Origin of the sequence: Pseudonocardia kujensis (assembly GCF_021283305.1) — a bacterium.
Taxonomy (GTDB): Bacteria; Actinomycetota; Actinomycetes; order Mycobacteriales; family Pseudonocardiaceae; genus Pseudonocardia; species Pseudonocardia kujensis.
Genome location: NZ_JAJSOK010000003.1, coordinates 1 through 57,422 on the forward strand (window position 1 = coordinate 1; position 57,422 = coordinate 57,422).

Below are 57,422 nucleotides of genomic sequence, written 5' to 3' on the forward strand. Positions count from 1 at the left end.
TCAGCTCGGGGCGGTTCAGCTTGCCGCTGCCGGTCCGCGGCAGGGCGTCGACGATCTCGATGCGCCGCGGCTTGTGCATGCCACGCAGGTCGGGGTTGGTGGCGCACCACTCGGCGATCTGCTCGGCGGTCACGTCGGGCCGCTTCGGGACGACGACCGCGGTCACCTGCTCCACCCAGCGCTCGTGCGCCGTCCCGATGACCGCCACCTCGGCGAGGTCGGGATGGTCCGCCAGGTGCTCCTCGACCATCTGCGGGAACACGTTCTCCCCGCCGGAGACGATCATGTCGTCGATCCGGTCCACGTAGTACAGGTAGCCGTCGGCGTCGGCGGACATGAGGTCGCCGGTGCGGAACCAGCCGTCGGCCCACTTCTCCGGCGCCTCGAGGTGCCAGTACCCCGGGCGTGACGGCGTGGCCCTGCACCTCGGCGATCACCCGGCCGATGCCCTTCGGGCTGACGGCGACCGGGATGGTCATGGGTCAGACATCCTTCGCTAGTCGATGACGCGGTCCGCGCGCAGCGCGGCGGCCGCGTCCGGTCCGATGTCCAGTAGCTCACCGAGCACGAGCTCGGTGTCGGCGCCCAACGTCGGTGCGGGACCCGGGGCCCGGAACGAGTGGCCGTCGACCTTCCACGGCACGCTCACGAGCATCTGCTCGCCGAGCCAGCGGTGTTCGGTCACGGTGCCGACCTCGCGTGCCGACGCACGCGGGCCGAACAACGCTGTCTCGTACCCCACGACCGCGCCGGCAGGGATGCCGGCGGCCCGCAGCTCCGCGGCCGCCTCGGCGTCCGATCGGGCGGCCGCCCAGGCCGCCAGCGCGTCGGAGAGGTCCGCGGGCGCCCCGACGAGGTCCGCCGTCACGATCTCACCAAGCACCGCCCGCTCTCGCTCGGTGCGTACCGCCACCGACACCCAGGTGTCCGGCTCTCGGCAGGCGAAGGTGCCGTACGGGTCGAAGACCTGGTGGGTGTTGGCCGGAACGGGCGCGACGCCGTCGGTCTCCCACTGCAGCACCGGCCCGGGCAGCACGCTCAGCAGGGCCTCGACTTGGGACAGGTCCACGTAGCAGCCGCGACCGGTGCGTTGCCGGCGCACCAGCGCCGCGAACAGGGCGGCCAGCGCGTGCCCGGCGCCGTTGGGGTCGCCGAGCGCGGGGTTGAAGGTGCCGATCAGATCGTCGGCGGCGTAGCCGACCAGGGAGTCGAGCCCGGCGAGCCCGGACATCACTGGCGCGTAGCCGCGGATGCCGCTCAGCGGCCCCGTCTGCCCCAGCATCGACATGGAGACCATCACCAGGCCCGGGTTGACCGCGGACAGCGCCGCGTAGTCCAAGCCCTTGCGGCCCAGTGCTCCCGGTCGCATGTTCTCGACCACGACGTCCGCCTCGGCGGCGAGCCGGCCGATCAACGTGGCGCCCTCGGGCTTGGTCAGGTCGATCGCGATGCTGCGCTTGCCCCGGTTCATCTGGTTGAAGTAGGGGGTGACCTCGAGCTCTGGGCCCTCGACGGGCTTTCCCCCGCGCAGGGCGCGCCCGCGCAGGCGGGCCGGGTCCGCCCGGTCCCGGTGCTCGACCTTGATCACCTCTGCGCCGAGGTCGCGCAGGGCGGCGGTGACCATGGGACCCGACCACACCCAGGAAAGGTCGAGCACCCGGAGCCCGGTCAGGGGCTGCTTGGAGTCGACCCCCGCAGCGGGCCAGTCCGAAGTCCTGGGGGGCGCGTCCGACGACGGCCCGTACAACTGGAAGGGACTGCCCGCCCGCCGTCGACCACGGCCGTCGCGGGCGAAGAACTCGCGATGGGCGAACTGCTCCTCGTCCAGCGCCTCCCCCAACGACGACACGGGCGCGACGGGGAAGCCGTGCTCGCGTCCCGCGGCGAAAACCTCCGCCCGGGTGTGTGCGCCGGTCCAGGCCATGACGTGCCGGTCGGCTTCGTCGGCGTGCAGCCGTGCGACGACCCGGGAGTCGTCGAAGCCGGGCCGGGTGCTCCACTGCGGGTGGCCGAGTGCGGACAGCAGCCCCCGGTACTCACGCTGGGTCCGGCACATGATCGACACCCAGCCGTCGCGACAGGGGAACATGGCGGCGGGGTAGGAGCCGCCCGACATCGTCGCTCGCGCCCCGTCACGCCGCCAGGGCCGCTCGTAGGGCAGGAAGTTCGCCCCGATCTGCCCGACGTAGTAGGTCAGGACATCCGCGCAGCAGACATCCCAGCGCCGGCCGGGGTCGGCGATGCCACCGCGGAGCAGGACCGCCAGGGCGGCGACGGCGGCGGCCTCGGTGCCGGTCAGGTACTCCGGCAGGTCGTAGGGCAGGGTGAGCGGAGGTTCGCCCGGATGCCCCAAGCCCCACGACATGCCAGACACGGCGGTGGCGACGATCGAGGCGCCCGGCTCGTCCGTCCCCTCCCCCAGCCCGTCGCGCAGGCCCGCCACATCCACGAGCGGCGTGTCGGGCGGGCAGGCGGCGAGCAGGTCGGTGGTCAGCGCGGTGACCGCGCCGTCCGCGGCGTCGTCCGCGCTGGAGTCGACGACGACCACGTCGCAGCGCATGAGCACCTCGCGAACAGACACGGGGTCATCGGCAGCCAACGCGCGTTTGCCCTCGTGCAGGACCTCCTCCAGGTCGGCCCGCAGGTGGGCAGGGACGTCCGCGACCAGCGGCAGATCCACCCGGACGACGGAGGCGCCGAGCAGGCGCAGGACACGGCCGCAGTATGCCCCGGAGGGCTTGCCGGAGACCTCGAGCACCTCGACACCGGTGAGGGGCTGGTCGTCGGCTGCGAGTCGAATAGGCATGTCGGATCCGCTCAGTAGCTGTGCGGCAGCCCGAGGCTGCGCTCCGCGATGTAGTTCAGGACCGTCTGGTTGTTCACCGGCGCGATGCGCTGCAGTCGAGACTCGATCCAGTACCGGCCGATGTGGTACTCGCGGTCATAGGAGTAGCCGCCGAACACCGAGCCCGTCGAGAAGGGTGGCGGCGCCGTGGGCACGCTGGCCAATGGCGCGAAGTATCTCTCCAATAAGGCCGGGTTCGGGGCCTGCGACGCGCGATGCACTGAACGCGATGGTCGTGGCCATGCGACGACGGGCCACGAGAAGGTCGTCGGGCTTACCGATCTGGTGGTTTCCGTGGTCATTCCTATCCTTCATTGGAGACGAGGGCATCGACGTCGACGGCCCGCCTGCAGACCCGGTAACCAGCGACAGCATCGTCTCCACGAGGAGACACGAAGGGGCGGGCGGCAGGAACCGGTGGTACTGGTCAGCGGAGGATCGGCAGCAGCCAGTTGAGTGAGACCTGGCGGTGTTCCCGCCACAGATCTGCGAGGCGCGCGCCGTCACCGGCACGTAGTGCGTCGATCATGGGGTCATGGTGCTCGGCCAGCGCGGCGCCGTCGGCGAGGACGCTGAGCGACAACGCGCGGTAGGCCGCGGACATTCGCCAGATCCTGAGGATCTCGGCCACCAGGAGCCGCTGCGGCGACAGATCGAGCACACCGAGGTGGAAGAACTCGTTGCACCGGACCATGACGTCGAGGTCGGAGCCCGCGTGACGGACCCCCTCGTTCATATCCACGAGGTACGCGAGCTCCTCGTCGGTCGGCGTCGAGAGCTTGGTGAGGACGGCCGTCTCCAACATGTCGCGGGCGAGGTAGAGCTGACTCATCTCGTCGGCGCCGATCTGCGTGACGAAGTAACCGCGGTTGCGCTCGTACTCGACGACCCCCTCCACCTTCAGGACCTGTAACGCCTCCCGGATCGGCCCCCGACTGACACCGATCTGCTGAGCGAGGTCCTCCTGGCGTAACTGCTGCCCGGGGACGAGTCGACGAGTCATGATCATATCGCGGATGGCCGCGGCGGCGCGCTGCACGGCACCGTCGCCCGGCGCCCGCTCCGCGCCGCCACCCCGAGCGACTCCGCTCACGAGGGCGATCGTAGCGGCCAGGCTCGTCCGCTGAAGCGCCGTTCCCCGTGTCGACACCCCGCGCTCACCTCCCGCCGGTCCTGCTGAGCAGCGCGAATGGAGCGTCGACCAACCGGGAGGCGAGGTACTCCCCCAGCCCCTTGGCCTGCGCGTCGATCCGCGTGCAGGACGATACGCCCAGCTCAAGAAACCCGTAGACCAAGAAATTCAGGGCGTTGAGGTTCGGGAACTCGTGGCGCTCGACCCGCAGTCCGGCGGCCTCCGGGACCAGCTCCACGAACCGCTCGATACTCAGGGTGTCCCGCAGCCAGGCGAACGCCTCCGGACTGCGCGTCCACGCGCACACGTTCGCCGTGCCGCCCTTGTCGCCCGATCGTGTGCCGACGAGCTCGCCGAGCGGGACGCGTCGGGTGGGCCCCTCCGGCACCGCGCGCAGGGCCTCTGCCGCGGAGTCGGCCGCCAGCCGCGCGGGCGCGGCGGGGTCCCAGGTTCCCCACGCCACCTCGACCGGCTCGCAGTCGTCCACCCTGACCTGCGTGTCCACGTGCTTCTTCTCGACCAGGCACGGCCACTGCACACCAAATAGGCGCTCCCTCTGCGGCGGCCCGGTGAGGTAGAAGCCGGGCACGTGATTGGTCCCGAACTGGACGATGCGGTCTGCGAAACGCGCACGGCCGACCTTGGACCGGTCGCTGTCCCGCGCCGTGATGACCACCCACGCCGATTCCTGCGCCTGGTCGCCGTCGACCTCCGTGACGGGTCCGATCACGGTCCACCGGAAGGCGTCGAACTCCTCGGGGGCGCCCACCACCCGCTCCACGGAGCTCCGCAGCCAGGCCAGCTTCTCGGCCACATGCCGCCCCGTCAGACCCACGGTCACGGTGTTGCGGTAGCCGCCCTCGAAGGTCAACGACAGCTTGGTCAACTCGTTCGGTGCCCGCCCGCGGACACCGAACACCCGCACCAGATCCGTGCCCGCGTCGGCCAGCCGCACCGACGTGAGGTCGACCGTCACGTCCGGGTTGAGGTACTCGGGCCCGCCCACCTCGTACAGCAGCTGCGCGGTCACAGTGTCCCGGGTAACGAGACCGCCGGTGTCTGCGGCCTTGCCGATCACACACGAGCCGTCCGCCTCGATGGTCGCGATCGGCATCCCGGGCAGCCCGAGATCGCCGCGGTCTCCGTGCTCGTGGAAGAAGGCGAAGTTGCCGCCGGTGACCTGCCCACCGCACTCGATGAGGTGACCCGCGACGACGGCGCCGGCCAGCTCGTCCCAGTCGTCCCTGCGCCAGCCGTGGTGCCACGCCGCCGCCCCGACGACGAGCGAGGCGTCGGTCATCCGGGGACAGATCACGATGTCCGCACCCGCCTCCAGAGCCGCGACGATCGGCCACGCCCCCAAGTAAGCGTTCGCGGTGAGGATCTCGTGGTCGGCGAGGACCAGGTCCTCGCCCGTGTCGAGGTTGCGCAACCGCGCTTCCGGCCCGAGCAGCGAGGTGAGATCCTCGCGCAGGTCGTCCCCAGTCACTGTGGCGATCCGTAGCTCGACACCGGCCCGCGCACAGGCGGCGCGCACCGCCTCGGCGCAGCCCTCCGGGTCCAGGCCGCCCGCATTGGTCACGACCTTCACCTCGTCCGCGGCGATCTGCGGGAGCTGGGATTCGAGCTGCTCGACGAAGGCGGCGGCGTAGCCTGGGCCGCCGCGGAGCTGGTTCTTCCGCAGTACGAGCATCGTCAGCTCGGCCAGGTAGTCGCCGGTGAGGACGTCGACACCGGTGGCCAGCAGCTCCGCCATCGCATCGGGCCGGTCGCCGAAGTACGCAGAGAACTGCCCGACCCGCACCGGGCGATTGGCTGCAATATTGGTACCCATTTGGCGATGGTGACATCCGACGCTCGGGAGGAGGACTGGCAGAACCGAGAGTCCTGCGCGACCACCCGGGCCATGACGATGGAGGGAAACGACAGAGGTGTCGAAAGGAGCGCGATGAAGACGCAGGGCGCGGTCATCACCAAGGCCCCGGGCGAGTACGAGGTCGTCGACCTGGAACTCGAGGACCCCCGGCCCGACGAGCTCCAGGTCCAGCTCGTCGCGGCAGGCCTCTGCCACTCCGACGACCACTACGCCACCGGTGACCTCCACCTCGGGACCTACCCGACCGCCGGCGGGCACGAGGGCGCGGGCATCGTGACGAAGGTCGGCCCCAATGCCAAAGGGATCAAGGAAGGCGACCACGTCGTCTTCTCGTTCATCCCGGCCTGCGGCCACTGCCGCTGGTGCACGCGGGGCATGCAGAACCTCTGCGACCACGGCGCGTCGATCATGGCCGGCCCCCGCTGGACGGACGGCTCCTACCGCCTGCACCTGCCCGACGGGACGAACGTCGGCCAGGTCAGCGGCATCTCCACCTTCGTGCGGCACACCACGGCCTCGCTGGAGTCCGCCATCAAGATCGACGACGACATCCCGCTCGACCTCGCCTGCCTCACCGGTTGCGGCGTCGGGACGGGGTGGGGGTCCGCGGTGAACTCGGCCGAGGTCCGCCCCGGCCAGACCGTCGTGGTCATGGGCATCGGCGGGATCGGCATCAACGCAGTGCAGGGCGCCCGGCATGCCGGCGCGTCGAACATCATTGCCGTCGATCCGGTGGCGTTCAAGCGGGAGAAGGCCGAACAGCTGGGGGCGACCCACACCTGCTCGAGCATCGAGGAGGCCGGCGAGCTCGCCCGTCAGCTCACCAACGGGCAAGGTGCGGACGCCGCGATCGTGACGATCGGCGTGCTGACCGGCGAGGCCATCGCCCAGGCGTTCGCGACGGTGCGGAAGGCCGGGATCACCGTCGTCACGGCCGTGGGGAACCACGAAGCGATCGGCATCCCGTTGCCGCTCAACGAGCTGACGCTCTACCAGAAGCGCCTTCAGGGGGCGCTGTACGGCGGCTGCGGACCGAACTGGGACATCAAGGCTCAACTGCAGCTCTACCGCGAGGGCGTGCTGAAGCTCGACGAGCTGCTCACGAACCGCTACAAGCTCGAGGACATCACGAAGGGCTACGACGACCTGCGGGACGGCAAGAACATCCGCGGGATCATCGACTACACACTCTGAACGCGACGGGGGGCGTGACCGCCGGCCACGCCCCCCGTCCTCGTCAGCGCATCGACCACACGGGGTCGCGCTTCTCCCGGAAGGCCGCGACGCCCTCCTTGATGTCCTGGGTGCTGAAGGCCAGGGCGAGCCGGGAGCGCAGCGAGTCGAGCGCAGCGAGTCGAGCGCAGCGAGTCGAGCGCAGCGAGTCGAGCGCCTCCGGCAGGGCGAGGTCCCGGGTCGCGGCGATCGCGTCCTTGCCCAGTCGCATGAGCAGCGGCGACTTCGCGGCGACCTTGCGGGCCCACTCCTGGACGGTGTCCGCGAAGTCCTCCGGCTCGGCGACGGCGTTGACGAAGCCGAGACGCAGTGCCTCCTCTGCGTCGACCGGCCGCGGGATCACCAAGACCGGTAACAGCCACGCCCGCCGGCTGTTGGGCGTGCGAGTGGGGCAGCACGTCGTCTGCATTCCAGGGACTCGCCGAGCTGTCGCTGATCGCGGCTGGTGTTGCTGGTGCGGGGTGGCGGCGAGACGAGGCGGCCTGGCAGTGTTCTCGCCGCCGTTGCGGCCCGGGATCCGGGTGCCGAGCTTGGACGGGGCCACCTGGGCCCGCCTGGATGCCCGCAACAAGCGTTCCAGCCCTGCCGGGGGGATCAGGCATTCCGGTTCGGGTTGGCCGTGGAGATCGCGATGTACGACGCGCTGGCCTGTGGCTCGTGTTCGTTCTTTCGGTGCATGCCTGGACGGCCGGTCGAAAGTGGCGCGTATTTTCAGGCGATGTGATTGACGTATTTGTGGTGGAGATAACTGTCGAGGCCCTCCGAGCCGCCCTCATATCCGTGGCCACTGTCTTTGAGGCCGCCGAAGGGGGCTTCGATGCTGGACACGGAGAAGGAGTTGACTCCGATGCCTCCGGCCCGCAGCTCCTCGCTCATCACCTGTGCGTTTGCAGCGGACCGGGTGAATACGTAGGCCGCGAGTCCGACGTCGAGCCGGTGGCTTTGCTCAAGAGCGTCGTCGATTTCGCCAAAGCGGTTGACCATAGCGATTGGTCCGAAGGGCTCTTCGTTCATTGCGCGGGCCGAGGTGGGTGTGTCAGCGAGCACAGTGGGTTGAAAGAAGTTTCCGGTTTCGCCGATACGATGACCGCCGGTAACCAGTTTCGCTCCTTGCGACACGGCATCGTCGACGAGCTCTCCGATAGCTTGCAGGCGGCGGCGGTTGGCCAGCGGACCCATCTGTACGTTGGCGGCGAGACCATCAGCGACCGTGATGTCACTCAACGCGAGGGCGAATCGTGACACGAACTCGTCGAAGATCGACTCGTGAACAATGAAGCGGGTTGGCGAGGTGCATACCTGGCCGGCATTGCGTGTCTTTCCGGCCACACAGGCGGCGACGGTTTTGTCGATGTCGACGTCGGAGAAGATTACCGCCGGCGCGTGTCCGCCGAGCTCCATTGTGCTGGGTTTGGCGTTTTCCGCGGCGAGCTTGGACAGTTCCCTACCGACCGCAGTCGATCCTGTGAAGCTGACTTTGCGGATCGTTCTCGATGCAATGAGGTGCTCGGATATCTCCGCGGGAACGCCTGTGACGATGTTGAGTGCACCGGCGGGAAGTCCTGCGTCGTGCAGTGTCTGTGCAACTGCTGCGGTGGCGCTCGGTGTCTCTTCTGCCGGCTTCGCAATGACGGTGCATCCTGCAGCCAGCGCAGCTGCAATCTTGCGCACCGGCAGAAGCATGGGGAAGTTCCATGGTGCGAGTGCGAGGACGGGGCCCAGTGGCTGGTTGATGACAATCTGCCGTTGGCCGGGTAGCCGAGCAGGCAAGGTGCGGCCATGTGATCGAATTGCTTCACCTGCGAACCATTCGAAGGTCTCCGCGCTGAGCGCGACCTCGAGTGCCGCCTCCGACAGCGGTTTGCCTTGCTCAATGGTCATTGCGCGTGCAATTGCGTCCGACCGTTCGCGAAGCATGGCTGCGGCCTTTGTCAGCACGCCGGCACGCGCGATAGCCGGCGTGCGACCCCACCCGGTAAATGCGTCCCCTGCTGCAGTCAGAGCGTCGTCGAGATCGCTGGCGCTCGCTCGTGCGACTGGTCCGAGGGAATCTTCAGTGGCGGGATTGACTAGATCGCCAACCGTGCCGGCTCCACCCTCGCGCCATTCCCCGCCGATGAAAAGTCGCGAGGTGGGGTGGTCGTATGTGCTCATGCGTGAAAACCTCTCTGATTGTCACCGACACAGTCGAGGGCCACGATATTTGGGGCACGCGTTTACTGTCTCGCCGGAACACCGAAACAGACGGCGTCCATATATACGAAAGGAGGAATCCCAAAACTGACGACTCGGAGCGGGACCTTTTGTCCCTCGACGGTCGAGTGCGTACAGAATTGTGGGCAGTACGGAGGCGAAGAGAGAGAGCACAAACGAAGATTGCATCGCTTTGTTCTCTCGAGCACAGGAGTGGTGCTCTCTTCCTTCTCCGCTATAGGCATTGATGATGTCGCCAGCATTTCCCGAGTGCGCTTGCGGTCACGCAGTGAATGTCGAGCGATTGCAAGCGCGAGGTCGCCGACACGAAGCTACCGACTGGAGAATCCGCCGTCCACAGCGAGCGCTACTCCGGTGAAGTAGGCAGCCTCATCAGAGGCCAGGAAGAGCGCGGCGTTGGCAACGTCGCGCGCCTCGGCGACTCGTCCGAGTGGGATCGAGGTGGTCGCGAGCTTCGTCTGAAGCTCGGCGAGCTCATCCGCGCTGACATCTCTGCCGCGGGCCAGGAATCCGGGGAGCATCGGCGTATTGACCGGCCCGGGGCACAGCGCATTGACTCGAATGTTGTCGGGGCCGAGCACGAGCGCGAGGGACTTGCACAGTCCGACGACGCCGAATTTCGCCGCCGAGTAGGTGGGGCTGAACTGCGAGCCGACCAAACCAGAAACCGACGAGGTGTACAGAATCGCGCCACCGCCACTGCGTCGGAGGTGCGGTATGGCTGCGCTCGAGGCAACAACTGCGGAGTCCAGGTTCAGCGTGATGGAGCGTTGGTAGGCAGTGATGTCGAGGTCCTCGACCCCGCCCGGTCCTGGTTCGCCGACGTGGCTCCACAAGATGTCGATCCCGCCCATAAGCTCTGCGCTCGCGGCAATCGATGCCTTGTTCTGGTCGGCAGAGGTCAGATCGACAGAGACGCTATAGCCGACTCCGCCTGCCTCACCAATTTCTTCTGCGACCGAATCGGCCTTGCGCTTGTCATAGTCAACGACGCACACTGCGGCGCCCTCTGCGGCGAAACGGAGCGCGCTTTCTCGGCCAATACCAGACCCTGCCGCGCTAATGATAGCCCTCTTGCCCTGCAGTCTCACCCTGGTCCCATCGTATATCTGAACATACTGTCAGCAATAGTGAACGTACTCGGTACTAAGTGTTTTCGAGGATCACAACAACCAGTTTGTTGCGTTATGAGGGTGTCAGGTTGGTGACGGTGGCTTCGACCGGGCACGATGATGTCGAGCCGCCGGCACCCGGAGGACCCGGGAGCGGCACCTGCCAAGCCGCCTCCCCTTCGTGTCGCGTGATCTTCCGAAGTCCGGAGACTGCGGCGCCGACGGGAACACGGGGTCATGTGTTCTCGAACTTTTCAACGTCGGAATCCCTTGGCGCGGAACCGGGCTACAGCTACGTTGGGTAGTTTTGGCACACGATCATTTTTCCGGGAAAGCGTGATTGCCACCCCCAGCGCTGCGGCCGATCGTGGTCGCGGCCGGAGGCGGTCACGGCGTGCTCCCGCTGTGCATTCAGGGCTCGACCACGCAGCCGCCGGTCACATGGCCGGCCAGTCGAGCGAGACCAGCGTCCCGAATGCCGGACAGGGGGTAGCGATGGGATACGAAGGGTGTAACCAGGCCCTGTTCGACCCAGTCCAAGATGGCGGCGATGCGTGGGGGGCGGATCGAAGGGTCGCGGAAGGTATGGATCACCATCGGCGACCCCATTACATACAGACCTTTCATCTGGATGATGTTCGTCGGAAGCAGATTGGCTCCGTCCGAGCCTCCGCGGCCGCCTCCCTGAGCGACAGTCGTGTTGGCAGCCCAACCCACGATGACCAGCCGTCCGCCGTAGGAGAGCGACCGCATGCCCTCGAGCCCGACGGGTCCGCCCACGGTGTCGATGACGACGTCTGCGCCATTCCCGCCAGTGAACTCCTTGACCTGATCGCGGAAGCGACCCGGCGTTGGTCCGGTCGTGTGGATGGTCGCGTCGGCACCCCAGTCGCGCAGCGTTCCGAGCTTCTCCTCGGAACGGCCGGTCACGATGACCTTCGCGCCGAGAATCTTCGCTGTCTGGACCGTTGCCATGCCGGCGGCACCGGACGCGCCGGTGATGAGGACGACCTCGCCCGCTTGAAGTCGGGCTCGGTTGACCAGTGCATAATAGGCGGTTTCGTAGTTGACGAACAGGTTCGCACCCTGCTCGTAGGAGAACTTGTCGGGGATCTTGTGGAGTGCGCTGGCAGGAGCGATCGCATAGGTCGCCCAGCCGCCGTGGGCCTGGTAAGCGCCGGTACTTCGTGGGCCGGCATGTGTGAAGTCGTTGACCACGCGATCACCGATTTCGAACTCCGCCGCGGCGGCACTACCCACAGCGACGACGTCGCCGCTGTACTCCATTCCGGGTGTGAAGGGTGTACGGGGCTTGTGCTGGTATTGGCCGCTGAGCATCAGCAGATCTGCGAATGCGACGCTGCTGGCTTGGACACGGACGAGAACCTCATCAGGTTGGATCTTGTACTCACCAGGGTCATTCACGACCTGGAGGACGTTCTCCAGCGCGTCGCGCTGAGACTCCGCAAACTGAGGCAGGGTGACCCGGAGTCCAGGAGGGACGGTTATATCTGTCACGCGTGTTTCCTTTCAGCGTGTGCCAAGTGAAATCAGAGATCGATCGCCCGTACTACGGTGCAGATGATCCCTCGGGGATGTCGATCGCACCGGTGAGCAGGAGCTGCTCGATGGTGTCGGGGTCGAGGCCGAGCCGGCTGCTGCGGCCACGCCCCCGTCCTCGTCAGCGCATCGACCACACGGGGTCGCGCTTCTCCCGGAAGGCCGCGACGCCCTCCTTGATGTCCTGGGTGCTGAAGGCCAGGGCGAGCCGGGAGCGCAGCGAGTCGAGCGCCTCCGGCAGGGGGAGGTCCCGGGTCGCGGCGATCGCGTCCTTGCCCAGTCGCATGAGCAGCGGCGACTTCGCGGCGACCTTGCGGGCCCACTCCTGGACGGTGTCCGCGAAGTCCTCCGGCTCGGCGACGGCGTTGACGAAGCCGAGACGCAGTGCCTCGTCCGCGTCGACCGGCTCGCCGAGCATCATGAGTTCATTGGCCTTCATCCGGTCCATGGAGCGGTAGATCAGTGCCGAGATCATGAACGGGAAGACCCCGAGGTTGATCTCCGGGCAGCCGAAGCGCACACCGCGCCGGGCGATGACGAGGTCGCAGGCGAGGGCGAGGCCGAAGGCGCCGGCGAGGACGTCCCCGTTCGCCGCGCAGATGACCGGCTTCCCCAGCTCGCCGATTGCGCTGTAGAGCCGAGGGAAGCGGTCGAGGCCCGCGTACTTCTCGATCAGCGGCACGTCGGAGGCGAACGCCTTCAGGTCGCCGCCTGCGGAGAAGACCCGATCGTGTGAGGACGTCAGCACCACTACCCGAACCCGGTCGTCGTTCCGGGCGTCGGTCAGCCGCGCGAGCAAGGCGTCCAGCAGGGCATCGCTCAATGCGTTACGGCTGGCGGGCTGGTCGAGGGTCAGGGTCGCGACGCCGTGGTCGTCGAGCAGGTAGCGGACGGCATCGGGTTGGTCGGGCATAGTCACCTCTCGTCGGGGCCGACCGCGTCTCAGGCGGTCGCGTCGTGCAGGCCGCGGAGCAGTTCGTCCCGGTGCTCGGGCGCGGCGACCGCCGCTATCCGTTGCCCGCGCTGGGCCAGTGGGCAGCCACGCAGCATCGCGATACCGTGCTCCGTGACGATCGCGTCGACGTCGGCGCGGGTCGTCGTGACGACCGCCTCCGGAAGTGCGGGCACGACAGTGGACCTGCCGCCCGCCGTGGATCTCAGGGCGATCACCGAGAGCGCCCCGGTTCGAGCAGCAGCCCCCGAGAAGTCCGCCTGACCCCCGACGCCACCGAGGTAGCGTCCGCCCGAGACCTCCGCACCGACCTGCCCGGCCAGGTCGACGGCCAGCGCCGAGTTGATGGCCACGAGCCTGCCCAGCCGGCCCAACACCCGTGGGTTGTGCGTGTAGCTGGCAGGCCTGAAGTCGACGGGGAGCTCGGCGAGCGCGTCGTAGAGCCCGGGAGTCCCGACGGCCGAGCCCGTGACGATCCGGCCGGCGTCGATCTCCTTGCGGCGACCGGTCAGGACGCCGCGGCGAACGAGGCGGACGACGGCGTCGGTGATCATCCCGCCGTGGAAGCCCAGGTCCGCGTGGTCCGTGAGGCCGTCGAGGATGGCCGTGGGCAGGGAACCCACGCCGATCTGGACCGTGTCGCCGTCCTCGACCAGCCCGGCGACGTGCGCGGCGATGGCCTGGTCGACCTCGTCGGGAGCGCGCTCCGGTAGGCCCGGTAGCGCCCGGTCCGTCTCGACGTACGCCGTCAGGTCCTCGAGCGCGATGCCCGGGGTGCCGACCGTGCGCGGCATGCGGGCGTTGATCTCTCCAATGAGGACACGGGTGTGCCGAACCGCATCGCCGGCGTAGTCGGGCCCGAAGCCGAACGAGCACAGGCCGTCGTGGCCGGGCGGGGAGAGCTGCACGAGACCGACGTCGGTGGGGAGCGTGCGTTCGGCGAACAGTCGCGGGAGCACGGAGTAGTGCGTCGGCACGATGTCCAGACGCCCCTGGGCCGCGACCGACCGCAACTCCCCCATCGCTCCGTAGGAGACGAGATGGACCTCGGGAGGCAGCTCACGCAGACGCCGGTTCAGACTCAGTCCTGTGAAGGCCCACATCGGCCCGATGTCGCCGGCCTGGTCGATCAGCGCGTCGACGAGTGGGGTGGCCTCCGCTCCCGCCTGGCCCCACCAGACGCCGTCACCCTCGCGGACGTGGCGGCGCAGGTCGAGTGGGGTCATCGGGGTCGTCCTTCGTCTGCGTGGTGCCGGGTGGCCCTGGCTGGCGGCTCTTCAGCAGGGAGGCCACCCGCCAGGTCGTCCGGGTGGGGCGGCACGGTATGGCGGTCATGCGGACTCCTGTGTTCCGCTAGTAGCTGCGGGGCAAGCCCAGCACGTGCGAGCCCAGGTAGTTGAGCACCATCTCCTGGCTGAGCGGCGCGATCTTCAGCAGCCGCGCCTCACGGAAGTAGCGGGCGACGTTGTACTCCTCGGAGTACCCCATCCCGCCGTGGGTCTGCAGTGCCCGGTCCGCGGCCTGGAACCCGGCGTCCGCGCACAGGTACTTCGCGGTGTTGGCCTCGCGTCCACACGGCTTGCCGTTGTCGTAGAGCCAGGTCGCCTTGCGCAGCATCAGCTCCGCGGCGTCCAGGCGGGCCAAGGAGTCCGCGAGCGGGAACTGCAGGCCCTGGTTCATCCCGATCGGCCGGCCGAACACCTCGCGCTGGTTGCCGTAGGTCACCGCGCGGTCCAGCGCGACCCGGCCCAGGCCCAGTGCCTCCGCCGCGACCAGCATCCGCTCCGGGTTGAGCCCGTCGAGGATGTAGGTGAACCCCTTGCCCTCCTCGCCGACCCGGTCCTCCACCGGCACCATCAGGTCGTCGATGAACAACTCGTTCGACGTGACCGCGTTGCGCCCCATCTTCGGGATCGGCCGGATGTCGACGTGCGCGCGGTCCAGGTCGGTCAGGAACAGGGTGATGCCGTCGGTCTTCTTGCTGACCTCGTCCACCTTCTGGGTGCGGGCCAACAGCAGGACCTTCTCCGACTCCATCGCCTTCGAGATCCACACCTTGCGCCCGTTGACCCGGTAGTGGTCACCCTCGCGCCTGGCGAACGTGGTGATCCGCGTGGTGTCCAGGCCCGCGCCCGGCTCGGTGACCCCGAAGCACACGTGCAACGAGCCGTCCACGATCCGGGGCAGCGTGCGCTTCTTCAGCTCCTCCGAGCCGTGCTTGATCACCGGATGCATGCCGAAGATCGACAGGTGGATGGCGCTCGCCGCGTTCATTCCGCCCCCGGACTTGGCCACCTCCTCGATCAGGATCGACGCCTCGGTGATGCCGAACCCGTGGCCGCCGAACTCCTCCGGCGTCGTGATCCCCAACCAGCCACCCGTCGCGAGCGCCTCGTAGAACTCCGTCGGGAACACCTTGTCCCGGTCGTGCTCCATCCAGTACTGGTCGTCGAACTTCGACGCCAGGTCCCGGACCGCATCCCGAATGATCTCCTGGTCCTCGGACAACTCGAAGTCCACGACTCTCCTTCACGCACTGCTGACGACGAGGGCTGGGGCCCCGTGGTTACTTGATGAGGAAGCCGGCATCCACCGGCAGCGCGACGCCCGTGACGTATCGGGACTCGTCGGACGCCAGCCACGCCACCGCAGCGCTGATGTCACGGGGCGCGACGACCGGGACCGGCATGTGATTCGCGAGAACGCCCGCGGCGTCGGGGTCCTTCTCCAACCACTCGGCGACGACCTCGTTGTTGACCATCGGGCTGTCGACTCCGGTGGGGTTCACGGTGTTGACCCGGATGTTCTTCGGCGCGAGCCAGTAGGCCCAGGTACGCATCAGACCGGTGACGCCGTGCTTCGAGGCGGTGTAGCCGTCCTGCGCGCCGGAGCCGTTGCCACCGCGCCCGGAGAGCGCCTGCGTCGAGCCGGTCAGGATGATCGAGCCGCCCTCGCCCTGCTCGATCAGGCGGTCGACGACGGAGTGCACGGTGTTGTAGACGCCGGTGAGGTTGACGGCGACCGTGTCAAGGAAGGTCTGCAGGTCGTCGCTCTCGCGCACGGACATCGGCGCGATGCCGGCGTTGGCCACCACGATGTCGATCCGGCCGAGCTCGCCGATGCCCTCGGCGACGGCCTGGTTCAGCGCCGCGGCGTCCCGCACGTCCGCCTGCCGGGCGACGATCCGCCGGTCGAGCTTCTCGACCTCGGCCACGGTCTCGTCGAGGTCCTCGGGCGTGGACATGCGGTAGAGCACCGTGTCGATCTGGCCACAGATGTCGACGGCGATGATGTCGGCGCCGTCCTCAGCCAGGCGCAGGGCGTGGGACCGTCCTTGGCCGCGGGCGGCGCCCGTCACCAGGGCTACCTTGCCGGTCAGTGGACCGCTCATGGAACTACTCCTTTCGGCGGGATCGTCGCCGCGATCGTGAAGCGGGCGAGCTGAGGCACGCCCTCATGGTCGGCATCCCCCACCAGCCGCAGAACTGGCACTTACGTCAATTCGCCGACGCCTCGATCAGCACCTCGGTACCGCCGTCCGGTCCAGCCCGGAGCACGAGGGAGGCGCCCTGCTCCATGAGCCTGCGCCGGATCGCCGTCAGCCCGTAGCCGGGGCGCGACCCCCGCATGCCGACCCCGTCGTCGACGACTCGCAGGACCGCGACACCGGACGGACGCGCCGCAAAGACCACTGAGATCGTGCACGGACCGGCGTGCTTGGCCGCATTCACCATGGCCTCGCGCGCGGCGCCGAGGACCGCCGCCCGCCGCGCTCCACGCAGGGTCGGGACGGCGTCGCCGTCCGGAAGGTCCAACCGAATGGTGATCCCGAACTGCTGCTCGACCTCGGCGACGACCTCGCAGAGCTCCTCGACCTGCGACCGGACGGGAACCGCGGTCTCGGCGAGGTGGTGGATCACCTCCCTGAGTTCCCTGTCCCCGCGGTCGATGAGCTCGAGGGCGCGCCGGGCGTGGCGCCGGACACCGTGATCCGCAGGAAGGTCCCCGGGCACCACCTCGTGCAGGTTCTGCAGCGACAACCGGCCCGCAAAGAGCAGCTGCGCCACCCGGTCATGGATGTCGTCCGCGATCCTCGAGCGCTCCGTCATCCGCGCCGCAGCCGCCTGCTCCCGCAGGTAACGGTCGGTGGTCCAGGCGAGGGCGACCGTGTCCGCCATCTTGCGGATGGCACTTCGCTCGTGCCGCCGGAAGGGCACCCACGGCGTGCGCAACAGGGCCAACGTGGCCCGTACCTCGCCGTCGACGATCACCGGGACCTGCGTCGAGACCCAGCCGAACGCCCCGGGCCGTTCGGGACGTCGCATGGCAGTGCGCAGCCCCGCGGTCTCGGCGTCGATCCCGGCGAGGAAGCCGGTCTCGGGCTCGAAGCGACGGGCATCACCGCAGACGACGCCATGGCCGTCGTCGCGGAAGGTCAGCACGGCGGCCTGGCAGGAGAGCGCGGCGCGGAAGCCGTCGAGGTGCGGGGCGAGCCCGGCCGTGTTCGTTCCCGCCGCGATAGCCTGCGCCGCCCGCTCGGTCGCCAGGACGAGGTGCTCCCGCTGCTGCATCTCGAGCCGCTGCCGTACTTGGGCGACGGCGGCCGCGACGAACGGGGTGAGCCGCTCGGCGAGCCGGGCATGGACCGGGGTGAAGTCGCCCGGCGGGTTCGCCACGTAGCACACCCCGAGCCGGTCGCCGCCCACGATCATCGGCAGGGTCATGAGTCGCTCCACGCCGAAGCCGTCGACCCACTCCGAGAACCGCGGAATGTCCACCTCGGGGTGGTTGGCCAGCATCGTGCGGCCCGAGCGGAAGACCTCGGCGGTGGACGTCGCGACCTCCGTGCGGTCCACGAGCGCGGATCCGATGAGCTCGCGGCTCGCCCCGAACGAACCCGGCAGGACCTGCAGGAAGTTCCGGTCGGTCAACACCGCGACCCCGGCCGCCGTGGCGCCGACGAGCAGGCAGAGCACCGCCGTTACACCACCGAGCAGCTCCTCCACCGACTCGGCGGTCAGGGCCAGCTCGGCGAGGATCCCGCCGCCGCTGACGACCAGCCGTTCCTCGGCGTCCGCGCCGTCATCCGCCGACACGGCCGCGGCGGCGCTGCGCGCGAGCGCACGCGTCATCACCTGCACGCGCGGCTCGACCACCGTGGACGCCGGCCACTCGACCGTGAGGGAGTACGGGGTCTCGAGGACCCCACCCGCCACCGTCGTCACCGTCGCGTCGCTGCCGACCCGCTGGAGCGGGACCGGGACACGCAGGGGTGAGGGGTCCGGCCCGAGCGCGGGTCCGACGACCGTCGGCGCTCCCCAGGACGCCACGATGCTGCTCGGGTCGGTCAGCGTCACCGCGCGAGCTCGCAGCATCCCGGCCGCGATCTTCGTGAAGCGCAGCGCACTCGCGTGGTCGACCTCGACCCGGTGCGTTCCGATCAGCCGGCCCATGACGCCGTCCGAGTGGCCGGGGCGGTCCCCGCCGGTGTCACGAGGGCCTCGCGCAGCGCGGTGACAATCAGCTCGGCCTTGCTCCGCACACCGAGCTTGTCCTTGATCCCGCCCACGTGGAACCGCACGGTCGACTCCGAGACGTGCAGGCGACGCCCGATCTGGCCGTACGTCATCCCCTCGGCCACCAGCTCAAGGACGCGGAGCTGGTGCTGGGTGAGGTTGCGGCCGACCGAGGCGGTCCGGGCGGCGACAGCGGGTACCGAGGCGTCGCGGCGGACGACGCGTTCCCCACCCGCCGTCACGGCCGCGATCGCGTGTCTCAGCTCCTGCAGCCCCGCGCCCTTGCTGACGTATCCCGCTGCGCCGGCCCGCAGGCAGAGCTGGACGACGTCCTCCGCGGACGAACTCGAGACGACGACGACCGCGGTGCCGGGGCGCGCCGCCACGAGTCGACTGCAGAGCCGGTCCCCCGTCGTGTCGGGAAGGCGGTAGTCGACGAGGAACAGGTCCGGGTGATGCTGGCGCAGCGCCGCCACGGCCTCGGCTGCGGTCCCGACCTGGGCGACGACCTGCACTGCCGGATCCTCGAGGGACTCGAGCAAGGCCCGGAGGCCCTCACGGACGATCTCGTGGTCGTCGACGATGCACGCCTTCACCACCGAATGCGCCTGCCTTCCACTGACCCCTGTGTCCATATATACGGATGATGGTCCGGATATCTGCCCAGACGCTATCGAGGGGCGGCTGCAGGGTCAAGTCGACCCTGACCCCGTCCGCTCCCCACCTCGACGTGTCTGGCCTCGGGTCCGAGCAGGCCGCCGCCGCTCACCGGCACGCCACCTGCCGCCACGAACACGGCGGGGACGGGGAAGGCCGGCATGAGGTGGCCAAGCCCATTGAGGTAGAAGGCGTAGAAGCCCGACACCACGAGGGCGAGGCTGTAGCCGAGCCCCTCGCCACCGGCCGCGGTCAGCGCGGTCCACTCCTCGACGGTCCAGTCCCAGGACCGCCACAACGAGTCGACCCGGAAGAGGATCCGTTTGCCTCGCAGCTCGCCCAGGTCCGGGCCGGGGTCCATGTCCCCCTCGGCCGCTGGCGGTTGCATCGAGGACGGTGACCGTGCCGCTGCCCTCGCCGGGTCCGCCACCACCCGTGTGGTCGCGACCCGCGGGTCCTCGAGATCGACGGCAACCGTCCGGTCGAGCCACTTCTCCAGGCTGTCTGTGATCAGTCTCGTCAGATGGTCGGTGGGCATCACACAGCCCAGGCAGCCCACCTCGTCGAGGCGGACAACGAGGTCCAGCCACCCGGCGACGTCGCCGACGTGGACGACCTCGAACCGCATCCCTGAAACCTCGTGCCGTCCGCCCCCTCGTCGAGGTGGGCTCAGATCACGCCGTCCCTCCTCAGGCGTGTCAGGTCCTGGTCCGTCAGTCCGAGCCGCTCCTGCAGGACGGCGGCCGTGTCCTCACCGAGGAGCGGAGCGGGCGCGGCGTCGGGAACCGGAGACGCCCCCATCTGCAATGGGCTGCCCAGCACCGTGCTCGACCGGGCGCCCTCGCCGATCTCGGTGATCATCCCCCGGTCGCGGAGGACCGGATCGTGCAGCACCTCCCGGAGCGATCGGACCGGCGCCGCCGGGATGTCCGCATCCTGCAGGAGGCGGAAGGCGGTGTCCTTGTCGAACCGGCTCGTCCAAGCCGTGACGGCGCCGTCGACGTCGTCCATCTTCTGGACCCGGCCCGCCGGGGTCGCGAGCACCGGGTCGGCGGCGAGGTCCGACCGGCCCATGAGCGTGCACAGGTCGAGCCAGTGCTTGGGGCGCAGGCACAGGATGGCCAGCCACCCGTCCTGGACCGGATAGATGTTGTACGGGCAGACCGCGAGGCCACCGTGCCGGTTGCCCGTTCGCTCGGGGAAGTCCCCCTCGGCCTCGAGGAGACCGGCCAGATTGGAGGTCAGCGTCGGCACGATCGCGTCCTGCATCGCCACCTCGACGTGCTGCCCCACGCCGGTGCGCTCGCGCTGGAACAACGCGGCGAGGACTGCCGACGCGAGGTGGGTTCCCGCTGCGAAGTCGACGACCGCACCGCCCGCCTTGACCGGGGCCCCGTCCGGGAAGCCGGTCGTGGACACGATGCCGGTCATGGCCTGCACCGTCACGTCCATGCCGCGCAAGCCCTCGGCCGCCGGGTGCCGGCCGTAGGCGCGACCCGACGCCAGCACCAGCTCCGGACGGATCTCGCGCAGCACCTCCCAGCCGATTCCCAGACGGTCCAACACGCCCGGCGCGAAGTTCTCGACGACGACGTCGGCCTGGCGGACGAGGTCCAGGAAGATCTGCCTGCCCTCGGACTTCTTGAGGTCCAGTCGGACCCCCTTCTTGCCCGCGTTGAGCATCAGGAACGCCTGGCCCGACGTCTCCCCGGTGGAACGCCACCGGATCGGCTCACCCCCGAACGGCTCAATCTTGATCACGGTCGCGCCGAGCGATCGGAGAAGGTGGGTGCAGTACGGGCCGGCATAGACCTGCCCGAGGTCGAGCACCACCACACCGTCGAGGGCGGTGTCGGGCGCCGGAGTGCCCTCCTGCGCAACAGATGCCCGAGAGTTCTTCATCGACGCCCCATCCATATATACGGACAATAGTCCGCATCTGCGTACGGAACGGTAGGTGCGCTCAGCAAGTCAGTCAACGCCCGCCGCTACGATCGGCCGGTGCCTCCGCGCCATCACCGCACCGTCGACCGTGTGGCCGCGATCCTCGAGAGCGTCGCGCCGGTTCGTCAGGGGCTGACCCTCGCGGCCCTGGCCGAGCGCCTCGGCGCTCCCAAGAGCTCCATCCACGAGCTGGTGAACGGCCTCGTCGCGACGGGCTACCTCGTCGAGCGGGACCATCGGTTCGGCCTGGGCCCCGCGCCGTTCGTCTTGTCCCTCAACGGTAATGGCGTGGCGGCGCAGGACATCGACCGCGATCTGCTCCCCCGCATCCATGCGGAGGTCGGGTGCAGTGTGATGATCGGGATCCAGGTCGGGATGTCGCTCGTCTACATCGACCAGATCGGGGACGAGCCGGCGCTCGAGTTCGCCGCGCGGAACCACAGCCGCAGGTCGCTCTACTCGACCGCGTCCGGCAAGATCATTCTCGCGAGCATGCCGGCTCGCGAGATGGACGCCCTGCTGCACTCGGCCACGTCGGCCGAGCAGCCCGAGGTGGACCGCTTCCTCTCCGAGCTGCCGGAGATCAGGGCGACGGGACTGGCCTACAACCCGGGCGTGACGGTGCCGAAGATCTTTTCCGTGGCTACCGCCCTCCGGCGCTCCGACGGCGAGCTCGTCGGTGCCGTGTGCGCCATCCGCCCGGAGAGGCTGCGCGACGATCTGCCACGCATCGGCTCCCGGATCCAGGAACTGCTGGCTGAGCGCTTCGTCGCACGCCTCCCTTGAGGACGTCGGCGCAGTCTGCCCCTGGTTGTCGATCACTGCCGCCTCGCTCGGGTCACCGTCGTCGGGAAGGGCCCGGCGGCGGCTCCTCGCACTCGAAACGTGGCGCGCCGGCGACCCACAACTGTCACTACGGCCAGCGCGGGCCAACCTCGGCGACCGCCTGTTCGAGCGCTTCCGACGGTGCCCACGTGCGTCCGCGGCTTCGCCATCGGTCCCGGCGTGACCAGCCCGGTCACCGGCACCCGGCCGTGACTGCGGGCGCGATCGCCTCGCTGGACGAGATCTGCAGTGGGCGCCTTCCTCGGGCTGGGGACCGGCGACAATGCCGTCCGCAACCTCGGTCTGAAGGAGGCCACGAAAGCGGACGGCCGACTACCTGGCCGCCATCCGCTCGTACCACGAGACCGGAACGGCCGACTGGGACGGCATCGAGGGCGCGGGCCGGCGCTGGGACTGCCGGATCCCGGTGACCTACTCCGCGCACGGGCCGCGCCCCTCGCTCGCCAAGACCACTGGCGGGTCCCGCACCGCCGTCGCTGCGGCCCTATCCGCCGGCGGGAACCTGCTGGCTCGCGGACCGGCGTTGAACACGGTCCTGCACCGCTTTCCAAGGTTCCCTGCGGGGCCTCGCTGCGAACTACACCTAACACCCAGCACAGGAACAACGAGGACGCCGAGTCGAACGGCGCCCTCGCGACTCGGCTCGGGCTGATCGACTATCTCGCCGACGGTTCTCCCTCCCGGGTTCCCGGCAGACGTTCCAGGAGCAGATCCACGGGCACGAGAAGCAGGGCATCGGCTGGTTTTGGCTCATCGACGGCCGCCCCGGGAAGGCTTTCCTCGACCGGTGCGGTGAGGAGGGGGTCCATCCGCTCGCCGCGGACTGACGTCGGGCGCGCCGGAGCAACGTCGGCCGGAGCCGGAGCGCATGTCCGGCTTCGGCCGACGTACCCGATCGCAGCAGCTCAGTACGCGACCGACGACAGGTCCAGTCGAGCCCGGGCCTTGCGGTACAGCGTGGACGCGACCCGTGGACCGCGCGACCCCAGCGACTCCGCCGCCTGCTGCCTTGCCGCTGGCCTCACGCAGCGCGCTAGCAATCGCCCGCGCCTCGGCGCGCTCCAACTCGGCCAGCGCGCGACGTGACGCGCACGCCGCGACCTCGGGAGGCGGCGGGTGCGTCGACGACACGGACGGGGCCGGCCGCGGCGATGGCGCGCGCGAACGCCCGCTAACCCGAGCCCGGCTCCCCGACGACGAGCAGTCGCGCAACTCCCCGTGCGCACTCGGCCTCGGTGCACAGCTCCCGCCAACGCGCACTGCGCCCAACGAGCCCGGACAGCGATTTCCGGTCGTCGGGAGGTGAGGAGGTGCGGGGTGGGGGGGTGGGGGCCGTGGTCCCGGTGCTGGCGCCGGAACCACGGCCGGTCAGCCCGCCGCTGCCTTCTCCAGCACGGGAAGGATGTAGCGCTTGAACACGTCCGGGTTCTCCGACATGGGGAAGTGCCCGACCTCGTCCATCGTGACGTGATCGGCCCCGGGGATCATGGACGCCAGGTCCCGGCCCCCGGCCACTGTGCCGGACCAGTCGTACTCGCCGTTGAGGACGAAGACCGCCGTCTTCGAGGTGTCGATGTCCTTCGCCGTCTCGGAGACGTCGTGCTCGATCAGGTAGTAGTTCAGGTCGCCCGTGAACACTGGCGGGGCGCCCTGGCTGTAGGCCCAGATCGTCTCGCGCTTGTACGCCTCGGGACTCTGCGGCGCGCACAGGGTGTACATCTGCGCGGGCTTGGTGTCGTTGCCCAGACGTGGGTGGTACCACCATTTCAGGACCCGCTCCATGCCGTGGCTGTTCACCCCGGCCTCGACCCCGATCACCGACCGGTAGAAGCCCGGGTGGTGCAGGGCCAGGTCGGGCGCGAGGTGCCCACCCATCGAGCAGCCCATGTACACCGGACGGTCGAGCTCGAGGGCGGTGGCCAGGGCCAGGTGGAACTCCATGAAAAAGGCCATGGTCAGCGAGTACTCGCCGGTCCACCAGCTCTCCGAGACCGGCGGCAGCGACTTACCGTGGAAGGGCAGGTCTGCCACGATCAGGCGGTACTTCGAGGTGAAGTCGGGGTCCTCGAGCAGGTGCCGCCACTGGCGGCCGTCGCTCCCCGCCGTGTGCTGCAGGACGACCGGGACGCCCTGCCCGGCCTCCTCGTAGTACACGCGGTACTCCACGCCGCTCACGGTCAGGTAGAGGTACCGGCCGACGATGTCGGCGATCCGGGCGCTCACGCGGTCACCGCCGCGGGGCTCACGGAACGCATCAGGTCGCCGAGGCGCCGCAACGCCGGGTAGTACGCCATAATCGTCTCCAGATCACCCTCGAGGCGGAAGCCATGGCGCAGTGCGGCGGGGAAGAAGTCCTGGTAGAAGGGCTCGGGGACGGCGGCGAGCAGTTTGCTCCACTGCTCCTCGGTGCCCTGCAGGAGTACCGCGTAGGGGTCGAACAGGGTCACCTCGGGATCGATCTCGGTGACGACCCCGTCCCTGACCTGGATCGTGAAGCGCTGCGAGTCCCCGACGACGACTCTGATCGACGTGCTCAGGTAGCGGGCCTGGAGGCGGAACTCCGGGTCCGCGGCCATCGCGGTCGCGAGGCGCACTGTGTCGAGCCGTGGTGCGGTCATCTTCTTCTGTCCTTCCGCATCGGGGGGTCAGCCCCGGCGCGCGAGCAGCTCGCGCCGGCGGGCGTGGGTGGCCTCGAGGTCGACGACGAGTTGCTCGGGGGCGAAGCGCGGGTCACCGGTGATCACCACACCGTAGTCCCGGTAGGCGCCCTCGATGGTCACGTACTCGTCGCGGACGTCTCGCTTGACCCGCTCCGGGTCGCGGCGCAGCGGGTCACCCCATCCGCCGCCGCCGTTGGTGAGGTAGCGGAAGACCGTGCCGGGGCTGGTCTGCCAGTTCGGCGTGCTCGCGAAGTAGAAGTACTCCCCCGCCGGGTCGAGCGCCTTGGTCTGGGGGTCGAGGACGCCGGTGACCGGCACCGAGCCCGCGTACACCTCGGTGTTCGTGCCGAGCATCCGCTTTTGCTCGCGCACGTCGAACGTCTCGGGTGGGAAGATCCAACAGGCTCCCGCGGCGCCGTCCGCACCGCCGTGCACGCCGATGCCACTGGGGGCACGCACGTGCAGCGGGCTGGTGAAGTGCTCGGCTGCGGTGAGCCACAGGGTGTCCTTGCGGACCGCGGCGCCGCCCCGGTTCGTCCCGGCACCCGCGGTGTCCGGCGCGTACTCCTTGCGGAGGATGACGCCCGGGATGTCCGCCTCGATCGCCTCGGTGGCCGGGTCGAGGTTGTTGGCGGTGTAGAAGACGGTGTAGCTGTCCGCGTCGCCGTGCCTCGTCGCGCCCCACGGGCCGTGCTCGCCGCCGGTCTGGCAGGCCGTGAGCCAGGGGGTCCCGTCGTCGGTGAGGCCGTGGGCGTTGTGCAGGTTCAGCGAGGCGAAGCTGCCGCCGACCGCCTCCTCGCCCAGCGCGTCGCGCAGCGCCCGGAACACCGCGTGGAGCAGCGGTTCCGAGGTCTCCCAGTAGATGAAGACGGCACCGTCCGGTGGTGTTGCGCTGACCACCGTGCCCGGCGGGATGACGATGTCGATGTCGCGGTACGTGCCCGAGGTGAACGGCGTGTGCCGGTCGATCAGGTACTTGAACGCGATGCCGACGGCCGTCTTCGCATCGAGCATCGTGCCGTTGACGCTGGAGCGCGCCTGGGGTGAGGTGCCCGACAGGTCGATCTCGACCCTGCCTCCGACCTTGGTGATCCGCACGCGGATCCGGTACTCGATCGAGTCGTCGACGCCGTCGGCGTCGATGCCGTCCTCGCCGAGGTAGACACCGTCGGGCAGGCCGAGCAGGCCCTCCCGCATCGCGTCCGCCGAGACGTCCGTGCTGTAGCGCAGGGCGCCGAGGTAGGCCTGCACGCCGTAACGCTCGACGCTCTCGATGACCAGCCGCTCGCCGAGCAGCAGGTTCTGGTAGATGGTCTTGATGTCCGGCAGCAGGAGCGCCGCCAGCCGCGCGTTGTCGAAGATCAGGTTGAACGTCGGTGCCAGCGGCCGGTCGTCGCGGTAGAGCAGGTTCGGCGCAATGACCAGCCCGTTCTCGTAGACGTTGCGCTTGGTCCCGGAGAACCCACCGGGCACGACGCCACCCATGTCCAGCTGGTGCGCGCGCAGCGAGACGAACGAGATGATCTCGCCGTCGACGAAGACCGGCCGGATGAACAGAATGTCGTTGACGTGTGTGCCCGAGCGGTACGGGTCGTTGCAGATCAGGACGTCGCCCGGGCGCAGGTTCTCCGACCCGTACTCCTCGACGGTGTTGCGCACGGCGTCGCACATGGTGCCGAGGAACAGCGCGAGGCTGTTGCTCACCGCGCTCATCGGGTAGTTCTGCGCCGGCGGCCCGGAGATGGTCGCCGCGAAGTCGTACCAGTCGCGCAGGATCTGTGAGAATGCGTTGTTCAGCAGGCCGGTGCACATGTGGTCCACGATGTAGCGGACACGGCTCGACAGCACGGTCGCCGTGAACCGGTCCGTACCGTAGAGCTCCTGGAACTGGGCGTCATCGAGGTCCTTCAGCGGGACCGTCGGCGCGTTGGACTCCACGCTGGTGTCGGTCATGTCCTCTCCCCTCACGCGGCGGCCCGGGTGATGCGGATCTCGCCGTACTCGCCGATCCGCGCGACCTGGCCCTGGACCAGGAAGGTGGTGGAGAGCGGCTCCCGGATCACGGCGGGCCCGGCGATCTCGTCTCCCGCGCGCAGCGCGGTGCGGTCGTACTCGGCGGCGTCGATCTCGTCGTCCGTCAGGTACCGGATGGTCAGCCGCCGCGTGGGCTCGGCGCGCGTGCCGGGCTCGCGCGCGGGCAGCGTCGGGTACTCCACCTTGTCGGACACGACGACAGCCTGGACTCGGTAGGTCACGCCCTGTACCGGCAGCGCCTCGAACCGGTTGCCCGCGCGCTTCTCGTACGCACGGTGGAAATTCGCGATCATCGTCGTGACGGCGTCGGCGTCGATTGTGCCGCCCGGGACCTCGATGAACGGGGTCTCCCAGGTTTGGCCCGCGAGGCGGCCGTCGTAGCTGCGGACGAACTCGACGGAGCCGTGCCGGTCGCCGATCTGGCGGCGCAGCCGCTCCTCCATGTCGCGGTAGACCTCGTCGATGACGGGGCCGGACGCGGGGTCGAGGATCGTGTAGGCGCTGCGGCTGTCCGAGTAGACGAGGTCCGAGCTGACCAGGCCCAGTGCGGAGAACAGTCCGGGGTGCGGCGGGACCACGACCTCCTTCACGTGGGTCTGCTCCAGTACGGCGGGCAGCATCATCGGGCCCGCCGCGCCGTAGGCGACCAGGCTGTAATCCCGGGGGTCCACGCCGTGCTGGACGGCGATGTTGAAGACGCCTTCGGCGATGTTCGTGATGCCGATGTTGAACGCGTAGCTCACCCGCTGGTCGAAGCTCAGCTTGGAGTCCAGGTTGTCGAATGCCGACCGCGCCAGGTCGGCGTCGAGCCGCATCGTCCCGCCGGCAAACCCGGCCGGGTCCAGGATCCCCATCAGGAGGAAGGCGTCGGTCATCGTCGGCTGGTGGCCGCCGTTGCCGTAGCAGGCCGGCCCCGGGTCGGACCCCGCGGAGCCGGGGCCCACCTTCAGCTCGCCGGCCTGGTTGATCGTGACGAGCGAGCCGCCGCCCGCACCGATGCTGGTGACTTCGTTCGACAGGGCGTTCACGACGAGGTCGTGTTCGAGCTCGAACGTGGTGTCGACGAAGGGCTTCCCCTCGGTCACGAGGCTGATGTCGCACGAGGTGCCGCCCACGTCGCAGCACAGCAGGTTCTGCGCGCCGATCAGCCGGCCGAAGTGGGCGCTCGACACGGTGCCCGCGGCGGGGCCGGCGAACACGATCCGGAACGGGTGCTCCATCGCGATGTCGGAGCGGACGAGCTGCGCGGCACAGTCGGCGAAGTTCAGGTCGCCGGTGAAGCCGAGCTCGCGGAGCCCGGCGTCCAGGCGCTGGGTGTAGGCCCCGTAGATGATCTGCATGAAGACGTCGATCACCGTGGTCGACGCGCGGGCGAACTCCTTGGCGAGCGGGGAGACCTCGCTGGAAAGGGAGACGGGGATCGCACCGAGCTCCTCGTGCACCAACTCGCGCAGCCGCCGCTCGTGCACACTGTCCACGTAGGAATTGAGCAGGCAGATCGCGACGCCTTCCACCGCGCAGTCGCGCAGTACGCGCAGCTCGGCGCGGGCTTGCTCCTCGTCGACGGGGAACAGCACCGAGCCGTCCGCTGTGAGCCGCTCGGCGATGCCGCGCCGCAGGTAGCGGGGTACGAGTGGACGGGCGGCGTCGCCGAAGGAACGGCGCCAGGCCGGATCCATAGCGCCCTCCGCAGGCCGCCAGACCCGGCCCATGTCGAGGATGTCGCGGTGACCCAGCGTCGTAAGGAATGCGATCTTGGGCAGGCGCCGGGTGATCACGGCGTTGAGCCCATGGGTGCTGGCGTGGTTGAACACCGCGGAGCTCTCGACCCCGACGGCGCGCGCGCCCTCGAGAACCCCCTTCTCCGTGGTGCGAACGTCCGTGGGGACCTTCACCGTGCGGATCTCGCCGTTCGAGATCGCGACCACGTCGGTGAAGGTGCCGCCTACGTCGACTCCGATCATGTTCCGTCCTTTGCCGATAAGCTTCATTGCGGTCGGTGGGCCCGGCTGCAGGCCGGGTGGGAACGGAGCCGGGTCAGTCCAGGACCAGGCCGTGCGAGGTCAGAGTGATCGGGCCGAGCAGTCCCCACGGCTTCCGGGAGACGCTGTGCAGGCAGGCACCACATTTGACGACCTGGTACCAGCCGCCCTCAGACAGCACGGGATAGCGGCTCAGCTCGGCCTTCCCGCACCCCGGGCAGGCGCCGTCGGCGGGCTGGCGCTCCACGCGCGGACCGGGATTCACGTCGGTGTGCATAGGTGCTCCTTGTGTCGAAGGCGTGGGATCAGGCGAGCGCGCCGCCGTCGACCGGGAGGTTCACCCCGGTGATGAACGCGGACTCGTCGCTGGCCAGGAACAGCGCGGCGTTGGCCACGTCCTCCGCGGTCGCCATGCGCCCCAGCGGTATTGCAGCCGCGGTGGCCGCGGTTGCCGACTCCTTGTCCTGCACCGTGTCGATGAACTGCCCCCACATCTGGGTCGTCGCGGCGACCGGGCAGACCGAGTTGACCCTGATCCCGAAGGGAGCGAACTCCTTCGACAGCGACCTGGTGAGCATCACCGCCGCGCCCTTCGACGCCTGGTAGGCCGACATGTCGCCGCGCGCCTTGATGCCCGATAGCGATGCGGTCAGCACGATGGAGCCGCCCCTGGCCTTCATTGCACCGACCGCTGCGCGGGCCCCGAGCCAGGGGCCGCGGGCGTTGATCGCCATCAGCCGGTCGAACTCGGCCACCGACAGGTCGGTGATGGGGTGGAACGCCTGCGGGATGCCGGCGTTCGCCCAGAACACGTCGAGCCCGCCGAACTCGCGCACCGCGGTGTCGACAAGCCGCTGGTTGTCCTCCTCGGCGGCGACGTCGGCGGCGACCACCGCCGATGTCCCACCGGCAGCGGAGATCTCCTCGCCGACGGCCTTGGCCGCGGCCTCGTCGATGTCGCTGACCACCACGCGCGCTCCCTCCGCCGCGAAGCGCAGTGCCCCGGCGCGCCCCATCCCGGCGCCTGCGCCGGTGATGATCGCGACCTTTCCCTCGAGCCGCATCGCTTCTCCCTCCGTCAGATCCGGACCGTGACGGTCTTCGACTGGGTGTAGTGCTTGAGGGCCTCGAAGCCCTTCTCCCGGCCGAAACCGCTGGACTTGAAGCCGCCGAACGGCGTCTCGACGCCGCCCGCGAAGTACTCGTTGACGAACACCTGGCCGGCCTCGATCTCGGCCGCAACACGGTGTGCTCGCCCCAGGTCACTGGTCCACACACCAGCGACCAGCCCGTAGTCGGTGTCGTTGGCGATCCGCACGGCCTCGTCGTCACCATCGAAGCGGATCACCGACAGGACCGGGCCGAAGATCTCCTCGCGAGCCACCCGCATCCCGTTATCGACGTCGACCAGGACGGTGGGCTCGACGAAGAAGCCGCCGGCCAACCGCTCGTCGGCGGGGATTCCGCCACCGACCGCCACTCGCGCCCCCTCGGCGGGACCGATCTCGAGATAGGAGCGCACCTTGTCGTACTGCGCCGCCGTGGCGAGCGAGCCGACATCCGGGTCCTCGATGCCGGGCCCGATGCGCACCTGGCCGGCCCGGGCGACGAGTCGCTCTACGAGCTCGTCGTGCACCGAGGACTCGACCAGCAGCCGGCTGCCCGCCGAGCAGACCTGCCCGCATTTGAATGTGAACGCGGCAAACGCACTGCGCGCGGCGGCGTCGAGATCCGCGTCGGCGAAGACGATGTTGGGGGACTTGCCGCCCAGCTCAAGGGTGAGCGGCAGCGTCCGGTCCGCCGCCAGCCGCATGATCTCCCGGCCGGTCGCCACCGACCCGGTGAAGGCGACCTTGCGGACCGCCGGATGGGTGACGATCGGGGTGCCGACTTCGCGGCCGTAGCCCGGCACGACGTTGAGCACGCCTGCGGGCAGCCCGCACTCGGACGCGATCCGCGCCAGTTCCAACGTGGTCAGCGGCGTGTCCTCGGCGGGCTTGACGACGGCTGTGTTGCCGACCGCGAGGGCCGGCGCGAGGCCACGGGCGCCCTGGTTGATCGGCGCGTTCCAGGGGAGGACGAAGCCGACCACCCCGAAGGGCTCCTCGCGGGTGTAGGACAGGTAGTCCGCACCCAGCGGGATCGTCTCGCCGTGCAGCTTGTCGGCGCCCCCTGCGTAGTACTCGAAGTACCGCGCGGCGGTCTCGACGTCACTGCGGGACTGGGCGAGTGGCTGTCCCGTGTCCAGGGTCTCGGCCTCGGACAGCAGGTCGGCCTCGGCGCGGATCCGGGCCGCGATCGCTGCGAGGGTCCGTCCCCGCTCGACCGGCTTGGTATGGGCCCACCCGCGCGCGGCCGCGCCCGCCGCGCGCACGGCTCGCTCGACGTCCTCCGCGCAGCAGCGAGCAATCTCCGCGAGCACGGCTCCGGTGGCCGGATCGCGCGTCTCGAAGTACTCGCCGGAGATCGCCGAGGAATCCCCACCGTCGATGAATGCCTGATACCGCTTCTTCACTGAATCGGCCCTTCTGTGTGCCGTTAAACGGCACACTGTTTCGCTCAATGTCCGGAGGATGGTGCGCCTCGAGGATCGTGTCAAGCAGGAGGGAGGTCGGGCTCCGCCCGCGGTCAGAGGCGTTCGGTGATCGCGGCGGCCGTCGCGCGGACCTGCTTGCCCCACCAGGGCACCCGCTGCTCGTCGAACCGGGAGGCCGGCATCGAGATCCCCAGGCCGGCGATGGGCTGACGCCCGCCCGGGTCCATGACTGCCGTCCCGACGGCACACACGTCCGTCCGGTTCTGCCCGATGTTCACCGCGTAGCCGGTCTCGATGACGTCGGGGAATCGCGCCCTGATCCGCTCCGGATCGGTGATCGTGCGCGGCGTGAGCTGCTCCAGGGGTTCGGCGAGAATGCGGTCCTGCTCCTCCCGGGGCAGTCTGGCCAGCACGGAGAGCCCACCGGAGGTCACCGGAAACGGCGTGATGGCGCCGAGCCGAACGAAGTTGCGGACGGCCTGGTGCGAGTCGACCCGCTCGATGAGCACCATCCGCAGCCCCTCCCGGACCTGCAGCGTGACCGTCTCGTTGGTCAGGTCGCGCAGCTCGCGCATCGGCTCGAGCGCGATCTCCCGCAGATGGCCCTCGTTCGACCCGCGCTGGCCGACCGCCAGCGCACGCGCCGTTAGCGTCCAGCGCGTGTACTCCTCGCCCACCGGTCGGATCCATCCGGCCGCGGCCAGGCCGTGGAGGTTTCGCTGCACGCTGGACTTGCTCAGCCCGAGGACGCGGGAGAGCTCCCCGACCCCGACCGGCTGGTGGTCGGCGACGGCCTCGAGGACCTGCAGCCCTCGCTCGATTCCCTGCATGCAGCCCCCTTGGCACCCAAGTGTGCCGCTCAAGGGTACAGGCTCGGGTGGGCCCGAGCCCGCCCTCAAGTGGTGGGCACCGGCCTACGGGGCTGCTCGCCTCCGTGTCGCTCACCGTAGGCCCGGGTCGCGACGAGCACCTTCCGGCGGAAGATGCACACCACCAACCCGTCCTGGTTGTAGCCGCGGGTCTCGACGTACACCACCCCCCGGTCGTCCTTGGACCTGGACGGGGTCACCGCCAACACCTCGGTCTCCCCGTAGATCGTGTCGCCGTGGAAGGTCGGCTTCACGTGCCGCAGCGACTCGATCTCCAGGTTCGCGATCGCCTTGCCGGAGACGTCCGGCACGGACATGCCCAAGAGCAGCGAGTAGACGTAGTTGCCGACCACGATGTTACGGGCGAACTGGGTGCCCTCGGCGTAGTGCACGTCCAGATGCTGCGGATGGTGGTTCATCGTGAGCAGGCAGAACAGGTGGTCGTCGTACTCGGTGACCGTCTTCCCCGGCCAGTGTCGGTAGACCGCACCGACCTCGAACTCCTCGAGATAGCGTCCGAACTGCATCTCAGCCCTCCCCGCCGGTCGGCCGGCTCCAGATGTCGTGGCGCTTCATTCCGGCGGCCCGCCCCTGAAGGGCGATCACGAGGGCCATCTTGCGCGAGGCCTCGTCGATCATCTCGTCGCCGAGCATCACCGCGCCGCGCGCTCCACCGTCGACCGAAGTGGAGAACTCGTAGGCGTCGAGGATGTTCTCCGCGTGGTCGTAGTCCTGCTGACGTGGGCTGAAGACCTCGTTGGCCGCCTCGACCTGGCCCGGGTGCAGCACCCACTTGCCGTCGAAGCCGAGGGCGGCGGAACGGCCTGCGACCCGCCGGTAGCCCTCCACGTCCCGGATCTGCGCGTACGGCCCGTCGATCGCCTGCAGGCCGTTCGCCCGCGCCGCCATCAGGATGCGGGCGAGCGGATAGTGGAAAGCGTCCCCGACGTCGTAGCCCGGCGGTTGGTCGCCCACGACCAGCCCGCGCATGTTCGAGCTGGCCATGAAGTCCGCTGGCCCGAAGATGATCGTCTCCAGCCGGGGGGACGCCGCGGCGATCGACTCGACGTTCACCAGGCCACGGGGGTCCTCGATCTGTGCCTCGATGCCGAGCCTGCCGACCTCCAGCCCGTTCGCGAGCTCGATCTGGGTCAGCAGGACGTCCAGCCACTGCACCTGGGCCGCCGACTGCACCTTGGGCAGCATCACGCAGTCGAGGCTCGCCCCCGCTCCCTCGACGACCTCGATCACGTCGCGGTAGGCCCACTCGGTCGACAGGTCGTTGACCCGAACGACGCGGGTCCGGTCGCCCCACCCTCCCTCGGTGAGCGCCGCGACGATGTTCTTGCGCGCTCCCGGCTTCTCGAGCGGGGCACAGGCGTCTTCCAGATCGAGGAAGACCTGGTCGACGCGCAGACCGCGCGCCTTGTCCATCATCTTCGGACTCGAGCCCGGCACGGCCAGGCACGAGCGCCGGGCGCGTTGTGGACGAGTGTTCTCAGGCACTCTTGATCTCTCCTTCTGCGAACGGGACCGGCTCGTCGAGGCCTGCGGCGCGGAGTACCTCGCGGGTGTGCTCGCCGAGCAGCGGGGCGCGGCGGGGGGCCTGCGCGGGCAGGCCCGCGAACTTGATAGGGCTGCCGACGATCGTGACCGGACGCGCATAGCCGGGCTGCTCGACCTCGACCAGCATCGCGCGAGCCGCGACGTGCGGGTCACCGAAGATCATCTCCGCGTTCTGCACCGGCCCGACCGGCACCTTGCCCCCGAGCACCGCCACCACCTCGGCGAGGGGACGGGCTCCGGTCCACTCGACCAGGACCGTACGGACCAGCTCGCCGTTGCGGACCCGCACCGACGCGGTGCGAAGCCGGGGGTCTTCGACCAGGTCCGGACGGCCGATGAGCGTGGCCAACCGGCTCCACTGCGCGTCCGTCGGCGCGGCGATCGTGACCCAGCCGTCGGCGGTCGGCAGGGTGTCGAAGGGCGAGAGCAGCGAGTGGGCGTTGCCCTGCCTGGTCGGCGCGATCCCGGTGTAGGAGTACTGGTACACCGAGCGCTCGCACATCGCGAGCAGCGCGTCATACATCGCGACGTCGACGAACTCGCCCTCCCCAGTCTCCCGGGCTCGATGCAGCGCCGCCAGCACCCCGGCGACGAGGAACAGCGCGGGCACCGTGTCGCCGATCCCGGGTCCGGCCTTCGTCGGCGGCCCGTCGGCCGCGCCGGTGATCTCCATGAACCCGCTCATCGCCTGTGCGGTGATGTCATAGGCCGGCCAGTCCCGCATCGGGCTGTCGCCGGTGCGGGCGTCGCCGAAGCCTCGGATCGCGCCGTAGACCAGCCGCGGGTTGTGCTCCCGGAGCGTCTCGTAGGAGAGCCGCAACCGCTCCATCACGCCGCTGCGGAAATTCTCGATCACCAGGTCGGCGTCCTCGACGAGGCGGAGCAACGCGGCCCGGCCCGCGTCCGTCGCCAGGTCCAGCACGATCCCGCGCTTGTTGCGATTGACGCTCTGGAAGTAGCCGCCGTACGCGCGGACCTCGTCGTCCTCTGGGAAGGGCCCCTGGTCGCGGATGAAGTCGCCAGATGGTGACTCGACCTTGATCACGTCGGCTCCGAGATCCGCCAACAGCGCGGTGGCGAACGGACCGGCCAGCATCTGGGTGAGGTCGACCACGCGTACCCCCGTCAAGGGCCCCCGGGGGCCGGCCGTCACCGGCCACCCCGCCCGAGCAGTGCGTCGGAGATGATCCGCTTCTGGATCTCCGAGGTGCCCTCGAAGATGCGGGTGAGCCGGGCGTCCCGCCAGTACCGTTCGACCGGGTAGTCCGTCGTGTACCCGGCACCGCCGTGGATCTGCAGCGCCTCGCTGGTGACGCGCTCGGCCATGTCGGAGGCGAACAGCTTGACCATGGAGGCCGTGAGCGGGCTCGCCCTCCCAGTGTCGACCGCCGCGCAGACCTGGTTCATGAGCGCACGGGCGGCCGCGATCTCGGTCGCCATCTCGGCGATCTTGAAACGGATCGCCTGGTTCTCCCCGATCGGCTTCCCGAACTGCACCCGCTCGGCCGCGTAGCGGATCGCGTCCTCCAGGCCGCCGCGGGCCAGCCCGATCGCGCGGGCCGCGGTGTGGATGCGTGCAGTGTCGAGATCGCCCATGGCGATCGCGAACCCGCGGCCCCGCTCCCCGACGATCTCGTCCGCCCAGGCGTCCTCGAAGGACAGCTCCCAGGTCTTCCACCCGTGGTAACCGATCTTGCGCACCGGGGTGCCCTTGACTCCCTCCGGCAGGGTCCCGCGCTCCTTCGGCATGAGGAAGCAGGTGATGCCGCGGGCCCGGTGCGCGGGATCGAGGGGCTCGGTGCGTGCGAACACCTGCAGGTAGTCGGCCCCATCCGCGAAGGTGCACCACATCTTCTGTCCGGTGATGCGCCAGCCGTCGCCGTCCGGCCGGGCTCGGGTGGCCAGGTTCGCGACATCCGAACCCGCCTCCGGCTCGGACAGGGCGAACGCGGAGAGAAACTCGCCACGCGCCATCCGCGGCAGGAAACGCTCGCGCTGCTCGGCGGTGAACCCGGCCGTGAACTGCTGCCCCCGCGCGACCAGGCTGGCCACACTCATCCAACCGCGCGCAAGTTCCTCGACCACGATCGCGTACTCGGACAGACCCAGGCCGAGCCCGCCGTACTCCTCGGGGATGAGGATGCCGAAGAAGCCGAGATCGGCCATCTTCGCGCGCAGCTCCAGCGGGATCTCGCCGCCGACCGGGTCCAGCTCGTTCGCCACGGGAAGGACCTCCCGGGAAACGAAGTCCCTGGCCATCGCCTGGATCGCCACCCGTTCCTCCGTGAGGAAGGGACCGACCGACGCCTCACCGGTCGCCGTCTTCATCACAGCCGCCTCCTTCAGTCGTGCCGTTCAGCGGCATAGTGTGTCGTTTGCCGGGCTACCTTTGCCCACCGCAGACGATGTCGTCAACCCGGGAACTGGACAACCACGCCCGTCCGACGCACTCGGCGCCGGCATACGGCCGTCGTGGTCGAGCGCGGCGGTCATCGGGCCCGCACCTGTGGGCCGCCCAGTTCGGCGAGCAACCCGGCCGCGAGCAAGAGATAGACCACCACCCGCAAGGGCAGATTGCACACGTGACTGCACCGCTAGCCGATCACTCGTCGCGAAGGTCGGCTCGCTCGGGCTGAATCGTTGCTGTCATCGTTGCTGGCAGTCGCCGTGCTTCTTCTCGCGTCCGGCCTGCTCAGGTGATCTACATGCCGTCGCAGGATCGTCCTTGCCGGAGCGTTTGCAGGTTTCTCACATTGGGGCCGATTGGTCGTAGGAACGAGGCCGCAGGATCGCCGCGTCACGACTGAGGTGCTGCCCGCAGGTCGGTGCCCTTGGTCTCCCGGATCGCCAGCAACGCGATCAGGCTGACGATCGCAAACGCGACGACGGGAAGGGCCGGAGCGGCCGGACCGCTGTGGGCAGCCGTGGTGGCGGCAACGATCAGGGGGGTGATCCCGCCGCCGAGCAGGCTTGCCAGCTGGTAGCCAAGCGAAGCTCCGGTGTATCGGGAGGATGTACCGAACTGCTCGGCGATGAACGCCGCGGTCGGGCCGTAGTTCGAGCCGTGACAAAGCGGGAAGAGCAGGATGAAGGCGAGCAGCACCAGCACGCTGCTTCCGGAGCCGAGCATCATGAAGACCGGGTAGCTCAAGACGGCCAGGCCTGTCATCCCGCCGAGCAGGACACGACGCCTGCCGATGCGGTCGGCCAGCCGGGCGAAGGCCAGCACCGTGAAGATCTCTATGAACATGCAGATGCCGTAGGCCAGGAGGGCAAACGAGCGGCTGACGCCGGCCTCGACTGCATACGAGATGCCGACTGTCGCGAAGATCGCGTTGACCGAGAAGCTGGCCATGCAACCGAGCGCCGTCAGGATGACGGGCTTCGGCTTTCGAAGGATCTCCAGAATCGGCGGCTTCTGCTTGGCCTCGTTGCGCCGCTGTACAAACGCCGCCTCGAAAACGGGACTCTCGGTGACCCTCGTGCGGATGAACAGTCCGATCACGAGCAGGACCGCGGACAGCAGGAAGGGTATGCGCCATCCCCAGCCCAGGAACTGTTCGCGAGGCAGCAGAGCGACGGCGGCCATGGCAAGCGAGCCCAGCACGGAACCGGACGGGGCCCCGGCGTTGGCGAACGCTGCGTAGAAGGCCCGCCGCGTGCTGTTCTCGGCATGCTCGAGCGCCATAAGGACGGCCCCACCCCACTCGCCTCCGACGGCGATGCCCTGGCACAGCCGGAGGATGACGAGGATGACGGCGCTCCACGAGCCGAGGACCGAGGGGGGCGGGATCGCTCCGATGAGGATCGTCGCGACGCCCATCATCGTCATCGACACGACCAACGTCGTCTTACGTCCCATCCGGTCGCCGAAGTGACCGAACAGAATGCCGCCCAGTGGCCGCGCCAGGTACCCCGACGTGAAGGTGGCGACCGACGCGAGCGTCGCGGTCTGCGGGCTCATGCCGGAGAAGAAGACCGGCCCGAACACCAGCGCGGTAGCCGAGGCGTAGAGAAGGAAGTCGTAGAACTCGAAGGTGCTGCCCAGGTAACTGGACAGCACCACGCGCCGTAGGCGGCGGCGCTGTGCCGTGACGTCCTGCGTCCCGGCGTCGTCGTTCACGGTGACCACGTCTGCTCCCGTCGTCGTTGAGGTAAAGAGGCGCTACGCCACAGCGAATGATGCTTCGGCAGGGGGAAGATAGGACCAGCCTCACGGCTAGGTCAAGCAAGCGCCACCAGTCGCGCTGCCTTGAAAGGTGAGCCTCTGAGGCGGCGGCGACTGCCGCCGCCGTGGACTACGAGCCCTCCCCGCTGCCCTCTCCTAAACACGCCCTATGACGACGAAACCGCCCCCACCGTCCTGTGCCAAGCCGTGGCCTGCTACACCGCCCGCGGGGTCATCGTGATCCGAGTGCTGACCGACAACGGCTCGGCCTACGCCCGTACCTGTGGCGTGAGACCTGCGTCGACCTGGGCATCACGCCCACCCTGACCCGCCCCTGCGGGACCAAACCAACGGCAAGATCGAGCGGTTTACCGCGCCCTGGCCGACCGGTGGGCATTCCGGCGCTTCTCCGCCAGCGAGTCACGCCAGAAGGCCCTCCCCGCATTACTCCACGAGTACAACCCCACAGGCCCACACCGCCCTCGGCGACCAACCAGCCATCACCCGGTTGACCAACCTCCCCGGGCAGCACAACTAGCACAGGCGACAGTGCTCAGCACGACGACGATAGGCTGATGAAGAGTCTGTCCGAGGGCGGCCGCCCACCTTGCGCCGCGAACAGCAGGCCGAGGACGACAGGTTGGGGTGAAGGTGTCGAAGATCGTCGGCCGGACGCTCGACTTCCTGGAGTTGTTCGCCAAGGAACAACGCCCGTTGACGCTGACCGACATCGCCCGGCATCTAGAAATCCCGCTGTCGAGCTGTCACGACGTTCTGCGCACCCTCGAGGCTCGCGGCTACTTGTATGAGGTCAACCAACGCGCCGGCTACTACCCCACTCTGCGCCTGCGCAATATTGCGGACAGTGTCGCTGAACAGGATCCGATCCTGCTCCACCTGGACGATCGCCTACGGCGGTTGAGGGACGAGCTCGGAGAGTCCGTGGCCCTGGCGAAGTCGTCAGGCATGCGCCTGACCTATGTGCTGGTCTTTCACAGCCCGAACCCTCTTCGCTTCCAGATGGTCGCTGGTTCGGAGGTGCGCGGCTACCACGCCACCTCAGGCGGCAAGGCGTTCCTCGGACGGCTTGGTATCGACGATCTCAGGAAGCACCTGGCGTCCGCGGATCTCGCGCCACTGACCGCTCGAACCGAGACCGACATCTCGAAGATCCTTGAGGATATCCGGGCCTCGGAAGAGCGCGGCTGGTTCCTCAACAACGAGGAGAGCGTCGAGGGTGTGACCACGGTCAGCGCGCGGTTCAGCTGGCAAGGCTCCGCCTTCGTCGTCACTGCGGCCGGTCCCACAAGTCGCGTCCTCCCACGAGTGGATGCCATCGGTGGTCGCCTGCGCGCACTCTGCCAGGAGCTGGGCAGCCAGGCCGGGCTTCGGAGTTGAATCGGCCTCTCGCCCGACTCACGCGGTTCGCCGAACCTGCCTGATGGAAGTCTCCTCAGTGTCGGAAACATGACGTGCCACCGTGTCGCGCGCGGCTTCGACGCCGTCGACGATGCCCTGGTATCCGGTGCAACGGCAGATGTTCCCCGACAGCTCCTCGCGGATCTTGTCGCGGTCGGCGTCGGGCTCCGTGTCGAGCAGGTGCAGGGCGCTGATCAACATGCCGGGTGTGCAGAAGCCGCACTGCAAGCCGTGGTGGGCGACGAATGCCTCCTGCAGCGGGTGGAGCTCGCCGTCCGTGCCCTCCAGGCCCTCGACCGTCGTCACGGAGGACCCGTCGGCCTGCACCGCGAACATGAGGCAGGCGCGGGCCGGCTCCCCGTCGACGAGGACGGTGCAGGCGCCGCACACCCCGTGTTCGCAGCCGAGGTGCGTGCCGGTGAGGCCGCAGTCCTCGCGCAGGGCGTCGGCCAGGGTGCGACGGGGCTCGACGTCGATCTGCGTCCGCTCCCCGTTCACGCTGAGGCTGATGTTCATCGTCGCTCTCCTACTCGATGCCGACCTGGGCGAGCGCACGGCGCACCATCTCTCCCGCGATCGCGCGGCGGAACGGGGCCGAGCCGTGCAGGTCGGCAGTCGGGCCGATCTCGTCCGGCTGTGGCCCGAGCGGCGTCGGATCGCGGTGTGTCCGATCCAGCGGGCGGCCTCGGCGAGCAGCGGGTGGTGTGTCTGCTCCACAAGCCGGCTGTGCCGAGTGAGGGCACCGACCTCGACCGCGCCGTCCACCGGGCGGACCCGGGCGAGGCCGGCGGATCCGGTTGACGTCGACGAGCACGCTCGCCCGGGCCATTGGCCGCCGACAGACTGCCGCTACCGCGCGCCGACGGCGACCACGAGGCAATCCGGATCCTGCTCGGGGCCCGTCGCGAGCTGACGACCTACCCGCCCCGGATGAGCCACCGGCTCCATGCTTGCTCCTGACCGGAGACGACTCGGACCGAGCCCTCGCACGGGGCCAATGAGCCCACCGCGGCTGGCCACCATCGCCTGCCGCGGAGGCCGGGGCGAGTCCCGCGAGCAGGCGGTGCGCCGCGCCGACGTACGTCGTCTGGCGCTCGCGATCCGCGACGCCGACGTCGACGTCGAGCTCAATGGCAACAAGGCACAGCTCAAGCAGCTCGTCGACGAGCTGGCCCCCGGCCTGACGCACAAGGTCAGCGTCGGCCGCTCAGCGCGGCCCAGGCGATTGTGTCGTGCGCACATCGGGGCCGCTGCCACAACGACGCCGCCTTCGCCGCGTTGGCAGGGGCCAGCCCACTGCCGGCCAGCAGCGGCCGGATAGTGCGACATCGGCTCACCCGCGGCCGCCAGCTCAACCGGGCACTGCACGACGTCGGCGAGCACGGCTGCGCGTATTTCCTCGGCAAGGACGACTGTACCGATGATCGGCACACTGTTTCTTTCTGTGACCGCTTCCGCTTACAGTCTCCGCAGCCGTCAACCACGAGCGCGGTGCGACACCGACGCGAAGGAGCAACGATGCCCATGGCGAATCCCGCCCCTGAGGCCGCGCTGGCCCAGCAGATCGCCACCCTCCGCTACGACGACCTCCCTGCCCCGGTCGTCACGGTGGCCACTCAATGCCTGCTCGACGTGCTGGGGGTCACCATCGCCGGGGCGTCGGAGCCGACCGTCGCCCGACTCCGGGACACGCTGTGGGCCACGGGGATAGCTCCGGGCAAGGCGACCGTCGTCGGAGACGGTCGGCGCACCAGAGCAACCGAGGCTGCGCTGCTCAACGGCACGGCGGGCCATGCCTTGGACTTCGACGACGTCGCGGGGGCGATATCCGCCCACCCGTCGGTGGCAGTGTTCCCCGCGGTCCTCGCGCTCGCCGAGGAGTGCAGCGCGAGCGGCCGGGCGCTGCTGACCGCGTTCGTCGCCGGGTACGAGACCGAGGTTCGGGTGGGCCTCGCGCTCGGCACGAGCCACTACGCACGTGGCTTCCACACCACCGCGACGGTGGGCGCACTCGGCGCCGCCGCCGCGGCGGCCCACCTACTGGAACTCGACGCCGCACACACCGCGACCGCCCTCGGCATCGCCGCCACACAGACCGGCGGCCTCAAGGGCATGTTCGGCACCGACTGCAAGCCCTTCCATGCCGGCCGCGCATCTTCGGCCGGGGTGCTGGCGGCGCAGCTCGCCGCGGGCGGCTTCACCGCGACCCCCGGCTTCCTGAGCCACCCGCAGACGATGGGCGACGCGCTCTCCGAGGAACCCGACTCCGCGCAGCTCACGGTGCCGTTCGCCGATCGGTGGCACGTGCCCGACACCCTGTTCAAGGCCCACGCAGCCTGCTACCTGACACACGGCGCGATCGAGGCCGCGCTCGCCCTGCGGTCGATCGTCGCTCCAGCCGATGTCGACCGGATCGAGGTGCGGGTGCCTCCCGGCCACCTAGCGGCGTGCAACATCCTCGATCCACAGACCCGCCTGCAGGCCAAGTTCAGCCTACGCTTCGTCACGGCTGCGGCACTGAGCACCGGCCGCACGGACGAGTCGACCTTCGACGACGCCCGCCTGTGGGACGACCGACTGCGCCTGCTTGCCGCGCGGGTGGACGTCGTCCCCGACTCGACCGTCGCTCCCTACGCCGCGGTGCTCACAGCGACCACCCGCGACGGCGGACGGCACCGACTGTCCCGGGACACCGGTCGTCCACGATGGACCCGCGATCCGGCCGAGCAGCAGGACTTGCTCGTGACGAAGTTCCGTGCACTCGTCGAACCGGTTTTCGGACCGGTGGAGACCGAACGCCTCCTCGACGCCCTGGCCGACCTGCCCCGCCTCGCCCGGGCGACCGATCTGCTCCCGCAGGCTGGGCACTCGGCACCGACCCCCTGACCCTTCGCGGACGACGGACGCGACGATGTGCTCCAGCATGGAAGCGATCATGACCTTCGGTTCCACAGATTCCTCGGCATCTGCAAATCACAGCGATCCCGCGCGGCGGATGGTGCCGCCGCCAGCTCGTCGCGGGTACGGTCGGTCGCCTTGCTGTGCTGCCAGAGCACCGTCTACAGTAGATCAGTAGCCGATGATGTTCCCGGTCAAGCACTCGCTGCGCACCCACACCAGCGCCCCCGACCGAGCGGCTCGCCGCGGCGGCGTCGCCGTACACCAGCGCCAGGTGCTCGGTGCCGTCGAGCGTGGAGACGCTTCCCCATTTCTCAGCCTTGCCCGGTGCATCCCGATCAACCGTATTACGGTTCCCAGAACGTCGGCCCGGTCCCTGCCCGCCCCATCCCCGGCAGCCGCAGCCTCAGCCGTACGGCCAGCAGTGGGCGCCGCCGCGGCAACCGCAACCGCAACAGTTCGGCTTCACCGGTGGCCACCAGCAGCCGCCACAGATCCCCACGCAGCGCAGCACCGAGCCGACGCCGTCGAAGAAGCGGAAGAAGTGGCCGTGGATCGTCGGAGCACTCATCCTCGTCCCGATCCTCGCCTTCGCCGGCTGCACCGCTGTAGTGGGCGGCGCCGTGAAGGCGGTGGACGATGCTCGCCAGGGTGGCTCGGTCGGATTCGGCGAGATGTTCTACTACTCGTCCAAGGTCGGGCTCATGGTTGCCGCCCCTACGCCGCACAACCCCGGGAACCAATACATCGTTGGTCGAGGCGAGCAGGGTTGGGAGTCGACCGTCACGATCACCAACGGCAGCAGCCATCCCGTGGGCGCCAGTCTGGTCACAATGAACGCGACCGTGAACGGGGCGCCGGCCGAGCGCTACTTCGGCGACGGCGCCGACCTGGCAACGCAAGACATCGCGCCGGGACAGTCCCTGCGGCTGCCCTTCCGCTTCAAGACCAAGAAGGGCGCCACCGGGCCCCTGCATATCGCGGTCGCTGCCGAGTTCAACGAACCAGTGTTCTTCAACGGCACTCCCAGCTGAACGAGAAGCTCCATGGAGCGCACTCCTGGTGCTGATCCGGCAGTCGTCGGATCAGCACCAGGAGGCCGCCTCCGGCGTCGCGGGAGCACCCGCCTGCAGCTCAGCCCGCGGCGGAACCAGACGGAGTCAGGATCCGCCGAAGACGATCCGTGTTAGCGCGTGTACATGAGGTGCATGCTCGCGCTGACGTCGATCATCTCGAGGTAGCGGTCGAGCAACTGATTCACCGTCGCCGACGTCCGCGGGTTCCGGCGCTCGTCGACCTCGTTGACGATCCGCGTGCGCGCTGCCTCGGCCCGCGCCCGAGCATCCGGGCCGGCCGGGATGATCTCGACAAGGCGGTGCCGCTTTCCCGTGACGACGGCGTAGCCGGCGTGCACACGTACTCGCAGCCCGCCGTCCGGCAGACGATCGATGCTCCCCCGCACGCGCTTCCGGCCCGCCCGCGATGACCCCATACGGCCGACACTATGGCGGTTGGGGTCAGGACCCGCTGGCACTGAGCGTGTCGCGCCAGCATCCGAACTGGTCGGAGAGGGTGGGCGCGGCAGGGATCGAACCTGCGACCGCTCGGGTGTAGAGCGAGTGATACTCCCCTCCTAGGGCTCCTACCAGTGACAACGCAGTCGCGAAATCCCTCTAAAATACCTTCGGTAGCACCTTAAATCGGGATTTCATGACATGAATGGTGTCATGCCGACGGCTCGGATCACCCGCCGGAAGTTGTTGGCAGCTTGTAGCTCGCACGACCTTCGCACAGATGAGCGGTCAAAGCTCCCGCACGATCACTCGCCCACTTCCGGTCCTTGGGTACGAGGGATGCTTCCGGAGCTCGTCCGGGGCACCACAGCTGCCGAAGAGCTCGCGACACCAGGCCCGGAAGCCGCTCTCCTCGTAGCCCGCAGCCGGGATCATGTGGGTGAGCACGACAGCGTCGAGGGCTTCGTCCGGACGGGCCGTTACGGCGACGTCGCGGACGAGCGGGCAGGCCTGGAGGTCGATCTCCCGCGCGGAGGTCGAGAGGTTCTCCCGCCGCGTCCGGATGATGCGCATGCCGCGGCCGCGAAACTCGAAGCGACCGTTCGCGTGCCGGAGCCTGATGTTTCGGCCGTTGCGCCGTCGTCAAGCTCCCGCGGCAAGCCGCCGAGGACGCCGGTCATGGACTCCGTCTGTCCGTAGATATGGCGAATGTGGATCTCGGGGACCAGCCGTCCCACTCCCGCCCGTCCACTCTGCTCAGGGTCATCCCGTCGTGGACGACGCGAAGTTGGCCCGGGTCGACTGGTTGCCCGAAGCCCACGGCGCGGTGCAGCGCCCTCCGCAGGGGCGGGGGCGACCCCTCGAGGCGATCGTGGCGTGGGCGGAAGGAGAGTCAGCGCATGTGCCAGATGGGGTCCCGCTTCTCCCGGAAGGCCGAGACGCCCTCCCGAATGTCCTCGGTAGTGAAGGCCAGGGCAAGGCGGGAGCGCAGCGCGTCGAGGGCCTCGGGCAGCGCCATGTCCCTGGTCGCGGCGATCGCCTCCTTGCCCAGTTTCATGAGGAGGGGCGACTTCGCCGCGACCTTCCTCGCCCACTCCCGCACCGTGGCGTCGAAGTCCTCGGCCTCGACGACGACGTTGACGAACCCCAGCCGGGCCGCCTCGTCGGCGTCGACCGGGTCGCCCAACATCATCAGCTCGTTGGCCTTCATCCGGTCGATCGAGCGGTAGATGAGCGCGGAGATCATGAAGGGCAAGACGCCGACGTTGATCTCCGGGCAGCCGAAGCGGACACCGCGCCGGGCGATCACCAGGTCGCAGGCCAGGGCGAGCCCGAACGCGCCCGCGAGCACGTCTCCACCCGCGGCGCAGATCACGGGCTTGCCCAGCTCGCCGAGCAGGGTGAACAGGCGCGGGAACCGGTCCAGCCCCGCGTACTTCTCGATGGTCGGGGCGTCGGCGGCGAAGGCCTTGAGGTCACCGCCGGCCGAGAAGACCCGGTCGTGGGCGGAGGCGAGCACCACCACGCGGACGTCGGCGTCCGCACGCGCGCGCTCGAGAGCGGCCAGCAGGCCGTCGAGCAGCTCGTCGCTCAGCGCGTTGCGGGCCTCGGGCCGGTCGAGGGTGAGCGTGCCGACGCCGTGCCCGTCGACCGCGTAGCGGATCGGCGGGGTCACAGGTCGAGCTTCAGTCGTGCGCAGGCGGCGCGCGAGACGCAGACCATCATGCTGCAGTTCTCCTCCCGCTCCTCGGGGGTCAGGACGGTGTCCCGGTGGTCGGCCTCCCCCGCGACGATCTCGACCTCGCAGGTGCCACAGGTGCCCTCCTCGCAGGAGGACAGGATGTCGATTCCCGCCTCGGCCAGGACGACCAGCGCGGACCTGTCGGCGGGCACCGTGAGGACCCGGCCGTCGGCGAGCTCGATCTCGAACGGTGTGTCGCCGCTCGTGTCGATGTCCTGCGGGGCGAAGCGCTCCACATGCAGGCTTCCCGTGGGCCAGTGGGCTGCGCAGTGCTCCTCCAAGGCCCGCAGTAGCGGTTCGGGACCGCAGGCGTAGACCGCGGTCCCCGTCGTGGGCTCACCGAGGGCGTCCGCCAGGTCGATCAGGCCCCGCTCGTCCTGCGGCCACAGCCGCACGTGTGGCCCCAGCGCGGCGAGCCGGTCGGCGTAGGCCATCGACTCGCGCCGGCGGCCGCCGTAGACCAGCGTCCAGGGCTTCCCGGCGCGGTCCAGCTCGCCGATCATGGCCAGGATCGGGGTGATCCCGATGCCGCCCGCCACGAAGACGTGCCGCTCGGCGGGCTCGAGGTGGAAGTGGTTGCGCGGCCCGCGGACCTCGACCTCCGACCCCGCCTGCAGCGTCTCGTGGATCCGCCGCGACCCGCCGCGCCCCTCGGGCTCGAGCAGCACGGCGACGGTGTACCGGGTCCGGTCCTCGGGGTCGCCGCAGAGCGAGTACTGGCGCACCAGTCCGTCGTCCCAGGCCAGGTCGATGTGGGCGCCGGGCCGCCACGGCGGCACCGGCCCCTCCCCCGTTGGGACCAGGGTCAGCTCGACGACCCCGTCGGCGAGCTCTGCCCGCGCCTCGACCCGCGCCCGGAACCGCGCCTCCTCCAGCGTCAGACCCGTGTTCGCTCTCGATTGTACCGTCGTGTTCGTCATCCCCGCCCACCGGTCTCGGGTGCCGGCGCGGCCTCGCCGCTCCCGAACGTTTCGGGCCGATGATATAAAGGTCTGGCCAAAACTCAAGACGACACCTTAGGCTCGGACTCGCGGGCCACCGAGCACGTCGCGAGGTGTCGTGTCAGCCGTTCCACGTCTCTCATCGCCGAGGAAGGGGCATCATGAAGCCCGAGGAGTTCACCGACGTCGTCTACGAGGTCGACAACGGTCTCGCCTGGATCACGATCAACCGGCCGGAGCGGTACAACGCCTTCCGCGCCCGCACCGTCGATGAGCTCGTGCACGCGTTCAAGGTCGCCTGGGCGGACGACGAGGTGGGCGTCATCGCGCTGACCGGCGCCGGTGAGAAGGCCTTCTGCTCCGGCGGAGACCAGAAGCAGCGCATGGAGTCCGGCGACTACGGCCCGTCGGAGACCGGCTTGTTCGAGGTCGAGGCCCTGCACCGGGTGATCCGCGACGTGCCCAAGCCGGTCGTCGCGGCCGTGAACGGCATCGCGATCGGCGGCGGCCACGTGCTGCACGTGCTCGCCGACCTGACCATCGCCGCCGACACCGCGACCTTCGGACAGAACGGGCCGCGGGTCGGGTCGTTCGACGCCGGCCTCGGCTCCGGGTACCTCGCCCGCGTGGTCGGTGAGAAGCGCGCCCGCGAGATCTGGTTCATGCTGCGCAGGCTCTCCGCCGAGGAGGCCCTGGACTGGGGCCTGGTGAACAAGGTCGTCCCCGCCGCCGAGCTGCACGACGCGGTCCGCGAGTGGGCGGACACCATGAACTCCTACTCTCCCACCGCGCTCAAGGTGCTCAAGCAGTCGTTCAACACCGACACCGAGCACCTGATCAGCATCGGCAACATGGCCTACACCACGCTGAAGCTCTTCGGCGAGACGGAGGAGGCCAAGGAGGGCATCACCGCATTCAACGAGAAGCGGCAGCCCAAGTTCGGCAACTACCGCACGCACTGATGCGGCTCTCCCCGGAACAGACCAGCTTCGCCGCCGAGGTTCGCGCGTTCTGCGAGCGCGAGTGCGGCACCGCGGCGCAGCGCGACGCCCTCACCGCGGGTGGGACCGAGACCAACAGCCCCGAGCTGCTGCGCCGGCTCGCGGCGCAGGGCTGGCTCGGCATCTCGCTGCCGGAGTCCGACGGCGGGCTCGGCGGCACGTTCGTCGACGAGTGCCTGTTCCTGGAGGAGACGACGCGCGGCCTCGCCCCGATCTCGGCCTACTCCACCGGCCTGACGGCGGCGCAGACCTATCTGCTCGTCGGCTCCCCGGAGCAGCGCCGCACGATCGTGGAGAACCTGGTCGCCGGCGGGATCGAGGCCATCGCGCTGTCCGAGCCGGGGGCCGGGACCGACCTGGCCTCCGCTCGGCTGCGGGCCCGGCGGGACGGTGCAGGCTGGGTGCTCGACGGCCAGAAGACGTGGACCTCCGTCGCCCACCTCGCGGACCACCTGCTGCTCCTCGCGCGCACGGACACGAGCGGGCCCAAGCACAAGGGCCTGACCCTGTTCACGGTCCCGACCACAACCCCGGGCCTCGCGATCCGCGGTATCGACACGATGGAGGGGCACGTCGTGAACGACGTGTTCCTCACCGACGTCCGTCTGCCCGCGGACGCGGTGGTCGGCACCGAGGGTGCGGCCTGGGAGCACCTCAACCGCGGGCTCGGCGTCGAGCGGGTGATCATCGCCGCGATGTCCGTCGGGGCAGCCCAGCGCTCGCTGGACGACGTCGTCGCCTACACCGGCGAGCGGGAGCAGTTCGGCCGGACCATCGGCTCCTTCCAGGCGGTCCGGCACCGGCTCGCCGAGCTGGCGACCGAGATCGAGCACTGCCGGGCCTTCGTCCACGACGTGGCCGAGCGTATCGACGCGGGCGAGGAGGCCGACCTCGGCACCCGCTCGTCCATGGCCAAGCTGAAGAGCACCGAGACCGCCAAGCAGGCCGCGCTGGAGGCCATGCAGCTCATGGGCGGATACGGCTACGCCCGCGAGTACGGGATGGAAGCCCAGGTCCGGCGGGCGCTGGCCCCACCCATCTACGGCGGCACGAACGAGATCCAACGCGAGATCATCAGCCGTGGCCTGCGGGCCCCGGCGAAGGAGCGGACATGACCACCTCGAAGAAGAGCCCGTTCGCGCCGGATCTGCTCGCCGGCCACCGCGTCCTGATCACCGGCGGCGGGACCGGGCTGGGCCGCGGGGTCGCCCGGCACCTGGTCGACCACGGCGCCTCGGTACACCTGTGGGGCCGCCGCAAGGGCGTGCTGGAGGAGGCCGCGGCGGAGGCGTCCGAATCGCGGCCGGGCTCGGTGCACGTGCAGACCGTCGACGTCCGGGACGGCGAGGGCGTCGACGCCGCGATGGGCGTCCTCTGGGAGGAGCACGGCCCGCTCACCGGGGTGATCAACAACGCCGCGGCCAACTTCATCGCCCCGACCGAGTCGCTGAGCCCGCGGGCCTTCGACGCGGTGAGCAGCACGGTGATGAAGGGCTCGTTCCACACCACGAACGCGGCGGGCAAGCGCTGGATCGCCGCGGGCCTGCCCGGCAACGTGCTGTCCACCCTGACCACCTGGGTGTGGACAGGCTCGGCGTTCGTCACACCCTCGGCGATGGCCAAGGCCGCCGTGCACTCCATGACGATGTCGCTGGCCGTCGAGTGGGCGCGATACGGGATCCGGCTCAACGCGCTGGCCCCCGGCCCGATCCCCACCGACTACGCCTGGGAGATGCTCAACCCGACGGAGAAGAGCTCCGTCGGCGCTACGCAGATCGACCAGGTCCCGATGGGCCGCACCGGCACCGTCGAGGAGCTGGCGCACCTCACGATCTTCCTCCTCTCCGACGCCTGCGACTACCTGACCGGCCAGACCATCGCCATGGACGGCGGCCAGATGCTCGCGGGCCCGGGCACCTTCGCGGGACTGACCGCGATGAGCGCCGAGGACTGGGCGGCGGCGAAGGAGAAGAGCAAAGCGGCCTCGGCCGCCAGCAAGGCGCAGCGCACGTCATAGACCTCGCAGGTGCCACGACAGCAAAGGAGCTGACCGATCGTGACGAACGTAGGCGGAATCACCGAACGACCGCCCTCCCTGCAGGACCACCCGTCCGACGCGTTGCTCGCGGAGGTGCGGGAGCGCTATCCCACCGACCAGCCGAGCCAGGACGCGCTCGACCAGAAGTACGCCCGGCGCCGGGGACCCGGCTGGTCCCCGACGCCGTTGGAGACGATCGCCGACTCTGTGCGCAAGTGGATGCGCCACGAGGTCGGGCCCGATGTGGAGGTCACCGACGTCCGATGGCTCACCGGCGGCGCCTCGAAGATCCAGGCGGCGTTCACCCTGCGCCCCGGGGACGGGACCGAGCAGCGGTTGCTGGTGCGGATGGACCCGCCCGAGACCATCAACTGTACGAACAAGCGGACCGAGTTCGCGGTCATGCGCGCGGTCCGGGACCACCTGCCCGTTCCCGACGCCTGCTGGATCGACGCCGAGGCCGAGTACCTCCCGGAGCCCGCGCTGATCTGCGGTTTCGCCGAGGGCGTGACGAAGCCGCGGGCCGCGACGACCGGCCAGGTCTCGGGGCTGGGCACGAACTTCGGCCCTGCGCTGCGCCCGTCCCTGGCGGCGGACTTCGTCGCCCACCTGGGAACGTTGCACACCATGCCGATCGACGCGCTGCGGCCGCCCGACGCGGTGGCCCCGCGGGTGGGGAGCACCGAGAACGCGTTGTGGCGCTTGAACTTCGAGCGCCAGCTCTGGGAGCTCGACCGCGCCGAGGACGTCCCGGTGATGGAGGTCGCGGGGGCCTGGCTCGAGCGCAACGCGCCCGCGCTGGACCGGGCGAGCGTGGTGCACGGCGACTACCGCAGCGGCAACTTCCTCTTCGACGAGTCGACCGGCCGGATCAGTGCGGTCCTGGACTGGGAGTCCGCGCACCTGGGTGACCGGCATGCCGACCTCGCCTACTGCACCCAGCGGCTCTACGGGCACTACGCCGAGGACGGTCGGACGTTCCTGGCCAGCGGCCTGCTGCCCGCCGAGGACCTCTACGAGGCGTACCGCCGGACCTCGGGCCTGGAGATCGACCACGACCGCATCCGGTGGTACCGGATGCTTGCCACGTATGCCGCGATCGTGAAGACCCTGGCGACGTCGGTCCGCGTCGCCCGGCTGGGCCGCTCGCACCAGGACGTGCTGCTGACCCGGCTCGAGGGGGTCGTCCCGGTCCTGCTCGGCCAACTCGCCGTGATGCTCGAGGAGGTGCTCTGACATGGACCGCACCAGTATGGCGAGCCGGGCGGCCTGTAAGGCGATGACGGACACCGTGCTGCCCGCGCTGCTGGCCACCGGCGACAGCCAGGCCATCGAGCAGGCACACCTGGTGCGGGACTTCCTCGGCTACGCCGCGGACCGGGTCGACCTGGTGGACCGCCGCAACCGCTTCCACCTGCGAGCCGCGCTCGCGACCGCCGAGGCGGTGGAGGCACAGGGCGTCCTCCCCGCGGGCGAACCGGTGTGCGCGGCCGTCGCCGAGGGCAGGCGGGTACTGGCCGACCCCGACGCGGACGACCGGGCGGTGGTGGCCGCCCTCGCTGCCCTCGACGGCGCCCTCTGCGGGCTCGTCCGCAGGCTGGGCACGATGGCACCGGACGTGCGCGCGGCCGTCGAACGCGCCGTGGTCGCCGGCTCGCGGCCCCGGCTGGCGGCCGACCGCTCGTGGGTGGCGCCGCTCGGGTTCGACCCCGAACCTGCGACCATCCCGGACCTGCTCGGCGCGCTCGACGGCCGACGGGAGGACGCTTGATGGCGGTCGACGAGACGCGGCACGCGCTCACCCCGGGCGGGCATGACCGGGAGTCGCTGGTGTGGGCGGTTCCCCTGCCGGAGGAGAAGACGACCGTCGTCGTCTACACCTGGGTCAACGGCGACGACGTGGCCGGGGCCGCGGCGATGGTGTTCGGCAGCGCGGTCGGGGACCAGGTGTTCGAGGTCGTCGACGGGGTCGACGTCGGCCGGGCGGACTTCGCGGACTGGGCCGTCGGACCGCTGCACCTCGCGCTGCGCGCGGACGGGTCGTCGTCCGTCCGGTTCGCGGGCGAACAGGCACAGATCGAGCTGGAGTTCGTCGGGACCCACGAGGCCTACCCCTACAGCGAGCATGTCGAGGGCTGCCCGGGCTTCTTCGCCGACGACCGGGTCGAGCAGACCGGCCGAGTGACCGGACGGGCCAACATCGGCGGCCGGACCGTCGAGTTCGCGGCGGCGGGCCAGCGGGACCATTCGTGGGGCACCCGGGATTGGGCCGCGATGACGCACATGAAGTGGCTCAACGTCGTCACCGACGTCGACACGGTGCACCTCGTCGAGCTGCAGGCCTTCGGGCGTACGCACCTGCGGGGGTACCTCGTCCGCGACGGCGAGCTGTCCCCGCTGGCCACCGCCCACCTCGTCCCGGCGTTCGACCCCGACCTCTACTACCGCAGCGTCACGGGAACCGTGACCGACCGGCGCGGACGCACCGTGGAGCTCGCGCTCGACGCCGACCCCCACCACTTCACCTGGCAGGTGCACCCGCGCCTGCGCATCCACGACTCGATGCTCGCGGGCACGGCGAACGGCCTGCCCGCGGCGGCGTACGCGGACGCCTCCTGGGAGACCTGCTACGTCGAGTACCACCAGGCACGGTCCGCCGACCGGGCCGCTTCCGGACGACACGACCACTGAGGACGGTGACCGCATGGGCGCGGAGCCTTTCGACATCGAGGCGGCCCTGGCCCGCTACCGGGGTACCTACCCCGCGGGGGCAGAGGGGGACCGGCAGTTCCGGGACTCCCTCAAGACGTCGGTGGTCGAGACCACCGACGACTCGGTGTTGCGCAACCGGCTCTCCACCGAGGAGATCGACGACTTCCTCGCCTACACCGGGTGGAACCTCTGGGACCTGCTGGGCAAGCGCTCCACCGAGGGCGAGAACAGCTTGATCCCCCGGCAGGAGTACGAGACCGTCGCGTTCACGCAGCAATGGCTGCGATTCCCGCAGTTCTACGAGCGAATCACGGAGGCCGTCGGCGGGGCGGAGGGTGTGGTCGAGCTCGGCCGGACCGCCCGCCGCGAGCCCGCCAACAAACTGAACAACACCCGGGCCTGGGTCAACGTGTGCAGCCTGATGGGCCGCGGACTGCTGGTGGCTCTGCGGCAGCTCGACGCACACGACCAGCTGCACGAGCTCAACACCGCGATCCAGTTCCAGCGGCGGATCCAGCACGGCACCTACGGCGCGGGGCCCGGCTACGTGACCGGCCGCAACTACGAGGCGAGGGTCCTCGACCAGAGCTGGATCGACCGGTTCGCGGCCGAGGTCGAGAGCACCGAGGGTCGGCTGCAGGAGTGCAAGAAGTTCAACGCCGCGACAGAGCTGTTCGGCTTCCTGATGATGTTCGACACCCGGTCGTCGACCAACACCAGCGGCCCCTACCCGCTGCCCGACGGCAACGTGATGCTGGTCCGCGACCACTTCCTCTTCGAGGACCTCTACCCCTGGTCGGACGTCGCCTCGTCCATGCCCTACTGCGTCACCCAGGTCATGGTGTTCGACGGCGCGGCGGGCATCAACTACCGGATCAGCGACATCGGCACCACGTTCGTCGACAGGGGCGACTACCTCGACCACATGGTCGGGTTCTCGGTGTACGCCCGCGAGAAGTGGAACACCCCCGCCGCCGACCTGCGGTTGCTCACCGACGCCGAGGCCGCCGAGATCACCGCGGCCTCCCGCGGCGGACTCACCGCGCTCTACCGCCGGATCTCTCGGATGAGCAGGCGCGACCGGATCATGGCCGGGGTCCTCGTGTACACGCGCGAGATGATGGCACCCTTCGCCCGCGGTGCGGGCGTGTGGGACGAGTTCGTCGGCGCGCTGCAGTTCGACGAGCTGCACCGCGGCGCCTCGGCCGCCTATCACCCACTGACCACCGGCGACGCCAACGACCTGCTGCCTCGCGCCTTCATCCTGGGCGAGGCCTTCCCGCCCGTCGGTCACCGACCCACCTGGTGACCTCCACCGAAGAGGAGGACCGTCCACCGATGCTCACCGACCGCGACCGCCTGCGCCACACGATCTCGGGGCCGCACGCCCGCGAGAGCGTCGCCTACTGCCTGATCCTGCCCGAGCACGGCATCCTCGGGCACTGGTACACGTGGGTCAACGAACACGACGTCGCCGGCCGCGCCCTCGTCCTGCACAAGGAAGGGCCGGAACCGGTGCTGTTCAAGCATGTCGACGGACTTCCCGCGGGCGGGCAGAACTTCGACGACTGGACGCTCGACGGCATCCGGCTCACCGTCGGCGACGACCTGCAGCGGGCCTCCGCCGCCTTCCACGACGACGAGGTCGACCTCGAGTTCACCTTCGAGGCCTACCACCCGGCATTCGACTACGCGCAGAACGCCGAGGGCTGCCCGACCTACCTCGCCGCCAACCGCTACGAGCAGTCCGGACGGATCCACGGCACGTTGGCCTGGAACGGCGAACGCATCGAGTTCGACGGGCCGGGCCACCGCGACCAGTCCTGGGGCACCCGGGACTGGGACGCCATCCACCACTACAAGTGGCTGGCGGTCGCAGGTGAGGACATCTCCTGCAACCTGATGGTGACCATGGCACACGGTGAGCTGGACACCAACGGCTACGTCTACCGGGACGGGCAGCAGTCCCCCGTCACGTCGGCGCAGGTCACCACGGGCTGGGGTGAGGACTGGGTGCAGGACAAGGTGCAGGTCACGGTGCACGACGACGCGGGGCGCACCACGGACATCGACATGTCCCGCTACAGCCTCGCCCGCTGGGACGTCTCCCCCACCTTCAACTTCACCGATACCGGCTTCACCGGCACGATGGCGGGCGCGCCGGTCCGGGCGTACGTGGAATACACCTGGCCGCGTGTGTACCTCGACCACCTGCTGGAGAAGTAGCCCGACGACGACAGGGGCCGACCCGGCGGGTCGGCCCCTGTCGTCGTGCGTGGCTCAGATGTCCGCGGTCGCCGCCGCCCGGTCGAGGAACGAGGTGACCAGCGCGGGGTCGGCGAAGTACTCGTCGCCGAGACCGGCCTTGGTGCGGCGGTGCTTGTACTCGAACAGCACCGCGAGCTTCCACAGCGCCATCGTGGTGTACCAGCGCAGCTCGGAGAGGTCCCGCCCGGTGATCTCGGCGTAGCGGGCGGCGAGCTCCTCCCGGGTGAGGTACCCCTCCTCCAGGACGGCAGCCCCGAGCTCGGCGGTGGGCGTCATCGGCTCCCCCGCAACCGGCCAGGACGCGAGAAAGTTGCCCACGTCGAACAGCGGGTCCCCGAGGGTGGCCAGTTCCCAATCCAGCACCGCGGCGACGCGGCCGGGCGGCTCCGGGGCGAGGATGACGTTGCCGAGGCGGTAGTCGTTGTGCACGATCGTCGCCCCCGACTCGGCGGGCGCGTGGGCCTCGAGCCAGCCGTCGACCTCGGCGAACGCCTTGGGAGGGCGACCCTGCTCGTCCGCGACGAGCCTGCGCATCCGGGCCAGGTGGCGGCCGTTGAAGCCCTCCGGCCTGCCCATCTCGGACAGCCCGGCGGCCTTCCAGTCGACGTGGTGGATCTTGGCGAGGATGTCCACCATGCTCTCCCCGATCGCGCGCCGGCACGCGGGGTCGGCGAGTGGCGCCGGGGTCTCGGTCGTGACGACCGGCCCCGGCACGTGGCTCATCACGTAGAGCGGGACGTCGATCACCTCGTCCGCCTGCGCAGTCGCGAGCACCTCGGGGACCGGCACGCCGGTCCCGGCGAGCCCCTGCAGCAGCCGGGCCTCGCGGAGCATGTCGTGCGCGCCCGGGGGCAGCGGCGGGGGCGGCGGACGACGGACGACGACCTGCCTGCTCCCCGACACCAGGTAGGTCAGGTTGGAGTGCCCGTCCCCGATCTGCCGGGTGGTCAGCGGGCCCTCGCTGATCCCCTGCTCCTCCAGGAACCGTTGCAGCGCAGCGAGATCCGCGGCCGACCACTCCCAGGCGAGCGCCTCCTCGGTCACCGGTTCCTGCTCGCGACGAGGTGGTTGAGGTAGTCCCGGGACCAGTGCGTCTCCCACTGGCCCGCGCCGGGCTCGCCGTCGATCGTGGCGTCGCAAGCGGACTCCCAGATCTCGGTGGCCATCTTGTCGTTGGTGGGCAGCTTGATCAGCGCGTACCGGTCGAACGTCACTTCGGTGCGGCCGCCCGAGGTGTCCACGAGCGTGGCCTCGAGCCGCTTCTGCGACATGTCGTCGTGGTAGGTGGCCTTGTGCTCGATGTGCGACACCGGGATCGTGACGCCGTTCTTGAGCACGGACCCCGCGAAGCCCCACTCGCCGCCCGCGATCCAGATCCAGCCGTTGACCGCGTTGCCGGAGTCGGTGTAGGCGACGAACCACTTCCAGTGGTGCGGCACGCCCCAGTCCCGGTTGCCCCACGAGTGGTCGCGGTGCCCCATGCGGCGGTCCCACTCGACGCGGCGGCCCGCCACCTCCAGGAACCCGGACACCCGGCCCGTCTGCTCCAGGCGGTTCTGGGCGAACCACTCGGGCAGCCCGTCCGGGTTGGAGCGGTAGCTGAAAGCGTCCTGGACCGCCTCGAAGCGGTACTCCAGGCGGACCTTCTCGCTCTCGTAGGTCACCTCGGCGGTGCGCCGCAGCTCCGGCTGGCGGATCGACAGGCCCTTGAGCCGGAAGTCGTCCAGATCCATGTCCTCGGGCACGGAGCCGCCGTCGAGGTCCAGCGCGACCGGCTCGGCGTCCGGACCCCAGACCGAGACGTTGAACCCGGCCTTGCCGTGCGCTGTCAGGTACAGGTAGACCTGCAGCCCGAGCCGCTCCTCGGGCATGATCATCTCGTAGAACAGCGAGTCCCGCATCCGGCCGCCGGGCTCGGCGGGCCAGTGCCGCAGGTCGTCGCGCGGGCCGAACCCGGGGTCGGGGATGTGGACGGTCGGCTCGGTCTGGGTCGGGTCGGTCTGGGTCATGGGCACTACCTCCCGGTGAAGGTCGGCGCGCGGCCCTCGAGGAAGGCCGAGAGCGCCTCGGGCATGTCGTCGGCACGGGTCAGCAGTGCCTGTCCGCGGTTCTCCAGCTCCATCGCGGCGCCGTAGGAGGTGATCTCCTGGTTGCGCAGCAGCGCGCGCTTGGACATCCGGATCCCACCGGGCGAGTTCGCCGCGATCTGCTCCGCGAGGGCGTCCGCCTCGGCGAACAGCTCCTCGCTGGGCACCACACGGTTGACCAGGCCGATCCGCTCGGCCTCGGCCGCCTCGACGATCCGGCCGGTGAAGCCGAGCTCGGCCGCGCGGCCGTAGCCGAGCAGCCGGGTCAGCGCGTAGCTGGTGCCAAGCTCGCCGCAGGACAGGCCGACCCGGACGAAGGCGCAGGACAGCTTCGCCGTGGGCGCCGCCAGCCGGATGTCCGCGGCCAGCGCCAGCGCCAACCCGCCGCCGACGGCGGGTCCGTGGATCGCGGCGATCACGGGGAAGGGCAGCGCTTTGATCGCCGCGATCCCGTTCGCCGCCGCCTCCTGGAAGAACAGGAACTCGCGGACGCCGAAGCCCTGGATCGACCCGATCTCGGCGAGGTCGAACCCGGCGCAGAAGGCCCGCTCCCCCGCGCCGCGCAGGATCAGCGCACGGGCGCCGCTGTCCCGCAGGGCCAGCGCGGCGTCGTTGTGGTCGTAGAAGGTCTGCACGGTCTGGGAGTTGGCGCGCTCGGGTCGGTTCACGGTCAGCACGGCCACGCCGTCCGCGCGCAGCTCGACCAGCAGCGTCTCCAGCTCGACGAGCGTGGTGGTCCGGTCCTCGGTGGTGGTCATCAGCGCCCCTCGAAGACGGGCGCACGCTTCTCCTGGAACGCGGCGAGGGCCTCGGCCATGTCGTCGCTGCGGGTCAGCAACGCCTGCCCGCGGTTCTCCAGCTCCATGGCCGCCGCGTAGGACGAGACCTCCATGTTCGCGTGCAGGGCCCGCTTCGACAGCTGGACACCGCCCGGGGAGTTCGCGCAGATCAGCTCGGCCATCTCCAGCGCGGCACCGAGCAGCTCCTCCTCGGGTACCACCCGGTTGACCAGGCCGGTCTCCTCGGCGCGCGCCGCGTCCATCATGCCCGCGGTGTAGGCGAACTCGGCGGCCGCGGCGGGCCCGATCAGCCGCGGCAGCA

Annotated in this window: 54 protein-coding genes and 1 pseudogene (1 of these 55 running past the window's edge); 16 read left to right on the plus strand and 39 right to left on the minus strand. The window is 69.6% G+C overall.

The genetic code is table 11. The features are described from left to right. From LWC35_RS03025 to LWC35_RS03050, 5 genes are all read right to left on the minus strand, one after another. Positions 1 to 337 (minus strand): AMP-binding enzyme (locus LWC35_RS03025; protein WP_443690201.1); only part of this gene is annotated, 337 nt, incomplete at its 3' end. Between the two features lie 159 nt (positions 338 to 496). Continuing rightward, positions 497 to 2,806 carry a CaiB/BaiF CoA-transferase family protein gene (locus LWC35_RS03035; RefSeq protein ID WP_232868323.1) on the minus strand — a complete coding sequence of 770 codons (2,310 nt, stop codon included), beginning with the start codon at positions 2,804 to 2,806 and terminating at the stop codon, positions 497 to 499. Between the two features lie 11 nt (positions 2,807 to 2,817). Then, complete coding sequence (locus LWC35_RS03040; protein WP_232868324.1) at positions 2,818 to 3,009, minus strand: hypothetical protein; 192 nt, start codon at positions 3,007 to 3,009, stop codon at positions 2,818 to 2,820. Between the two features lie 263 nt (positions 3,010 to 3,272). Beyond that, on the minus strand, positions 3,273 to 3,995 hold the full coding sequence (locus tag LWC35_RS03045; RefSeq protein WP_232868325.1) for a GntR family transcriptional regulator: 723 nt from the start codon (positions 3,993 to 3,995) through the stop codon (positions 3,273 to 3,275). 7 nt (positions 3,996 to 4,002) lie between these two features. Then, positions 4,003 to 5,811 carry an acyclic terpene utilization AtuA family protein gene (locus tag LWC35_RS03050; protein WP_232868326.1) on the minus strand — a complete coding sequence of 603 codons (1,809 nt, stop codon included), beginning with the start codon at positions 5,809 to 5,811 and terminating at the stop codon, positions 4,003 to 4,005. A gap of 114 nt (positions 5,812 to 5,925) precedes the next feature. Here LWC35_RS03050 and LWC35_RS03055 point away from each other — a divergent pair, with 114 nt between their 5' ends. Continuing rightward, positions 5,926 to 7,047, plus strand: coding sequence for an NDMA-dependent alcohol dehydrogenase (locus tag LWC35_RS03055; RefSeq protein WP_232868327.1), 1,122 nt, complete (start codon positions 5,926 to 5,928; stop codon positions 7,045 to 7,047). 43 nt (positions 7,048 to 7,090) lie between these two features. Here the strand turns inward: LWC35_RS03055 and LWC35_RS03060 are convergent, their stop codons facing one another. The 12 genes from LWC35_RS03060 to LWC35_RS03115 form a co-directional block, all read right to left on the minus strand. Then, a complete protein-coding gene (locus tag LWC35_RS03060) occupies positions 7,091 to 7,429 on the minus strand; it encodes an enoyl-CoA hydratase/isomerase family protein (RefSeq protein ID WP_232868328.1) in 339 nt (112 codons plus the stop codon). A gap of 368 nt (positions 7,430 to 7,797) precedes the next feature. Next, the gene (locus LWC35_RS03065; RefSeq protein WP_232868329.1) at positions 7,798 to 9,240 is read right to left on the minus strand and encodes an NAD-dependent succinate-semialdehyde dehydrogenase; all 1,443 of its coding nucleotides are present in this window, start codon (positions 9,238 to 9,240) and stop codon (positions 7,798 to 7,800) included. Positions 9,241 to 9,611: 371 nt separating this feature from the next. Next, complete coding sequence (locus tag LWC35_RS03070) at positions 9,612 to 10,391, minus strand: SDR family NAD(P)-dependent oxidoreductase (RefSeq protein WP_232868330.1); 780 nt, start codon at positions 10,389 to 10,391, stop codon at positions 9,612 to 9,614. 432 nt (positions 10,392 to 10,823) lie between these two features. After that, entirely contained in the window at positions 10,824 to 11,930 is a 1,107-nt protein-coding gene (locus LWC35_RS03075) for an NADPH:quinone oxidoreductase family protein (protein WP_232868331.1), read from the minus strand. A 163-nt stretch (positions 11,931 to 12,093) separates the two neighbouring features. Further along, on the minus strand, positions 12,094 to 12,885 hold the full coding sequence (locus LWC35_RS03080) for an enoyl-CoA hydratase/isomerase family protein (protein ID WP_232868332.1): 792 nt from the start codon (positions 12,883 to 12,885) through the stop codon (positions 12,094 to 12,096). 29 nt (positions 12,886 to 12,914) lie between these two features. Next, complete coding sequence (locus LWC35_RS03085; RefSeq protein WP_232868333.1) at positions 12,915 to 14,150, minus strand: acetyl-CoA hydrolase/transferase family protein; 1,236 nt, start codon at positions 14,148 to 14,150, stop codon at positions 12,915 to 12,917. A 127-nt stretch (positions 14,151 to 14,277) separates the two neighbouring features. Next, positions 14,278 to 15,444: an acyl-CoA dehydrogenase family protein gene (locus LWC35_RS03090; protein WP_232868334.1), complete on the minus strand. Its 1,167-nt coding sequence runs from the start codon at positions 15,442 to 15,444 to the stop codon at positions 14,278 to 14,280. A gap of 46 nt (positions 15,445 to 15,490) precedes the next feature. Further along, positions 15,491 to 16,315 carry a mycofactocin-coupled SDR family oxidoreductase gene (locus LWC35_RS03095; RefSeq protein ID WP_232868335.1) on the minus strand — a complete coding sequence of 275 codons (825 nt, stop codon included), beginning with the start codon at positions 16,313 to 16,315 and terminating at the stop codon, positions 15,491 to 15,493. A gap of 106 nt (positions 16,316 to 16,421) precedes the next feature. Then, the gene (locus LWC35_RS03100) at positions 16,422 to 18,377 is read right to left on the minus strand and encodes a GAF domain-containing sensor histidine kinase (protein WP_232868336.1); all 1,956 of its coding nucleotides are present in this window, start codon (positions 18,375 to 18,377) and stop codon (positions 16,422 to 16,424) included. Continuing rightward, positions 18,365 to 19,075, minus strand: coding sequence for a response regulator transcription factor (locus tag LWC35_RS03105; protein WP_232868337.1), 711 nt, complete (start codon positions 19,073 to 19,075; stop codon positions 18,365 to 18,367). Before LWC35_RS03105 ends, LWC35_RS03100 begins: the two co-directional genes overlap by 13 nt. A gap of 35 nt (positions 19,076 to 19,110) precedes the next feature. After that, positions 19,111 to 19,725, minus strand: coding sequence for a hypothetical protein (locus LWC35_RS03110; RefSeq protein ID WP_232868338.1), 615 nt, complete (start codon positions 19,723 to 19,725; stop codon positions 19,111 to 19,113). 41 nt (positions 19,726 to 19,766) lie between these two features. Beyond that, positions 19,767 to 20,999, minus strand: coding sequence for a CaiB/BaiF CoA transferase family protein (locus tag LWC35_RS03115; protein ID WP_232868339.1), 1,233 nt, complete (start codon positions 20,997 to 20,999; stop codon positions 19,767 to 19,769). 132 nt (positions 21,000 to 21,131) lie between these two features. Between LWC35_RS03115 and LWC35_RS40090 the strand changes: the two genes are divergently transcribed. Beyond that, positions 21,132 to 21,827 (plus strand): IclR family transcriptional regulator, encoded by a 696-nt coding sequence (locus tag LWC35_RS40090; protein ID WP_232868340.1) that lies wholly within the window; start codon positions 21,132 to 21,134, stop codon positions 21,825 to 21,827. Positions 21,828 to 23,255: 1,428 nt separating this feature from the next. Here LWC35_RS40090 and LWC35_RS03125 read toward each other — a convergent pair. From LWC35_RS03125 to LWC35_RS03185, 13 genes are all read right to left on the minus strand, one after another. Continuing rightward, a complete protein-coding gene (locus LWC35_RS03125) occupies positions 23,256 to 24,110 on the minus strand; it encodes an alpha/beta fold hydrolase (RefSeq protein ID WP_232868341.1) in 855 nt (284 codons plus the stop codon). Further along, entirely contained in the window at positions 24,107 to 24,505 is a 399-nt protein-coding gene (locus LWC35_RS03130) for a hypothetical protein (protein WP_232868342.1), read from the minus strand. Before LWC35_RS03130 ends, LWC35_RS03125 begins: the two co-directional genes overlap by 4 nt. 27 nt (positions 24,506 to 24,532) lie before the next feature. Continuing rightward, complete coding sequence (locus tag LWC35_RS03135) at positions 24,533 to 26,500, minus strand: hydantoinase B/oxoprolinase family protein (RefSeq protein ID WP_232868343.1); 1,968 nt, start codon at positions 26,498 to 26,500, stop codon at positions 24,533 to 24,535. Positions 26,501 to 26,511: 11 nt separating this feature from the next. Then, the gene (locus tag LWC35_RS03140) at positions 26,512 to 28,545 is read right to left on the minus strand and encodes a hydantoinase/oxoprolinase family protein (protein WP_232868344.1); all 2,034 of its coding nucleotides are present in this window, start codon (positions 28,543 to 28,545) and stop codon (positions 26,512 to 26,514) included. Positions 28,546 to 28,618: 73 nt separating this feature from the next. Further along, positions 28,619 to 28,840 carry a hypothetical protein gene (locus tag LWC35_RS03145; protein ID WP_232868345.1) on the minus strand — a complete coding sequence of 74 codons (222 nt, stop codon included), beginning with the start codon at positions 28,838 to 28,840 and terminating at the stop codon, positions 28,619 to 28,621. Between the two features lie 28 nt (positions 28,841 to 28,868). Beyond that, a complete protein-coding gene (locus LWC35_RS03150; RefSeq protein WP_232868346.1) occupies positions 28,869 to 29,627 on the minus strand; it encodes a glucose 1-dehydrogenase in 759 nt (252 codons plus the stop codon). A gap of 14 nt (positions 29,628 to 29,641) precedes the next feature. Further along, the gene (locus LWC35_RS03155) at positions 29,642 to 31,126 is read right to left on the minus strand and encodes an aldehyde dehydrogenase family protein (protein WP_232868347.1); all 1,485 of its coding nucleotides are present in this window, start codon (positions 31,124 to 31,126) and stop codon (positions 29,642 to 29,644) included. Positions 31,127 to 31,191: 65 nt separating this feature from the next. Continuing rightward, entirely contained in the window at positions 31,192 to 31,929 is a 738-nt protein-coding gene (locus LWC35_RS03160) for an IclR family transcriptional regulator (RefSeq protein ID WP_232868348.1), read from the minus strand. Between the two features lie 65 nt (positions 31,930 to 31,994). Then, entirely contained in the window at positions 31,995 to 32,495 is a 501-nt protein-coding gene (locus LWC35_RS03165; RefSeq protein WP_232868349.1) for a MaoC family dehydratase, read from the minus strand. Position 32,496: 1 nt separating this feature from the next. Beyond that, the gene (locus tag LWC35_RS03170) at positions 32,497 to 33,474 is read right to left on the minus strand and encodes an HpcH/HpaI aldolase/citrate lyase family protein (protein ID WP_232868350.1); all 978 of its coding nucleotides are present in this window, start codon (positions 33,472 to 33,474) and stop codon (positions 32,497 to 32,499) included. Continuing rightward, positions 33,467 to 34,687 carry a CaiB/BaiF CoA transferase family protein gene (locus tag LWC35_RS03175; RefSeq protein ID WP_308194450.1) on the minus strand — a complete coding sequence of 407 codons (1,221 nt, stop codon included), beginning with the start codon at positions 34,685 to 34,687 and terminating at the stop codon, positions 33,467 to 33,469. The genes LWC35_RS03170 and LWC35_RS03175 overlap by 8 nt, the downstream gene beginning before the upstream one ends. After that, positions 34,684 to 35,862, minus strand: a complete 1,179-nt coding sequence (locus LWC35_RS03180; protein WP_232868351.1) for an acyl-CoA dehydrogenase family protein — start codon at positions 35,860 to 35,862, stop codon at positions 34,684 to 34,686. Before LWC35_RS03180 ends, LWC35_RS03175 begins: the two co-directional genes overlap by 4 nt. Before the next feature lie 469 nt (positions 35,863 to 36,331). Continuing rightward, the gene (locus LWC35_RS03185; protein ID WP_232868352.1) at positions 36,332 to 37,666 is read right to left on the minus strand and encodes an MFS transporter; all 1,335 of its coding nucleotides are present in this window, start codon (positions 37,664 to 37,666) and stop codon (positions 36,332 to 36,334) included. A gap of 216 nt (positions 37,667 to 37,882) precedes the next feature. Here LWC35_RS03185 and LWC35_RS40780 point away from each other — a divergent pair. Both LWC35_RS40780 and LWC35_RS40095 read left to right on the plus strand, forming a co-directional pair. After that, a pseudogene (locus LWC35_RS40780) lies at positions 37,883 to 38,240 on the plus strand (integrase core domain-containing protein); the annotation flags it as partial. A 107-nt stretch (positions 38,241 to 38,347) separates the two neighbouring features. Continuing rightward, on the plus strand, positions 38,348 to 39,100 hold the full coding sequence (locus tag LWC35_RS40095) for an IclR family transcriptional regulator (protein WP_232868353.1): 753 nt from the start codon (positions 38,348 to 38,350) through the stop codon (positions 39,098 to 39,100). A gap of 18 nt (positions 39,101 to 39,118) precedes the next feature. Here the strand turns inward: LWC35_RS40095 and LWC35_RS03195 are convergent, their stop codons facing one another. Then, positions 39,119 to 39,637 (minus strand): (2Fe-2S)-binding protein, encoded by a 519-nt coding sequence (locus LWC35_RS03195; protein WP_232868354.1) that lies wholly within the window; start codon positions 39,635 to 39,637, stop codon positions 39,119 to 39,121. Between the two features lie 147 nt (positions 39,638 to 39,784). On the opposite strand from LWC35_RS03195, the gene LWC35_RS03200 reads away from it, so the two are divergent. From LWC35_RS03200 to LWC35_RS03215, 4 genes are all read left to right on the plus strand, one after another. After that, complete coding sequence (locus LWC35_RS03200) at positions 39,785 to 39,922, plus strand: hypothetical protein (RefSeq protein WP_232868355.1); 138 nt, start codon at positions 39,785 to 39,787, stop codon at positions 39,920 to 39,922. 262 nt (positions 39,923 to 40,184) lie between these two features. After that, complete coding sequence (locus LWC35_RS03205) at positions 40,185 to 40,442, plus strand: hypothetical protein (RefSeq protein ID WP_232868356.1); 258 nt, start codon at positions 40,185 to 40,187, stop codon at positions 40,440 to 40,442. Further along, the gene (locus LWC35_RS03210) at positions 40,349 to 42,007 is read left to right on the plus strand and encodes an MmgE/PrpD family protein (protein ID WP_372462987.1); all 1,659 of its coding nucleotides are present in this window, start codon (positions 40,349 to 40,351) and stop codon (positions 42,005 to 42,007) included. The genes LWC35_RS03205 and LWC35_RS03210 overlap by 94 nt, the downstream gene beginning before the upstream one ends. A 293-nt stretch (positions 42,008 to 42,300) precedes the next feature. Further along, entirely contained in the window at positions 42,301 to 43,053 is a 753-nt protein-coding gene (locus tag LWC35_RS03215; protein WP_232868358.1) for a hypothetical protein, read from the plus strand. A 152-nt stretch (positions 43,054 to 43,205) separates the two neighbouring features. Here LWC35_RS03215 and LWC35_RS03220 read toward each other — a convergent pair whose 3' ends face one another. From LWC35_RS03220 to LWC35_RS03235, 4 genes are all read right to left on the minus strand, one after another. Next, positions 43,206 to 43,481: a hypothetical protein gene (locus LWC35_RS03220; RefSeq protein ID WP_232868359.1), complete on the minus strand. Its 276-nt coding sequence runs from the start codon at positions 43,479 to 43,481 to the stop codon at positions 43,206 to 43,208. 340 nt (positions 43,482 to 43,821) lie between these two features. After that, entirely contained in the window at positions 43,822 to 44,106 is a 285-nt protein-coding gene (locus tag LWC35_RS03225) for a class I adenylate-forming enzyme family protein (protein ID WP_232868360.1), read from the minus strand. A 319-nt stretch (positions 44,107 to 44,425) separates the two neighbouring features. Then, positions 44,426 to 45,208, minus strand: a complete 783-nt coding sequence (locus LWC35_RS03230; RefSeq protein WP_232868361.1) for an enoyl-CoA hydratase/isomerase family protein — start codon at positions 45,206 to 45,208, stop codon at positions 44,426 to 44,428. Beyond that, positions 45,205 to 46,194 (minus strand): PDR/VanB family oxidoreductase, encoded by a 990-nt coding sequence (locus tag LWC35_RS03235; protein WP_232868362.1) that lies wholly within the window; start codon positions 46,192 to 46,194, stop codon positions 45,205 to 45,207. Before LWC35_RS03235 ends, LWC35_RS03230 begins: the two co-directional genes overlap by 4 nt. A gap of 182 nt (positions 46,195 to 46,376) precedes the next feature. On the opposite strand from LWC35_RS03235, the gene LWC35_RS03240 reads away from it, so the two are divergent. From LWC35_RS03240 to LWC35_RS03275, 8 genes are read left to right on the plus strand one after another with little or no spacing between them, the layout of a single operon-like run. Then, positions 46,377 to 47,177, plus strand: coding sequence for an enoyl-CoA hydratase-related protein (locus tag LWC35_RS03240; RefSeq protein WP_232868363.1), 801 nt, complete (start codon positions 46,377 to 46,379; stop codon positions 47,175 to 47,177). Next, positions 47,177 to 48,331 carry an acyl-CoA dehydrogenase family protein gene (locus LWC35_RS03245; protein ID WP_232868364.1) on the plus strand — a complete coding sequence of 385 codons (1,155 nt, stop codon included), beginning with the start codon at positions 47,177 to 47,179 and terminating at the stop codon, positions 48,329 to 48,331. Before LWC35_RS03240 ends, LWC35_RS03245 begins: the two co-directional genes overlap by 1 nt. Then, on the plus strand, positions 48,328 to 49,233 hold the full coding sequence (locus LWC35_RS03250; protein ID WP_232868365.1) for an SDR family oxidoreductase: 906 nt from the start codon (positions 48,328 to 48,330) through the stop codon (positions 49,231 to 49,233). The genes LWC35_RS03245 and LWC35_RS03250 overlap by 4 nt, the downstream gene beginning before the upstream one ends. A gap of 39 nt (positions 49,234 to 49,272) precedes the next feature. Further along, positions 49,273 to 50,490, plus strand: a complete 1,218-nt coding sequence (locus LWC35_RS03255) for a phosphotransferase family protein (RefSeq protein WP_232868366.1) — start codon at positions 49,273 to 49,275, stop codon at positions 50,488 to 50,490. A 1-nt stretch (position 50,491) separates the two neighbouring features. Beyond that, positions 50,492 to 51,025, plus strand: coding sequence for a hypothetical protein (locus LWC35_RS03260; protein ID WP_232868367.1), 534 nt, complete (start codon positions 50,492 to 50,494; stop codon positions 51,023 to 51,025). Next, positions 51,025 to 51,945, plus strand: coding sequence for a DUF7064 domain-containing protein (locus tag LWC35_RS03265; RefSeq protein ID WP_232868368.1), 921 nt, complete (start codon positions 51,025 to 51,027; stop codon positions 51,943 to 51,945). Before LWC35_RS03260 ends, LWC35_RS03265 begins: the two co-directional genes overlap by 1 nt. A 13-nt stretch (positions 51,946 to 51,958) precedes the next feature. Then, positions 51,959 to 53,275, plus strand: coding sequence for a hypothetical protein (locus LWC35_RS03270; protein ID WP_232868369.1), 1,317 nt, complete (start codon positions 51,959 to 51,961; stop codon positions 53,273 to 53,275). Between the two features lie 29 nt (positions 53,276 to 53,304). Beyond that, positions 53,305 to 54,192, plus strand: a complete 888-nt coding sequence (locus tag LWC35_RS03275; protein ID WP_232868370.1) for a DUF7064 domain-containing protein — start codon at positions 53,305 to 53,307, stop codon at positions 54,190 to 54,192. A 54-nt stretch (positions 54,193 to 54,246) separates the two neighbouring features. Here LWC35_RS03275 and LWC35_RS03280 read toward each other — a convergent pair whose 3' ends face one another. The 4 genes in view from LWC35_RS03280 to LWC35_RS03295 are tightly spaced (at most 5 nt apart) and all read right to left on the minus strand, a layout consistent with a single transcriptional unit that may run on beyond the window. Beyond that, positions 54,247 to 55,278: a phosphotransferase family protein gene (locus LWC35_RS03280; protein ID WP_232868371.1), complete on the minus strand. Its 1,032-nt coding sequence runs from the start codon at positions 55,276 to 55,278 to the stop codon at positions 54,247 to 54,249. After that, positions 55,275 to 56,243: a DUF7064 domain-containing protein gene (locus tag LWC35_RS03285; protein WP_232868372.1), complete on the minus strand. Its 969-nt coding sequence runs from the start codon at positions 56,241 to 56,243 to the stop codon at positions 55,275 to 55,277. Before LWC35_RS03285 ends, LWC35_RS03280 begins: the two co-directional genes overlap by 4 nt. Before the next feature lie 5 nt (positions 56,244 to 56,248). Then, positions 56,249 to 57,079, minus strand: a complete 831-nt coding sequence (locus tag LWC35_RS03290) for an enoyl-CoA hydratase/isomerase family protein (protein WP_232868373.1) — start codon at positions 57,077 to 57,079, stop codon at positions 56,249 to 56,251. Continuing rightward, on the minus strand, positions 57,079 to 57,422 hold the final stretch of the coding sequence (locus LWC35_RS03295) for an enoyl-CoA hydratase/isomerase family protein (RefSeq protein ID WP_232868374.1). Its footprint extends 460 nt past the window's final position; 344 of the gene's 804 nt are visible here — the last part of the coding sequence; its start codon lies beyond the right edge, outside the window; it ends in the stop codon at positions 57,079 to 57,081. The genes LWC35_RS03290 and LWC35_RS03295 overlap by 1 nt, the downstream gene beginning before the upstream one ends.

Coding starts and splice junctions, on each gene's coding strand:
- LWC35_RS03245 (WP_232868364.1), top strand. CDS start 47,177: ATGCGGCTCTCCCCGGAACAGACCAGCTTCGCCGCCGAGGTTCGCGCG.
- LWC35_RS03115 (WP_232868339.1), bottom strand. CDS start 20,999: ATGAAGAACTCTCGGGCATCTGTTGCGCAGGAGGGCACTCCGGCGCCC.
- LWC35_RS03140 (WP_232868344.1), bottom strand. CDS start 28,545: ATGATCGGAGTCGACGTAGGCGGCACCTTCACCGACGTGGTCGCGATC.
- LWC35_RS03085 (WP_232868333.1), bottom strand. CDS start 14,150: ATGACCCCACTCGACCTGCGCCGCCACGTCCGCGAGGGTGACGGCGTC.
- LWC35_RS03195 (WP_232868354.1), bottom strand. CDS start 39,637: ATGAACATCAGCCTCAGCGTGAACGGGGAGCGGACGCAGATCGACGTC.
- LWC35_RS03250 (WP_232868365.1), top strand. CDS start 48,328: ATGACCACCTCGAAGAAGAGCCCGTTCGCGCCGGATCTGCTCGCCGGC.
- LWC35_RS03110 (WP_232868338.1), bottom strand. CDS start 19,725: ATGCGGTTCGAGGTCGTCCACGTCGGCGACGTCGCCGGGTGGCTGGAC.
- LWC35_RS03285 (WP_232868372.1), bottom strand. CDS start 56,243: ATGACCCAGACCGACCCGACCCAGACCGAGCCGACCGTCCACATCCCC.
- LWC35_RS03105 (WP_232868337.1), bottom strand. CDS start 19,075: ATGGACACAGGGGTCAGTGGAAGGCAGGCGCATTCGGTGGTGAAGGCG.
- LWC35_RS03055 (WP_232868327.1), top strand. CDS start 5,926: ATGAAGACGCAGGGCGCGGTCATCACCAAGGCCCCGGGCGAGTACGAG.
- LWC35_RS03270 (WP_232868369.1), top strand. CDS start 51,959: ATGGGCGCGGAGCCTTTCGACATCGAGGCGGCCCTGGCCCGCTACCGG.
- LWC35_RS03135 (WP_232868343.1), bottom strand. CDS start 26,500: ATGACCGACACCAGCGTGGAGTCCAACGCGCCGACGGTCCCGCTGAAG.
- LWC35_RS03235 (WP_232868362.1), bottom strand. CDS start 46,194: ATGACGAACACGACGGTACAATCGAGAGCGAACACGGGTCTGACGCTG.
- LWC35_RS03260 (WP_232868367.1), top strand. CDS start 50,492: ATGGACCGCACCAGTATGGCGAGCCGGGCGGCCTGTAAGGCGATGACG.
- LWC35_RS03240 (WP_232868363.1), top strand. CDS start 46,377: ATGAAGCCCGAGGAGTTCACCGACGTCGTCTACGAGGTCGACAACGGT.
- LWC35_RS03080 (WP_232868332.1), bottom strand. CDS start 12,885: ATGCCCGACCAACCCGATGCCGTCCGCTACCTGCTCGACGACCACGGC.
- LWC35_RS03165 (WP_232868349.1), bottom strand. CDS start 32,495: ATGCAGTTCGGACGCTATCTCGAGGAGTTCGAGGTCGGTGCGGTCTAC.
- LWC35_RS03145 (WP_232868345.1), bottom strand. CDS start 28,840: ATGCACACCGACGTGAATCCCGGTCCGCGCGTGGAGCGCCAGCCCGCC.
- LWC35_RS03130 (WP_232868342.1), bottom strand. CDS start 24,505: ATGACCGCACCACGGCTCGACACAGTGCGCCTCGCGACCGCGATGGCC.
- LWC35_RS03100 (WP_232868336.1), bottom strand. CDS start 18,377: ATGGGCCGGCTGATCGGAACGCACCGGGTCGAGGTCGACCACGCGAGT.
- LWC35_RS03095 (WP_232868335.1), bottom strand. CDS start 16,315: ATGAGCGGTCCACTGACCGGCAAGGTAGCCCTGGTGACGGGCGCCGCC.
- LWC35_RS03065 (WP_232868329.1), bottom strand. CDS start 9,240: ATGAGCACATACGACCACCCCACCTCGCGACTTTTCATCGGCGGGGAA.
- LWC35_RS03180 (WP_232868351.1), bottom strand. CDS start 35,862: ATGAAGACGGCGACCGGTGAGGCGTCGGTCGGTCCCTTCCTCACGGAG.
- LWC35_RS03160 (WP_232868348.1), bottom strand. CDS start 31,929: ATGCAGGGAATCGAGCGAGGGCTGCAGGTCCTCGAGGCCGTCGCCGAC.
- LWC35_RS03265 (WP_232868368.1), top strand. CDS start 51,025: ATGGCGGTCGACGAGACGCGGCACGCGCTCACCCCGGGCGGGCATGAC.
- LWC35_RS03150 (WP_232868346.1), bottom strand. CDS start 29,627: ATGCGGCTCGAGGGAAAGGTCGCGATCATCACCGGCGCAGGCGCCGGG.
- LWC35_RS03275 (WP_232868370.1), top strand. CDS start 53,305: ATGCTCACCGACCGCGACCGCCTGCGCCACACGATCTCGGGGCCGCAC.
- LWC35_RS03035 (WP_232868323.1), bottom strand. CDS start 2,806: ATGCCTATTCGACTCGCAGCCGACGACCAGCCCCTCACCGGTGTCGAG.
- LWC35_RS03050 (WP_232868326.1), bottom strand. CDS start 5,811: ATGGGTACCAATATTGCAGCCAATCGCCCGGTGCGGGTCGGGCAGTTC.
- LWC35_RS03225 (WP_232868360.1), bottom strand. CDS start 44,106: ATGCGCATCATCCGGACGCGGCGGGAGAACCTCTCGACCTCCGCGCGG.
- LWC35_RS03290 (WP_232868373.1), bottom strand. CDS start 57,079: ATGACCACCACCGAGGACCGGACCACCACGCTCGTCGAGCTGGAGACG.